Annotated in this window: 59 protein-coding genes (2 of these 59 only partly in view); 31 read left to right on the top strand and 28 right to left on the bottom strand. The window is 62.6% G+C overall.

All coding sequences use genetic code 11. The features are described from left to right. From THIVI_RS18795 to THIVI_RS18780, 4 genes are all read left to right on the top strand, one after another. Positions 1–1,376, top strand: the 3' portion of a protein-coding gene (locus THIVI_RS18795) for an AAA-like domain-containing protein (protein ID WP_014780115.1). It extends 199 nt beyond the left edge of the window; the window shows 1,376 of its 1,575 coding nt (coding positions 200–1,575); its start codon lies off the left edge, out of view; the stop codon is at positions 1,374–1,376. A gap of 451 nt (positions 1,377–1,827) precedes the next feature. Beyond that, positions 1,828–2,181 (top strand): type II toxin-antitoxin system PemK/MazF family toxin, encoded by a 354-nt coding sequence (locus THIVI_RS18790; protein ID WP_014780113.1) that lies wholly within the window; start codon positions 1,828–1,830, stop codon positions 2,179–2,181. A gap of 80 nt (positions 2,182–2,261) precedes the next feature. Next, complete coding sequence (hemC, locus tag THIVI_RS18785; RefSeq protein WP_014780112.1) at positions 2,262–3,185, top strand: hydroxymethylbilane synthase; 924 nt, start codon at positions 2,262–2,264, stop codon at positions 3,183–3,185. Continuing rightward, on the top strand, positions 3,182–3,952 hold the full coding sequence (locus THIVI_RS18780; RefSeq protein WP_014780111.1) for a uroporphyrinogen-III synthase: 771 nt from the start codon (positions 3,182–3,184) through the stop codon (positions 3,950–3,952). The genes hemC and THIVI_RS18780 overlap by 4 nt, the downstream gene beginning before the upstream one ends. Here the strand turns inward: THIVI_RS18780 and THIVI_RS18775 are convergent. Next, positions 3,940–4,557, bottom strand: coding sequence for a hypothetical protein (locus THIVI_RS18775; protein WP_014780110.1), 618 nt, complete (start codon positions 4,555–4,557; stop codon positions 3,940–3,942). The two genes, THIVI_RS18780 and THIVI_RS18775, sit on opposite strands and share 13 nt — an antisense overlap. A 242-nt stretch (positions 4,558–4,799) precedes the next feature. Between THIVI_RS18775 and THIVI_RS26105 the strand changes: the two genes are divergently transcribed. The 10 genes from THIVI_RS26105 (at position 4,800) to THIVI_RS18725 (ending at position 13,423) form a co-directional block, all read left to right on the top strand. Beyond that, a complete protein-coding gene (locus THIVI_RS26105; RefSeq protein ID WP_014780109.1) occupies positions 4,800–6,074 on the top strand; it encodes a TerD family protein in 1,275 nt (424 codons plus the stop codon). A gap of 55 nt (positions 6,075–6,129) precedes the next feature. After that, on the top strand, positions 6,130–6,861 hold the full coding sequence (locus tag THIVI_RS18765) for a hypothetical protein (protein WP_014780108.1): 732 nt from the start codon (positions 6,130–6,132) through the stop codon (positions 6,859–6,861). Positions 6,862–7,109: 248 nt separating this feature from the next. After that, the gene (locus THIVI_RS18760) at positions 7,110–7,727 is read left to right on the top strand and encodes a hypothetical protein (protein WP_014780107.1); all 618 of its coding nucleotides are present in this window, start codon (positions 7,110–7,112) and stop codon (positions 7,725–7,727) included. A gap of 347 nt (positions 7,728–8,074) precedes the next feature. Further along, the gene (locus tag THIVI_RS18755) at positions 8,075–8,431 is read left to right on the top strand and encodes a hypothetical protein (RefSeq protein WP_041447096.1); all 357 of its coding nucleotides are present in this window, start codon (positions 8,075–8,077) and stop codon (positions 8,429–8,431) included. Further along, on the top strand, positions 8,421–9,191 hold the full coding sequence (locus THIVI_RS18750; protein WP_014780105.1) for a MotA/TolQ/ExbB proton channel family protein: 771 nt from the start codon (positions 8,421–8,423) through the stop codon (positions 9,189–9,191). Before THIVI_RS18755 ends, THIVI_RS18750 begins: the two co-directional genes overlap by 11 nt. Further along, a complete protein-coding gene (locus tag THIVI_RS18745) occupies positions 9,191–9,679 on the top strand; it encodes a hypothetical protein (protein WP_014780104.1) in 489 nt (162 codons plus the stop codon). The genes THIVI_RS18750 and THIVI_RS18745 overlap by 1 nt, the downstream gene beginning before the upstream one ends. Beyond that, a complete protein-coding gene (locus tag THIVI_RS18740) occupies positions 9,669–10,307 on the top strand; it encodes a hypothetical protein (protein ID WP_014780103.1) in 639 nt (212 codons plus the stop codon). Before THIVI_RS18745 ends, THIVI_RS18740 begins: the two co-directional genes overlap by 11 nt. Continuing rightward, positions 10,291–11,295: a hypothetical protein gene (locus tag THIVI_RS18735; RefSeq protein WP_014780102.1), complete on the top strand. Its 1,005-nt coding sequence runs from the start codon at positions 10,291–10,293 to the stop codon at positions 11,293–11,295. Before THIVI_RS18740 ends, THIVI_RS18735 begins: the two co-directional genes overlap by 17 nt. A gap of 320 nt (positions 11,296–11,615) precedes the next feature. Then, on the top strand, positions 11,616–12,725 hold the full coding sequence (locus tag THIVI_RS18730; RefSeq protein WP_041447215.1) for an IS5 family transposase: 1,110 nt from the start codon (positions 11,616–11,618) through the stop codon (positions 12,723–12,725). Positions 12,726–12,790: 65 nt separating this feature from the next. Continuing rightward, positions 12,791–13,423 (top strand): hypothetical protein, encoded by a 633-nt coding sequence (locus THIVI_RS18725; RefSeq protein WP_014780101.1) that lies wholly within the window; start codon positions 12,791–12,793, stop codon positions 13,421–13,423. On the opposite strand, the gene THIVI_RS18720 is transcribed toward THIVI_RS18725, so the two are convergent. Continuing rightward, a complete protein-coding gene (locus THIVI_RS18720; RefSeq protein WP_014780100.1) occupies positions 13,396–14,409 on the bottom strand; it encodes a CDP-6-deoxy-delta-3,4-glucoseen reductase in 1,014 nt (337 codons plus the stop codon). The two genes, THIVI_RS18725 and THIVI_RS18720, sit on opposite strands and share 28 nt — an antisense overlap. 165 nt (positions 14,410–14,574) lie before the next feature. Here THIVI_RS18720 and THIVI_RS18715 point away from each other — a divergent pair, with 165 nt between their 5' ends. From THIVI_RS18715 to THIVI_RS18700, 4 genes are all read left to right on the top strand, one after another. Continuing rightward, positions 14,575–15,444 (top strand): SDR family oxidoreductase, encoded by an 870-nt coding sequence (locus THIVI_RS18715; protein ID WP_014780099.1) that lies wholly within the window; start codon positions 14,575–14,577, stop codon positions 15,442–15,444. Positions 15,445–15,499: 55 nt separating this feature from the next. After that, positions 15,500–15,898, top strand: a complete 399-nt coding sequence (locus tag THIVI_RS18710) for a Rap1a/Tai family immunity protein (protein WP_014780098.1) — start codon at positions 15,500–15,502, stop codon at positions 15,896–15,898. Between the two features lie 71 nt (positions 15,899–15,969). After that, complete coding sequence (locus THIVI_RS18705; RefSeq protein ID WP_014780097.1) at positions 15,970–16,206, top strand: glycine zipper family protein; 237 nt, start codon at positions 15,970–15,972, stop codon at positions 16,204–16,206. A gap of 383 nt (positions 16,207–16,589) precedes the next feature. Then, positions 16,590–16,868 carry an RNA recognition motif domain-containing protein gene (locus tag THIVI_RS18700; protein ID WP_014780096.1) on the top strand — a complete coding sequence of 93 codons (279 nt, stop codon included), beginning with the start codon at positions 16,590–16,592 and terminating at the stop codon, positions 16,866–16,868. Between the two features lie 13 nt (positions 16,869–16,881). Here THIVI_RS18700 and ubiD read toward each other — a convergent pair whose 3' ends face one another. The 5 genes from ubiD to THIVI_RS18675 form a co-directional block, all read right to left on the bottom strand. Then, positions 16,882–18,360 (bottom strand): 4-hydroxy-3-polyprenylbenzoate decarboxylase, encoded by a 1,479-nt coding sequence (ubiD, locus tag THIVI_RS18695; protein WP_014780095.1) that lies wholly within the window; start codon positions 18,358–18,360, stop codon positions 16,882–16,884. A gap of 169 nt (positions 18,361–18,529) precedes the next feature. Next, the gene (locus tag THIVI_RS18690) at positions 18,530–19,294 is read right to left on the bottom strand and encodes a class I SAM-dependent methyltransferase (RefSeq protein ID WP_014780094.1); all 765 of its coding nucleotides are present in this window, start codon (positions 19,292–19,294) and stop codon (positions 18,530–18,532) included. 173 nt (positions 19,295–19,467) lie between these two features. Further along, positions 19,468–21,501 carry an oligopeptidase A gene (gene prlC, locus THIVI_RS18685; RefSeq protein WP_014780093.1) on the bottom strand — a complete coding sequence of 678 codons (2,034 nt, stop codon included), beginning with the start codon at positions 21,499–21,501 and terminating at the stop codon, positions 19,468–19,470. A gap of 98 nt (positions 21,502–21,599) precedes the next feature. Continuing rightward, positions 21,600–22,157 (bottom strand): CNP1-like family protein, encoded by a 558-nt coding sequence (locus tag THIVI_RS18680; RefSeq protein ID WP_014780092.1) that lies wholly within the window; start codon positions 22,155–22,157, stop codon positions 21,600–21,602. A gap of 683 nt (positions 22,158–22,840) precedes the next feature. After that, positions 22,841–23,332 (bottom strand): DUF4405 domain-containing protein, encoded by a 492-nt coding sequence (locus tag THIVI_RS18675; RefSeq protein WP_014780091.1) that lies wholly within the window; start codon positions 23,330–23,332, stop codon positions 22,841–22,843. A 227-nt stretch (positions 23,333–23,559) separates the two neighbouring features. Here THIVI_RS18675 and THIVI_RS18670 point away from each other — a divergent pair, with 227 nt between their 5' ends. Then, the gene (locus THIVI_RS18670; RefSeq protein WP_014780090.1) at positions 23,560–24,291 is read left to right on the top strand and encodes a response regulator; all 732 of its coding nucleotides are present in this window, start codon (positions 23,560–23,562) and stop codon (positions 24,289–24,291) included. Then, positions 24,284–25,807, top strand: coding sequence for an ATP-binding protein (locus tag THIVI_RS18665; RefSeq protein WP_014780089.1), 1,524 nt, complete (start codon positions 24,284–24,286; stop codon positions 25,805–25,807). Before THIVI_RS18670 ends, THIVI_RS18665 begins: the two co-directional genes overlap by 8 nt. Positions 25,808–26,572: 765 nt before the next feature. Here the strand turns inward: THIVI_RS18665 and THIVI_RS26100 are convergent. Next, positions 26,573–26,695 carry a hypothetical protein gene (locus tag THIVI_RS26100; protein ID WP_281054899.1) on the bottom strand — a complete coding sequence of 41 codons (123 nt, stop codon included), beginning with the start codon at positions 26,693–26,695 and terminating at the stop codon, positions 26,573–26,575. Between the two features lie 297 nt (positions 26,696–26,992). Beyond that, positions 26,993–27,691 (bottom strand): NRDE family protein, encoded by a 699-nt coding sequence (locus THIVI_RS18660; RefSeq protein WP_014780088.1) that lies wholly within the window; start codon positions 27,689–27,691, stop codon positions 26,993–26,995. Positions 27,692–27,714: 23 nt separating this feature from the next. On the opposite strand from THIVI_RS18660, the gene THIVI_RS24900 reads away from it, so the two are divergent. The 8 genes from THIVI_RS24900 (at position 27,715) to THIVI_RS24015 (ending at position 35,951) form a co-directional block, all read left to right on the top strand. Continuing rightward, a complete protein-coding gene (locus THIVI_RS24900) occupies positions 27,715–28,233 on the top strand; it encodes a hypothetical protein (RefSeq protein WP_157174508.1) in 519 nt (172 codons plus the stop codon). Positions 28,234–28,279: 46 nt separating this feature from the next. After that, complete coding sequence (locus THIVI_RS18650; RefSeq protein WP_041447095.1) at positions 28,280–31,147, top strand: 2-oxoglutarate dehydrogenase E1 component; 2,868 nt, start codon at positions 28,280–28,282, stop codon at positions 31,145–31,147. Further along, entirely contained in the window at positions 31,144–32,397 is a 1,254-nt protein-coding gene (odhB, locus tag THIVI_RS18645) for a 2-oxoglutarate dehydrogenase complex dihydrolipoyllysine-residue succinyltransferase (RefSeq protein ID WP_014780085.1), read from the top strand. Before THIVI_RS18650 ends, odhB begins: the two co-directional genes overlap by 4 nt. Positions 32,398–32,573: 176 nt before the next feature. Next, the gene (locus tag THIVI_RS24030; RefSeq protein ID WP_014780084.1) at positions 32,574–33,290 is read left to right on the top strand and encodes a restriction endonuclease; all 717 of its coding nucleotides are present in this window, start codon (positions 32,574–32,576) and stop codon (positions 33,288–33,290) included. 201 nt (positions 33,291–33,491) lie between these two features. Continuing rightward, positions 33,492–34,412, top strand: coding sequence for a hypothetical protein (locus tag THIVI_RS18640; RefSeq protein WP_014780083.1), 921 nt, complete (start codon positions 33,492–33,494; stop codon positions 34,410–34,412). Between the two features lie 360 nt (positions 34,413–34,772). Beyond that, complete coding sequence (locus tag THIVI_RS24025; protein ID WP_014776653.1) at positions 34,773–35,495, top strand: IS1 family transposase; 723 nt, start codon at positions 34,773–34,775, stop codon at positions 35,493–35,495. 56 nt (positions 35,496–35,551) lie between these two features. Next, entirely contained in the window at positions 35,552–35,734 is a 183-nt protein-coding gene (locus tag THIVI_RS24020; RefSeq protein ID WP_157174507.1) for a DUF4160 domain-containing protein, read from the top strand. Then, entirely contained in the window at positions 35,685–35,951 is a 267-nt protein-coding gene (locus THIVI_RS24015) for a DUF2442 domain-containing protein (RefSeq protein WP_014780081.1), read from the top strand. The genes THIVI_RS24020 and THIVI_RS24015 overlap by 50 nt, the downstream gene beginning before the upstream one ends. 432 nt (positions 35,952–36,383) lie before the next feature. Here the strand turns inward: THIVI_RS24015 and THIVI_RS18630 are convergent, their stop codons facing one another. The 10 genes from THIVI_RS18630 to gltX form a co-directional block, all read right to left on the bottom strand. After that, positions 36,384–37,346, bottom strand: a complete 963-nt coding sequence (locus THIVI_RS18630; RefSeq protein WP_014780080.1) for an alpha/beta hydrolase — start codon at positions 37,344–37,346, stop codon at positions 36,384–36,386. A 389-nt stretch (positions 37,347–37,735) separates the two neighbouring features. After that, positions 37,736–38,536: a tRNA 2-thiocytidine(32) synthetase TtcA gene (locus THIVI_RS18625; RefSeq protein ID WP_014780079.1), complete on the bottom strand. Its 801-nt coding sequence runs from the start codon at positions 38,534–38,536 to the stop codon at positions 37,736–37,738. Next, positions 38,463–39,086: a metallophosphoesterase family protein gene (locus THIVI_RS18620; RefSeq protein WP_014780078.1), complete on the bottom strand. Its 624-nt coding sequence runs from the start codon at positions 39,084–39,086 to the stop codon at positions 38,463–38,465. Before THIVI_RS18620 ends, THIVI_RS18625 begins: the two co-directional genes overlap by 74 nt. Before the next feature lie 43 nt (positions 39,087–39,129). Next, positions 39,130–40,128 (bottom strand): zinc-dependent alcohol dehydrogenase family protein, encoded by a 999-nt coding sequence (locus THIVI_RS18615; RefSeq protein ID WP_014780077.1) that lies wholly within the window; start codon positions 40,126–40,128, stop codon positions 39,130–39,132. A gap of 115 nt (positions 40,129–40,243) precedes the next feature. Continuing rightward, a complete protein-coding gene (locus THIVI_RS18610) occupies positions 40,244–41,161 on the bottom strand; it encodes a 2-dehydropantoate 2-reductase (RefSeq protein WP_245537311.1) in 918 nt (305 codons plus the stop codon). 149 nt (positions 41,162–41,310) lie between these two features. Beyond that, a complete protein-coding gene (locus tag THIVI_RS18605) occupies positions 41,311–41,922 on the bottom strand; it encodes an Hsp20/alpha crystallin family protein (RefSeq protein WP_245537310.1) in 612 nt (203 codons plus the stop codon). A gap of 99 nt (positions 41,923–42,021) precedes the next feature. Beyond that, the gene (tgt, locus tag THIVI_RS18600; protein ID WP_014780074.1) at positions 42,022–43,122 is read right to left on the bottom strand and encodes a tRNA guanosine(34) transglycosylase Tgt; all 1,101 of its coding nucleotides are present in this window, start codon (positions 43,120–43,122) and stop codon (positions 42,022–42,024) included. A gap of 152 nt (positions 43,123–43,274) precedes the next feature. Continuing rightward, a complete protein-coding gene (locus tag THIVI_RS25160; protein WP_169315583.1) occupies positions 43,275–43,550 on the bottom strand; it encodes a hypothetical protein in 276 nt (91 codons plus the stop codon). After that, entirely contained in the window at positions 43,550–44,245 is a 696-nt protein-coding gene (locus THIVI_RS18595) for an HAD family hydrolase (protein WP_014780073.1), read from the bottom strand. Before THIVI_RS18595 ends, THIVI_RS25160 begins: the two co-directional genes overlap by 1 nt. A 102-nt stretch (positions 44,246–44,347) precedes the next feature. Next, on the bottom strand, positions 44,348–45,754 hold the full coding sequence (gltX, locus tag THIVI_RS18590) for a glutamate--tRNA ligase (protein ID WP_014780072.1): 1,407 nt from the start codon (positions 45,752–45,754) through the stop codon (positions 44,348–44,350). 103 nt (positions 45,755–45,857) lie between these two features. Here gltX and THIVI_RS18585 point away from each other — a divergent pair, with 103 nt between their 5' ends. After that, positions 45,858–46,229 (top strand): Mth938-like domain-containing protein, encoded by a 372-nt coding sequence (locus THIVI_RS18585; protein ID WP_041447758.1) that lies wholly within the window; start codon positions 45,858–45,860, stop codon positions 46,227–46,229. A 26-nt stretch (positions 46,230–46,255) separates the two neighbouring features. Here the strand turns inward: THIVI_RS18585 and THIVI_RS18580 are convergent, their stop codons facing one another. Then, on the bottom strand, positions 46,256–46,798 hold the full coding sequence (locus tag THIVI_RS18580) for a DUF3782 domain-containing protein (RefSeq protein WP_157174506.1): 543 nt from the start codon (positions 46,796–46,798) through the stop codon (positions 46,256–46,258). Positions 46,799–46,941: 143 nt separating this feature from the next. Between THIVI_RS18580 and THIVI_RS18575 the strand changes: the two genes are divergently transcribed. Both THIVI_RS18575 and cowN read left to right on the top strand, forming a co-directional pair. Next, complete coding sequence (locus THIVI_RS18575) at positions 46,942–47,610, top strand: hypothetical protein (RefSeq protein WP_014780069.1); 669 nt, start codon at positions 46,942–46,944, stop codon at positions 47,608–47,610. A gap of 74 nt (positions 47,611–47,684) precedes the next feature. After that, positions 47,685–47,975 carry a N(2)-fixation sustaining protein CowN gene (gene cowN, locus THIVI_RS18570; protein ID WP_014780068.1) on the top strand — a complete coding sequence of 97 codons (291 nt, stop codon included), beginning with the start codon at positions 47,685–47,687 and terminating at the stop codon, positions 47,973–47,975. Here cowN and lipB read toward each other — a convergent pair. The 8 genes from lipB to mreD form a co-directional block, all read right to left on the bottom strand. Continuing rightward, a complete protein-coding gene (lipB, locus tag THIVI_RS18565) occupies positions 47,972–48,634 on the bottom strand; it encodes a lipoyl(octanoyl) transferase LipB (protein WP_014780067.1) in 663 nt (220 codons plus the stop codon). The genes cowN and lipB overlap by 4 nt on opposite strands. Next, positions 48,631–48,900, bottom strand: coding sequence for a YbeD family protein (locus THIVI_RS18560; protein WP_014780066.1), 270 nt, complete (start codon positions 48,898–48,900; stop codon positions 48,631–48,633). The genes lipB and THIVI_RS18560 overlap by 4 nt, the downstream gene beginning before the upstream one ends. A gap of 29 nt (positions 48,901–48,929) precedes the next feature. Further along, complete coding sequence (locus THIVI_RS18555; RefSeq protein ID WP_014780065.1) at positions 48,930–50,087, bottom strand: D-alanyl-D-alanine carboxypeptidase family protein; 1,158 nt, start codon at positions 50,085–50,087, stop codon at positions 48,930–48,932. 78 nt (positions 50,088–50,165) lie between these two features. Further along, entirely contained in the window at positions 50,166–51,197 is a 1,032-nt protein-coding gene (locus THIVI_RS18550) for a septal ring lytic transglycosylase RlpA family protein (protein ID WP_014780064.1), read from the bottom strand. Between the two features lie 31 nt (positions 51,198–51,228). Continuing rightward, on the bottom strand, positions 51,229–52,221 hold the full coding sequence (gene mltB, locus THIVI_RS18545) for a lytic murein transglycosylase B (RefSeq protein ID WP_014780063.1): 993 nt from the start codon (positions 52,219–52,221) through the stop codon (positions 51,229–51,231). An 82-nt stretch (positions 52,222–52,303) separates the two neighbouring features. Then, positions 52,304–53,440 (bottom strand): rod shape-determining protein RodA, encoded by a 1,137-nt coding sequence (gene rodA / locus THIVI_RS18540; protein ID WP_041447092.1) that lies wholly within the window; start codon positions 53,438–53,440, stop codon positions 52,304–52,306. After that, a complete protein-coding gene (gene mrdA, locus THIVI_RS18535; protein ID WP_014780061.1) occupies positions 53,430–55,313 on the bottom strand; it encodes a penicillin-binding protein 2 in 1,884 nt (627 codons plus the stop codon). Before mrdA ends, rodA begins: the two co-directional genes overlap by 11 nt. A 4-nt stretch (positions 55,314–55,317) precedes the next feature. Then, positions 55,318–55,791: the 3' portion of a rod shape-determining protein MreD gene (mreD, locus tag THIVI_RS18530; protein ID WP_014780060.1), read on the bottom strand. Its footprint extends 15 nt past the window's final position; 474 of the gene's 489 nt are visible here — the last part of the coding sequence; its start codon lies beyond the right edge, outside the window; the stop codon is at positions 55,318–55,320.

The raw sequence follows: 55,791 nt of genomic DNA, 5'->3' as shown, positions 1-55,791 counted from the left end.
GCGCGGTCTATGCCAATCTGGAAGGGGCGCAGGCGTATCGGGAGAACGTCGACGCGGCGATGGCGGTGATCGTGACCGATATCGCCGCCTCGGCACGGGTCTGGCTCGGCGATACCGACGCCCCCGTGCTAGCGCGGGAGGTGCTGGCAACGACGCCGCACGGCTCGGCGCTCAGTCTGTTTCTCGCGCACTGGTGTCAACGGATACCGCAGCCCATGGTGCTGTTGCTCGACGAGGTCGACGCCCTGGTTGGCGACACCCTGATTTCGCTGCTGCGTCAATTGCGCGCGGGCTATCCGCAACGCCCCGACGCCTTTCCGCAAGCCCTGATCCTCTGCGGGGTGCGCGATCTGCGCGACTATCGCATCCACGCCAGTTCCGAACAGGCCCCGATCACCGGCGGTAGCGCCTTCAACATCAAGGCCAAGTCGCTGCGGCTGGGGGATTTCGACGCCGAGGAGGTCGCGACGCTGCTGCACGAGCACACCGCCGAGACCGGGCAAGCGTTTACCCCCGAGGCGCTCGCGCGCGTCTGGGAACTGACCCAAGGCCAGCCCTGGCTGGTCAATGCGCTGGCCTACGAAGCCTGTTTCGAGCAGCCCGAGGGCCGCGACCGCGCCCAACCCATCGGCGTGGACCTGATCGACCGGGCCAAGGAGACCCTGATCCTCAACCGCGTCACCCATCTCGATCAACTCACCCACAAGCTGCGCGAGCCGCGGGTGCGCCGGATCATCGAGCCGATGCTGGGCGGGACCGCCTTGGGCGAGGCGTTCGAGGAAGATCGGGAGTATCTGGTCGATCTGGGTCTGCTGCGTCGCGACGGCGCGGGCGGACTCGTGATCGCCAATCCGATCTATCGCGAAGTCTTGCCGCGCGCCCTGGCCAGCGGTCCGCAAGACTCGCTGCCCCAGATATCCCCAACTTGGCTCAACCCCGACGGGAGCTTGAACCCGGATCGACTGCTCGACGCCTTTCTCGCTTTCTGGCGCCAGCACGGCGAACCGCTGCTCGCCAGCGCGCCCTATCACGAAATCGCCCCGCATCTGGTGCTCATGGCTTTTCTGCATCGCGTGATCAACGGCGGCGGGCGGCTGGAACGCGCGTACGCCATCGGCCGGGGACGCATGGATCTCTGTCTGCGTGACGGCGCCGTCACCCTGGGACTGGCGCTGAAGGTGTGGCGCGACGGGCGCCCCGATCCGCTGACCGAGGGGCTGACCCAACTGGACGCCTATCTGGCCGGGCTCGGTCTGGATCGTGGCTGGCTGGTGATCTTCGACCGCCGCGCCAGACAGCCGCCGATCGAGGCACGCACCAGCAGTCACGAGACGCTCAGTCCGGCTGGGCGGTGCATTCAGGTGGTGCGGGCCTGAGGGAGCGCACCCGATGAAGCACTTGTCTGCCGTGAAGGATTTCTGGCATGAAATGTCGCGGCAATCCCATTAGGGCATTCCGGGGACAGCATATGCAACGCACGAGCCTGGCGCGAGCACATCATCGGGGCGAGGGAACCTCACTGTCGCCAACCTTCTCTCAGGTCTGGAACTATTTTATAGTTGTAAAACATTGTCAGGAGGGTCCGCACATGATCACGGCACGTTTACGTCGCTCTGGCGGATCTCTGATTGTCGCGATTCCCCCGGCTTACATCGAACAGAATTAATTAAATGCCGATAGCCTAGTCTCGCTGACGATTCGCGGCGAACAACTTTCGATTCGTCCGCGGCGATCAGCCCGGAGTCTTGCGGAGTTGCTCGACGCGACGCCCGATGGCAAACAGCGCGTCGAGGGATGGGATACCCTGCGGGCGGTTGGGGCCGAGCAGTGATTCCTGATCGTGGAGACATCGTCCATCTGGCATTCGACCCTTCGACAGGCAAGGAAATGCGCGGAAACCATTTCGCTCTGGTCGTTTCGCCAAAGGCATTCAATCGGCGATTCGCTCTAGCAATGGTTTGCCCCATTTCTGGCGGACAGGCGATTCCCGCCCGCCAGGGTGGTTTCCTGGTGAGTCTGATGGGTACCGGCTGCCTGACGGATGGCAACATTCATATCCATCAACTGAAGTCCGTCGATTTTGTCGTGCGCCAGGCGAAAAAGATCGAGTCAGTCCCCGACCACCTACTGGAAGAGATCCGCGAAGTCATCGCAACCCTCTTTGCGCCGGACGCCGTCTGACGAAGGCGCTTGCGGTCATTGGCGTGGCTGGCTATCGTCGCGACTCGTTTTTCACTCTGATTTGTTCCCCAGGATCCAACATGTCGAACAGCATTCGTATCGCCACCCGTAAGTCTCCCCTGGCCCTGTGGCAGGCTGAGCACGTCGCCGCCCTGCTGAAGGGGCTCTATCCCGACCTCGCCATCGAGATCATTGGCATGAGCACCAAGGGCGACCGGATTCTCGACGCGCCGCTAGCGAAGGTCGGCGGCAAGGGGCTGTTCGTCAAGGAACTGGAACAGGGGATGCTTGAGGGCACGGCCGATATCGCGGTGCACTCGCTGAAGGATGTCCCGGTGGAGTTCCCCGAGGGGCTGCATCTGGCGGTGGTCATGGAACGCGAGGATCCGCGCGACGCCTTCGTCTCGAACGTCTATCCGGATCTGGACGCGCTGCCCCAGGGCGCCTGTGTCGGCACCTCCAGTCTGCGCCGTCAGTGCCAGCTCGCCGACCGCCGGCCCGATCTGCGCATCGAACCGCTACGCGGGAACGTCAACACCCGTCTCGCCAAGCTCGATGCGGGCGAGTACGACGCCATCATCCTGGCCGCCGCCGGGCTGATGCGCCTCGGTTTCGAGTCGCGCATCCGTGCACGGATCGAGCCCGCCTTCAGTCTGCCGGCGATCGGTCAGGGCGCGATCGGCATCGAGTGCCGTCAGAACGATCCGCGTATCAATGACTTGATCGCGCCGCTGCATCATCCCGACACCGCCGACCGGGTGCTGGCCGAACGGGCGATGAACGCGCGTCTGCACGGCGGCTGCCAGGTGCCGATCGCCGGTCACGCCACCCTCGATGGCGAGCGTCTGCTGTTGCGCGGGCTGGTCGGCAGCCCGGATGGAAAACTGGTCCTGCGGGCCGAATTCGCGGGACCGCGCGCCGAGTTCGACCACATCGGCACCCAGGTCGCCGATGACTTGCTCGCGCAGGGCGCCGGCGCGATTCTGAGCGCGCTCCAGGAATGAACGGCCACGGCGATCTCGCCGGTCGCGGCGTGCTGGTGACGCGCCCGGCGGCTCAGGCGGACGATCTCTGTCGGTTGATCGATGCGGCCGGCGGGCATGCTATCCGCTTTCCGACCATCGCCATCGAGCCGACGGCGGATGCTGGCGCGGCGGCACTGTTGGCCGATGCCTGGGATCTGCTGTATTTCGTCAGCCCCAACGCGGTGGAGCAGGCGCTGGCACTGGTTCCGGATGGCCGTTGGTCGCGGGTGAACTGGGTCGCGGCGGTTGGTCGAGGCACGGCCAGGGTGCTGGCCGCGGCCGGTCGCGCGCCGGATCTGGTGCCGAGCGATCGCTACGAGAGCGAGGCGCTGCTCGCCATGCCGGAATTGGCCGACATGCGCGGTCGCCGGGTGCTGATCGTGCGCGGCGAGGGTGGACGCGCGCTGTTCGCGGAGACGCTGACCGCGCGCGGCGCGGAGGTCCGGTTCGCCGAGGTCTATCGGCGGGTGCGTCCGGCGGCGGATCCCGCGCCCCTGCTGGCACGCTGGTCGGAGGACGTCCATCTGGTCATGGCAACCAGCGACGAGGTGCTGCTGAATCTCGTCGAGATGCTCGGGCCGGCGGGTCGCGAGCGACTGCTCGCCACGCCCCTGGTCGTCATCGCCGAGCGCACCGAACAGACGGCACGCGGGGTCGGCTTCCGGGCCGTCAGGGTGGCCGAACGCGCGGAGGACGCGGCCATCGTCCAGGCGCTTTGCGAGTTGGCTGGCGCTCACGGTAAATAGCCATCCAGCCTCAGTTGCGCAACGACATCGGCGATGATCTGGCCGATGGTCCGTTCCGAATCGGGATCCAACGGCTGGGAGCGGCCGGACCAGACCAGCGTTTCGCGTTTTGCATCGTAGAGGTTGGTCTCCAGCCGCAGTTTGCGATAGTCGGCGTAGTAGCCGGGCGTCATGACATCGCGGTAGACCTGATTGTAATAGAGGCCGAGGCGCCGGTACGCCTCGGGAATCGCGGTCGCCCGCGTGGGCGGCTCGGCGTCCCGGTCGGGCTCGGCGATCAGATGCGTGACGAGGATCCCGTCGGCGCCGGAGCGTTCCAGCGCCTTCCGAATGGCCTTGTCGCGCTTGCGCTCCGTTGCCGCCGCCGACGCCACGGCCTGGCCGGAGCTGGCATTGACGCCGATGGCCTTGAGCGCCCCAATGAAATTGTCCTCATAGGCGCGTTGCACGCTGGCTTTATTGGCGATGCCGATGACCGCCAACTCGCGATAGTGGGACGGTGCGCCGCCGGGTTCGGTCCAGATCGAGTTGACGCCGCCGGTCGAACAGGCCGTCAGCAGCAGGGTCAAGAGGCCAAGGGCGACGGCGCTGCATGCTGGACGCATTGGGGCGTTCCTCTGAAATCCTGATCGGCAAGCGGGCTGGGGGGTGCGAGTTTGCCTGTCCGTGGGCGAAGCGGCAAGAACTCGAACAGACAATCGGCGCGGGACTGGCGCGCAAAACGGCGCGTCGTCGCCGGTCGTTCGGTTGCGCTGTCCGGTCGCATGGGCTAACGTTTGGCGCGCCACAATGCAGGCCGACTCTAGCGAGGAAACGCCATGGATGTCTTGCCGTCAGGATTGCCGACATGAAAATCCTGCCCAAGGGCGCGAACGTACCGTTGACGAGCGCGGGAACCGTGCGCGTCGAACTCCGTTGGCCGGCGGGCCGTGGCGTTTTGGACGCCGTTTGTCTGGCGATCACGGGCGAGGGTCGCGTCCCCGGCGACGCCTGGTTCCTCTTTTATAACCAGCCCCAGGCGCCCGATGGCGTCATCCAGCTTTCCGCGTTCACGGTCGGCCAGACCAACTGCATCCTGCACTTGGACCGGCTCCCGGCCAGCATCGAAAAATGCGTGTTCGCCGCCACGCTGGAGTCCGGGTCGTTTCGCGAGTTGATCGGCGCGACCCTCACGGCGACGCCGCAAACCGGCGAGGCGGTCGGTTTCACCCTCACCGAGGCCGCCGACGAACAGGCGCTCATCTTCGCCGAGATCTACCGCCACGCCACCGGCTGGAAATTCCGCGCCATCGGTCAGGGCTTTCGCGGCGGGCTTCAGCCGCTAGCCGAACATTTCGGCGTGGAGGTCAGTCATGAACCGCCCGGCGCATCGCCGCCGCCGCCCGAGTCGCGACCGCCGCCGGCTATCCCAGCGCCAGCGCCAACACCAGAACCGGCGCCCGAACGCGGTTCCGTCGAGCCTGCTTCGCCGTCTCCCGCGCCGCCCTCCGATTCCAGCCGCGTCCGGCGTTCGCGTGGCTTTCCCTTCAAGACTCTGGCTGCGCTGATCATCCTGCTCGGCGGCGGCGCGGGCGCCCTGTGGTTTTTTTACCCCGAGCTGCTGGACGATCCCAGCCAACTGTTCAAGGACTCCCGTGATTTCGTGGCGCGCCTGCCGGCGGTCTATCAGCCCGCCACCTGCGCCTGGACCGACGCGGAGGTCTTCGAGCGTTATCACGCGCTCGGCGAAAGCTATGTCAAGATCCTGCAACGGGTCGATCGCGGCAACCAGCGCCTGGCCAGTCTGCGGCTCGCGCTCGGCAAGGCCGACGCCCAGTGTCCGGCGTCGTTCCTGGAGGATAGCCGACAGGAAATCGACCAGTTGGAAAAGCTGCCCGTGTCTCAATGGATCGGCGAGGCGACCCAGTTGAACGGTTGCGCGGGACTGATGATCAAAAAAATTGAGTCCGCGCTGAACGAGGAAACCCGACCGATCGTCATTCAGCGACTGGTGCACGAGGCCGACCGCGCGCGCAATCTGGAATCGGATTTGACCAACATCTCGCGCGATCTGGCCTATCTGAGCAACAAGACCGGCCGTCTGATCGACGGCTTCAAGGAAAACCTCGATGCCTGCCCCTAAGGATTCGAGCCCGCGCCGTGGCCCGCGCGCCCATCATCTTTGTCGAGACTGTCCGATGCCCGAGACCGAACGCCAGACGACGTGCCGCTTTTTCGTGATCGCCGACTGGCGCGCCGGCGTCGGCGCGGCGGTCCTGATCCTCGGCGCGATGCTGACCGCCACCCCCGGCTGGGCGCAGGACAGCAATTACAGTTCCCGCAACCCCAACCGGACCAATCCGACCGTTATCCTGGAAAGCGAGATGTCCAACATCCGCACCTCGAACGCCCAGCTCGGCGCGCGCATCCAGACGGCGATGGAAAAGCTCGACGAAGTCGCCCGGCTGACCTCCGAGGACGAGAAAGAGGTCCAGGTCGACAACCTCTTTTTCAACCTGCGCGACGAGGTCTATGGCGTCCTGAACAAACTCGATCTCAACAGCGATTTCGCCGATGCGCTCAATCGGGCCAAGGAGGGAACCATCGTGCTGAAAAGCTGGTACGAGCGCCAGCCGCCGGATTATCCCAACCGCGAGCAGAGCATCGCCCAGCTCGAACGGGCGATCCAGGAATACGACATCGTCGACGAGCGGCTCAATCAGAGCCGGACCCTCGCCCAGGAAAAGCTCTCGACCATCATGCGGCAGCATCGCGTCATCTTGCAGGAGATGAAGATCGGCAAGGTACTGGAGGCTATTGACGCCGCGCGCTCCGTGGTCGAGGGGCTGAACGACATCACCACCGCCATGACCATTGTTGAGGAGAAGACTGAGAAAAGCCTGCAAAATTCGGTGCCGATTTCCAATTAAGGCGTTTTTTAGAAAAGCGCATACCTGGATCGCAGCCGTTCGTGGTGAAGCCGTTCATGGTTCGACAAGCTCACCACGAACGGCTTCACCACGAACAGCCTCACCACGAACGGCTGCAATGTCGACCTCGGAGCGCGATTTTCCGTTCGCCCTGAGTTTGTCGAAGGGTGAACGGAAAATCGGTAGAAGCTTTCCCGAAAGCCACCTTAAATGATAAAAATCAAATAATTAATCACTCAGAGGACACCATGAAAAAACCCACGCTTCTGCTCGCTGGATTCTTCTCGCTGATGGTTGGAGTCGCCTTTGCCCAACCGGCCGCGCAGCCCGATATGGCCAATCTGTTTCAGAAGGTCAACGAGGTCGCCCAGCAGCTCCAGGCGAACTTGGGCGATCTGGAGGCCGATATCCAAGCCAGCCGCGACTCGATCGAAAAGGGCGGGGAGGTGCTCGACGAGATGCTGGCCTCGGTAACGAAGGTGAACGAGAGCATGGCCGAGGAGAGCGAGATCTGGCAGGAACTCGATGCCTTACTGGCGCTCTGGGAGCAGCGCCGTCAGGAGACGTTGAAGAAGTCCGAGGCGAATCCGGCGTTTTTGCCGGTCGCTCAGTCCTGGCAGGCGAAGCTCGATACCGGCCGCGAGTTGCGCAACCAGATCAGTACCGAACGGGCCAATTCGGTCGCGTTGATGCGCTCCATCGAGTCCGACCGCGACATCGTGCTGGCCTATTACGAACTGGGGCAAGCCGATAAGGCGATCGAGGGTCTGAAAAAAGTCGGCGCCAATCTGACCAACCTCAATGCCAACATGCAGGCCATCGTCAAGACGGCGAACGAGGCGCAGCAGACGCCGATCTCGCAATGAACCACGCCGCCGGGCATGCGCGCCCCGCAATTCTCAGTTTGAACGTGACTGGATGCGCAGTGGTGTCTCTGAAGCTACTCATGATATCCCTGAAGCCGTTCGTGGTGTCCCTAAAGCCGTTCGTGGTGAGGTTCTCGAACCATGAACGGCTTCACGCGCCGAGGCTCCTGATTTCCCGCCCGTCCCATTCGACAGTGCCTGTCCTGAGCGAAGCCGAAGGGGTCATGACAGGCTTCGACCCTTCGTCAAGCTCAGGACTCGGGACAAACGGGAAATCCTTCACCGAAGACATCATTCATCGGGGCTTTTCACGCCATCGATTCATACTGAGAACTGCTGATACGCTCATGGCGCTGATGCTAGCGGCGTCCTTCGTGTCCACCATTGGCGCTGCCGAGCCGCCGACGTTTCACGCTCCAACGGGCGCGCCGACGACCGAACAGGGCGTTGTCGCGGACTCCTTGCAGTCGGTGCGGCAACTCCTGACCACGCTGGATCAACTGGAAACCAACCTCGCCGGCGTGGCCCAGCGTGCGCTCGATCAGGCCGATGCGGCACCGACCCTGGACGAGCGTCGCCGTTACGAACGGCTCTACAGCGAGACCAGCCGCCGTCTCGGCGAGCTGAAGGCGACGCGCGCCGATCTCCAGCGCCAGATCGATCGCCTGGACCCTCAACCGGAGACCCCCGCCGGTGAGCGATAACCCGCTCTCGCCGAAGCCCGATCGCCTTGACGGTCTGTTCTCGGAGCGCCAGATCGTGCTGCCGCTGACGGTGGCCGCCCTCCTCACCCTGGCGCTATCCCTGACCTTCCTTCACTTTCAGGATCCGGCCAGCCTGCCGCTGGGTCTGAACCGCTATCTCGGCACGGGCTACTGTCAGTTTATGATCGCGATCTTCATCCTGACCCTGCTCTATGCCGCGCTTCAGTATCTGGGACTGCAAGGCGAGCGTCATCGTTTACGCCAGCGCTTTGATCCGCGGGCCGCGCGGCGGAACTCGCGTCTCCGGGATTGGATCCTCTATCTCTCCGGGCGCGGCCCCCAAGACGACGATCTCCCCGCCGCGCTGCAAGACGGGTCCGGCAAGACGCGGCGGCGGGAGGATCTGCTGCATCTGCGCGACGATCTCCTGCTGTTACGCAGCCAACAGCATCAGCACAATTTCGCGCCCATCGGCTTTGCGATCTGGGTGCTCCCGCTGCTGGGATTCATCGGCACCGTGATCGGCATCACCCAGGCCATCGGCGGGCTGGAAGACTCGGTCGATCCGAGCGCGGATGGCAGCGGTCTCGGCGGCGTGCTGGGTGGGCTCGCGTTCGCCTTCGACACCACCTTCATCGGTCTGGTGCTGGTGATTCCGACCATGCTGTCGCTCCTGATCCTGCGCGCACGGGCGCAGAAGCTGGATATGGTCTATTACCGGATCCTGCTCGACCGGTTGTTTTGCGACACCGCCGACTGATGCGCCGCCGTCCACTCGACACGCCGATCATGGAACTGAATCTGCTGCCGTTTCTCGATCTGGTGTTTGCCTTCATCGGGATCCTGATCGTCATCTTCGCCCTGCAGGAGGCCGTCGAGCCGGATGCCGGACGCGCGCTGGCGATCGACGATCTGGTGATCTGTGTCGCCGAGGGTGACGTGACGCTCTACGCCGGCTCGACCGCCGAGCCGATTCGCTATCGCGAAGCGCAGTTTCCGGCCCTGTTCGAGACGCTGGCCGAGTCGCGCGCGGGCGTGCGCAATCTGGTCTTTGCGCTGACCGACGCCTGTTTCGCGACTCGTCGCCAGTTCGCGGACGATTTCGCCCGTTTCACCAGCCTGCTGCAGGATCGGGGCGAACCGCGCGGGGTGTTCCGACTGGCGTTTCGACCGCTGTCGTCCTCGCCCGACGCGCTCGCGCGGCTGCTGGCCGACTGGCGGGAGGAGATCACCGCGCATGGACAGTGAAAACCCGGCCCAGGGCGCCTTTCTGGACATCGCCACCAATCTCCTGGCGATCATCCTGATCGTGACGCTCTTTTCGCTGGTCGCGGCGCGGCGCGACACTCAAACCTCCAGCCATCCCGCCGCGCGTCCAACCTCCGCCGAGCGTTTCGTGGAGCCCCAGCGCGATCTTTTTCCGCCCTTTTCCCGCTTTTACTTTGTGCTTGCCGGACGGGTGGCGCGCTGGGATCAGGAGGCCGTGGTCGCGGCCCTGTCGGCGGCGCCAGATGCCAATTCCGGAACCACCGCGCAGGGTCGCTACGAGTGGCTGCCCGAGCCGCTGGTGACCCGCGACCTGGATACCTTCCAGATCCGTTTCTGGCTCGACGCCCAGGCGATCCTGACCCAGGAGCCGCCCTGGTCGGAGATCGCGACGGATCGCCTCCTCGCCGACCTGAGGGCGGCCTTCGCCACGACGCGCACGGCGCCGGTCTTCATCGTCCATCCCGCCGGCATGGAGACCTTCGTTCCGCTCTACGAGCGGCTGCAGGCGGCGGGTCTGCGCTTTCGGTGGTTCGCCCAACGGCCCGACGAGCCGCTGTTGCTGGGTCGACATCCGGCGCAATTCACCGATCATGCCATCTATTGGTAAACCGTTTCCCGATGCGCCCATCCCGGTGTCGCGCGACCCCCGGCGACCGCTGTTCGCGGTCACGGCGCTGCTGCTGGCGGCGCTCCTGCCGGTCGTTCTCTGGGGGTTGACCGTCCGCCTGTCGGAGCCGCGGACCGGCGGCGCGGGCGATGGTCGGGAAGCGGCGGCGCTGGTTCAATGGCAGGCGCTCTGGTCGGATCTCGACGCGCGGGGCGAGGCCGCTCTGCAACCCGACGCGCGAGACAGCTCGCTGCGCGCGGCCGGGGATACGGCGTTCATGCGCTATCGCAATCTGTGGGGCCGGGTGGACAAGTCGGCGCGTCGGGCATTCCAGATGGCCGCCCTGAGCGGCGATCCGCGGCACAAGCTTGCCCTGCTGCAACCCCTGACGACCGCCGCCGATGCCCGGACGCGCTTTCGCGCATGGCTGGAGATGGCCCGCGTACAACTGCGTCTGCGCGACCTGGAGCCAGCGCGCGAGGCGGCTCGGGCGGCGCTGGTGGTTGCGGACGTGCCCGAGCGGATCCGGTCCGACGCGCATTTCGTGCTGGGTGCGATCGCCTGGGAGTCAGGCTCGCTGGAGACGGCCGAGTCGGCGCTGACGCGGGCCATCGCCGCCGATCCCGGCTTCTGGGATGCGCGTCAGATGCGCATGCGGGTGCTGGGACGCCAGCTTGCCCGACCCCGTCAGGGTGTCGCCGACTGTCTGGACCGTACCCGCCAGTTGATCCTGGACCTCGGCGCGCTGCCCGCCCTGGCGCAGGATCGGACCCAGTTCCGCGACATCGCCGATCGCTTCGCGGTCCAGGGCGCGCCGGCGAATGTCGCCTTCGCCCTGCTCGCCGGGTTGGGGTATCGCTGGTCCGGCGATCCGGAGCGCGCGCGTGCGGCGCTGACGAGCGCCGAGGGTCAGCGCGGCCAGTTGCCCACCGTGTGCGAGTCGCTGATCCTGGAGAAGGCGCGGGAATGGTTGGGAGAGCGCCCATGAGAATTCTGGAATGCGGATTCCGACTCTCCGCGTGCTCCGCGTCTCCGCGTGAAACTTAGGCGGTTTCCGTGAAAAATCTTACACGTAGGAGCCCGCTTGCGGGCGACGTGACCCGCCAGGATGTCTTCCGCGTGCCCCACCCGTCGCCCGCAAGCGGGCTCCTACGGGGGGCAACGCTTGGTCAAATCATTCCCGGAATTCGCCTTATCTCTCGCGGCGCGGAGCGCCGAGGGATGCGTGACACCGCGCTGAGAGGGTGTAGACAAAAATAATTGAGCTGCTATTTGTATACCAGTCTACAACTGAGCTGGTGTGCGCTGATGTCGAAAGCTGGTCGTCCCCCCAAGATTCACGAGGCGGAGCAAGCGGTATTGCGTCAAATTGTCACGGATCGCCCGACCTCCACGCTGTCAGAGATTGCCCGGGAACTCGCGGCACGGACGGGAATCGAGGCTCATGAAGCCACGATTCGCAAGTCCTTGCGGGAGGCGGGCGTCACGCGCCTCCGGGGCGAGAGTGGTCTCGAGGCGCAAGCGCGCGCAACGCCGCGTCGGTATGGGTATACGGATGCGCATCGTCGCCACGACCCCGACCAAAGCTACCCAAGTTGTCTGACCGATGCGGAGTGGGACTTGGTCGCCGCTCTCTTTGAGATGCCGGGCGGGCGGGGTCAACCGCCCCGCGTGTCGCGCCGGAGCATCCTGGAGGCGTGTTGCTACGTGGTGCGCACGGGGTGCGCGTGGCGGATGCTGCCGCACGATTTCGCGCCTTGGCAGAATGTCTACAAGACGTTTCGCCGTTGGAGTGCGGCTGGGAAGTTTGAGCAGATGCATGATCGACTGCGGGGGCAATGGCGCGAACGCGAGGGGCGTGAGATCGCGCCGACGGCGGCGGTGCTGGATGCGCAATCGACCCGCGGCTCGCCGCAGGGTGGACCGAGCGGCTTTGATGCGGGCAAGCAGGTCAAGGGGCGCAAGCGCAGCCTGGTGGTCGATACCTTGGGGTTCGTGTTGGCGGTGAGCGTGGTCGCGGCCAATCTTCAGGACCGCGATGCCGCCTCGGGCGCCGTCGCTGACGCGGCCGCCAAGTACCCCCAGATCAACACGCTGTTTGTCGATAGCGCCTACGCCGGTCAATTTGCCCAAACCACCGAGCAGACCCACGCGATCCGCGTGGAAGTCGTGCGCCATCCAGCCAACAAAAGCGTTGGCTCCTGGCACGTGGACGGGGCGCCTGACCGAGTGGTGATCGCCAACGCCGACGGCTTCGTTCCGCTGCCGAAGCGCTGGGTTGTCGAGCGCACCCATGCGTGGAATGAGCGTGCCCGTCGATTGATCATGCATCATGACCGTCTGCCAGCGGTCTCCGAAACCTGGGTTTGGCTGGCGGAGGCGCGCATCCTGCTGCGGCGGTTGACCACAACGGTTTGATTTTGTCTACACCCTCTGAGGTGTCACGAGAAAATGGCGCGGTGTCACGAGAAAAGTCTGGCGTCATGACGACCCTCATCGCGCTTCTGCTGTGGTTGACGCTCTTCGGTCTGGCGGCCTGGCGCCCGGAATTGACCCGTCGCTGGGGCGCCCGGCTGGCGCTGGCAGCGGTCTCGATTGCGCTGGGACTCTCGCCCTTCTGGCGGGATGTGGCGTGGACTGTCTTGAGTGGACGCGATTGGCCGCTGGCTGGCCCCGAAACCGCCTTCCTAAGCGTCTGGATGCTGGTGCTATTGCCGGTTCTGCAACGGCGTCTCGACGCCGACACGTTCGTCGTGACGCTCTTTTCCGGATTGGTGGCCGCCGCCGCGCTGGGCACGGCGCTGGACATCAGTCATTTGGCACTGGCGCTCTTCGACGCCGAATCCTGGTCCGGCCCCGGCGCGACGGCGCTCGTGTTCGCCATTGTCGTCATCCTCTCTCTGGCCGGTGGCGTGCTCTGCCTGCTGGCCAGACCCGAGCCGTTCCCCTGGGATTATCCGGCCTGGTACGCGGGTCTGCTGACGATGACGCAGGCGGCGGAGCCATTGCCCATCGGGATCGCGTTCGACGTCGGAGAGGGCGTCTGGGCGCTGGGCGGCGCCTTGGCGATCGCCGCGCTGGTCTGGCGTTATGGGCGCTTGCCGTCCGCCGCATAGGTAAAGGCGTCGGAGAACATCTGGTCCATGCCGAGTCCGCGCGCCGCGAAGGCGGCGCGTCCGGCCTCGACCATGACCGGCGGGCCGCTCAGATAGACATCGAAGCGATCCAGATCGGGATGATCGGCGAGCACCGCCTCATGCACGAAGCCGGTGCGCCCGCTCCAGTCCGGGTCCGGCTCGGACAGTACCGGGGTAAAGCGGAAATCGGGGTGCCGCTGGCTCCAGGTCGCGGGCAGTTCGGCCAGATAGAGATCGCGCCGCGAGCGCACGCCCCAGTAGAGCCGGATCGAACGCTGGATGCCGACATGGAGCGCATGCTCGATCATCCCCTTCAGCGGTGCGAAACCGGTGCCGCCGCCGATCAGGAGCATGGGCCGCGCGGATTCCTCGCGCAGCACGAAGCTCCCGAGCGGTCCCTGAATGCGCAGGATGGCCTTCTCGCGCAGGCCATCGAAGACGAAGTCGGTGAACTCGCCGCCCGGCACCTGGCGCACATGGAGTTCGATGAATGCGTCGTCGTGCGGCGCGTTGGCGATGGAAAAGGCGCGTAGGCGCCCGTCGCTCAGGACGAACTCCAGATACTGGCCGGCCATGAAGGGCAATCGCTGCTGCTCGGGGAGTTTCAGAAACAGCCGCGTGACATCGTGATTGAGACGCTCCAGGCGGTCCACGCGACAGGGCAGGGTGCGGACCTCGATCATGGCGGCGGTCCGGATCCGAGTGACCGCCAGGCGCAAATCCGACTCGGCCACCGCCTGGCAGGTAAGACAGGTGCCCGCCGGTTTGCCTTCCAGCCCCTCGGTCTGACCGCTGGGATACCGGATCGAGCCGGCCAGAAGCTGGGCCGCGCAGGATCCGCATTGGCCGTTGCGACAGCCATAGGGCAGACCGACCCCCTGGCGCAGCGCGGCGGACAACAGCGTTTCGCCCGGATCGGCTTCGAAGGTTCGGTCGTCTGACTCGATCTGAATTTTGAATCTCATCGCGTCTCTTGTAATTCTGGTGGAAGACCCCCGATATACCCAATCGAATCGGTGGTTGTTCGGCAAACCGGTTGCGCGGGGGGCGCGTTGGTGGCGTAAAACGCGGTTCGGTCGGGACGCTTCCCTACTGGTTTGCCTGATGGATTTTGATGGCGGATTGACTCTATGGCACAAACAATCATCGTCGGTTGTGGATATGTGGGTACGCGGCTGGCTCGACAATCCCTGGACCGGGGCGCAAGCGCCATTGGATTGACGCGCAGCGAGGCGGGTCTGGCAAGACTTGTCGCGGCTGGCGTTCCCGCTCGGCGTTATGACCTGTTCAAGGATGACCTGAGCGAACTCGGGCTTGCCATGGCGGGCGCTGAACTCTTCCATCTGGCCCCGCCGCCGGAGCAGGGCGTGGAGGATCCGCGAACCCGTCGCTTGATCGCGTCGTTCGAGCAGGCCGGCCAGCCGCGACGCATCGTCTATATCAGCACCACCGGCGTTTACGGCGACTGTCAGGGCGGCTGGGTCGACGAGACCCGTCCCGCCCAACCGACGGCGGATCGTTCGCGCCGACGCTGGGATGCCGAGCAGGCATTGCGTGCCTGGAGCCAGGCCAGCGGCGGCGAATTGGTCATCCTGCGGGTGGCCGGCATCTATGGACCGGATCGCCTGCCCCTGGAGCGCATCCGCCAAGGCGCGCCACTGGTGCGGGTCGAGGAAGCGCCCTACACCAACCGGATTCATGTCGAGGATCTGGTGAGCGTGTGTCTCGCGGCGATGGAAAAGGGCGCCGATGGCGCTGTCTATAATGCCTGCGACGGCGCGCCAAGCACCATGACCGACTATTTTCTCGCGGTGGCCGATGCCGCGGGCCTACCGCGTCCGCCCTGTCTTTCCTTGGCCGAGGCATCCGAACGGCTCTCGGCCGGGATGCTGTCCTATCTGGCCGAATCGCGGCGTCTCTCCAATCGCAAACTGCGCGAGGAACTGGGTGTCGCGTTTCGTTATCCCACCCTTGCGGACGGTCTGCGAGGGGTGTTTTAAGATGAGTCTGTTTGCATAACCCTTGACGGTCTAAACACAAAAGGAACCAATCACCATGAGCGTTCTCCGCCTTCCCGCGATGTCACTGACCGCGTTTTTCGCGGCCGCCGTCTATGCGCTGCCCGCAAGCGCCTTGCAGGAATCCAACTTCAATTACGAGACGACCGAAGACCTCTATCAGGTTTGTTCGGTGGATCCGAAAGAGGAGTCTTCCCTGCCCGCCGTCTATGCCTGCCGTGCCTTCATCGAGGCGACGGTGCAGTATCACGATGCGATTTCGGATCGCAAGTCGATGAAACGGCTGATTTGTTACCCCAAGGGCGCGACCATTGAGGGCGCGCGCACGCTCTTCCTTGACTGGGCGCGCAAGAATGCCGCCAACGCCCAGCGCATGCAGGAGATGCCGGTGGTCGGACTGGTCCGGGCCTTGGCCGAGAAGCATCCCTGCAAATAAGCGCCATCGTCGCGACCCTGGGACCGCTTCACCCGAAATCGAGTCACTTTTAAGGTAGAGAGAAACAAGTCATGACCAGCAAGACCATCGCCATTCCACTGTTCGTCGCGGCCTTCGCCCTGACGATTGTCGGCTGCGGCAGCACCTCGCGTTCGCGCACCGCGAGCGGCGTGGGCATTGGCGCCGCCTCGGGCGCCATTATCGGTTCATTCAGCGGCAACGCCGGCTCCGGCGCGCTCATCGGCGCCGGTGTGGGCGCCTTGGGCGGGGTGCTTTTCGATGAGCACCAGCGCGGCAGCTTCGACTGACTTATCCGCAGGCAACTCTTGGTTCCCCAAGAGTTGCCTGCCTTCGCCATCTGTCTACATCGCCGATTGGAATTCGGAACACCGAAATTCGCATCCGGAGCAAGGTTTTTTTCCGAGTCCGTTGACGCACTGCATTTGATCCACTAGCTTTCCATCAGTGTCAAACGCGGCGATTGCCATCGTTTCTGGATTGTCGAAGACTGTCGTCAGTTCCATTGTTACGGGTTTCGTTTTTATCCTGTGCCTGACGGCGGTCAGCGCGAACGCAATCTACCCTGCCGCGAGCCCGTCTCGGGGTCCAGTCGTTCGCTGTCGAGTCGGCTTGTGTGTTGGCCCCCCGGCAGTATTCGTCCGATCAACGCACGCGAGCACGAGAAACAGCGATGAGGATTTACGTAGGTAATTTACCCTATAGCGTAGCCGACGATGATTTGCGGGACATTTTCGGAGAGTATGGCGAGTTGGCGGCCGCGGAGGTGATCAAGGATAAGTTTTCCGGTCAATCCAAGGGCTTCGGTTTCGTGGAGATGCCCAACAATGCCGAAGCCGCCGCCGCGATTAAGGCGCTGAATGAAACCGACATGAAAGGCCGCAAGCTGACCGTTAACGAGGCGCGCCCGCGCGCCGAACGTCCGCGGGGCGGAGGCGGCGGGCGCTATTGAGGTTCGGTTGGTCTTAACCGCGATTCAACGGGATGCCTAGCGCATCCCAGATCCGATCGACCCGCTCCCGCACGGCATCGTCCATGCGAATCGGCTGACCCCATTCGCGGGTCGTCTCGCCCGGCCATTTGTTCGTCGCGTCGAAGCCGATCTTCGAGCCCAGCCCCGAGACCGGCGAGGCGAAATCCAGATAGTCGATCGGGGTGTTCTCCACCGTCACCGTGTCGCGCGCCGGATCCATGCGCGTGGTCATGGCCCAGATCACGTCCTTCCAGTCGCGCGTGCAGATGTCGTCGTCCACCACGATGACAAATTTGGTGTACATGAACTGACGCAGAAAGGACCAGACGCCCATCATCACCCGCTTGGCGTGTCCCGGATATTGCTTGCGGATGCTGACCACCGCCAGCCGGTAGGAGCAGCCTTCTGGCGGCAGATAGAAATCCGCGATCTCAGGAAACTGCTTTTGCAGGATAGGGACGAAGACTTCGTTCAGTGCGACGCCGAGAATCGCCGGCTCGTCTGGCGGGCGTCCGGTATAGGTGCTGTGATAGATGGGGTTCTGGCGCTGGGTGATGCGCGCGATGGTGAAGACCGGAAACTGATCGACCTCGTTGTAATAGCCGGTATGGTCGCCGAACGGACCCTCGGGTGCCAGATCGTCGGGATGGATATGACCCTCCAGCACGATTTCGGCGCTGGCCGGAACCTGGAGATCCGATTCCTGACAATTGGCCAGTTCGGTGCGACTGCCGCGCAGCAGACCCGCGAAGGCATATTCCGACAGCGTATCCGGGATTGGCGTGACCGCCCCGAGGATGGTCGCCGGATCGGCGCCCAGCGCGACCGCCACAGGGAAGGGCTGGCCGGGATGGGCGCGCTGCCAGTCGCGGTAGTCGAGCGCACCGCCGCGATGCGAGAGCCAGCGCATGATGACCCGGTTGCGCCCGATCACCTGCATCCGGTAGATCCCGAGATTCTGACGCGGCTTCTCCGGGCCACGGGTGACGACCAGACCCCAGGTGATCAGCCGCCCCACGTCGCCCGGCCAGCAATGCTGGATGGGCAGGCGGTCCAGATCGACCGCGTTTCCGGTGAAATTGACCTCCTGACAGGCTGGATTGCGCCTGATCTTGGGGGCCATGTCCAGCACCTTCTTGAAGATCGGTAGGGTCCGCCAGGCTTCTTTCATGCCCTTGGGCGGGTCGGGTTCTTTCAGAAAGGCCAGCAGTTTACCGACCTCGCGCAGCGCCTCCACCGATTCCTCGCCCATGCCGAGCGCAACCCGCTTGGGCGTGCCGAAAAGATTGCCGAGCAGCGGGATTTTTGACCCCTTCGGTCGCTCGAACAGCAGTGCCGGGCCGCCCGCGCGCAGCGTGCGGTCGCAGATTTCGGTGATTTCCAGATAGGGATCGACCTCGATTCGGACGCGCTGGAGTTCGCCGCGTTGTTCGAGTTGGTCGATGAAGTCGCGCAGATCGCGGTATTGCATCTTGGTGCGTGGCTCTTTTCAGGTAATTTTAGAAAACGATCAGCCTGTGATTGAACTGCTCATTCCGTGTCTTCTCAAAGACGGCATTGTATTCAAAGGTGATTTGATGTGGTTTGTTTCTCGCCGTATCCTGCCACGCTCGATTCGTTAGACGCCAGCGCGGCGGCAATCAAATTGAATCATCGAGCGGATGGCCGACCAGGATCGTGAGCGGCCAGGTAACCACACATGTTCGCTCTGGGTCGCCCCAAATTTGGAGCAAACGCGCGATGAACGAATCCATGGCGACCTCGCCGCGCGCTTCACACAATTTGGCGGTCGCGGACCAGCTACGCACATAGCCGAACACCTGCCCGCACGTCCAGCCGTCCGTCATGGTGAAGGTCGGAACAGGCTGCAGTCGGAGCGGAAACGCCAGATCGCGGTAACCCGTTTCAACGTGATGGCGTTCAGCCGGCCAATAAGCGCTCAGGGTCTCGCTGTAGAATGACTGAAAGAACCGATCCACCGCCGGATCGTCGATTCGGAGTCTGCCGTAACTCCATGCGGCGAACAGTCCATTGGGCTTGAGGACGCGCCGCACTTCGCGATGAAAGCGCGGGAGGTCGAACCAATGCAAAGCTTGGGCAACCGTGATCAGATCCACGGACGCATCACGCAATCCGCTGTCCTCGGCAGAAGTCCGGCGATAGATGACACGGTCATGCGGTTGAGCGTGGACGAGCTGCTCGCTGCTGGCATCGGTGGCGATGACGCGCGTAAACCAGTCCCCTAGGGCGACGGCGGCCTGACCATTGCCTGTGGCGCAGTCCCAGACCAGGTCACGCGCGGAACAGGTTTTGGCGAGCCACGCGAACAGGAGCGGCGGATAACTAGGGCGGGCGCTGGCATAGGTAGCGGCGACTGGAGCAAAGTGATCCTGAAACTGTGGCATGGCCTGACTCGACTGAGGGTAGCGCTCTATTCGATAGGGTCGAGCTTCACCTGATGACTGATAGGCTGCGCTTCGCCCATCTACGGATCGGCTCTATACTCAAGCGTAGGAGCGGCCTCAGCCGCGATTAGCCATCATCTGGCGGCTGATGGCTCAGAATGCGATACGGCCACTCAAGCCGCGATGCCCGAATGCCGCAACAACGCATCGGTATTCGGCTCGCGCCCGCGAAAGTTGATATAGAGCACCATGGCATCCTCCGAACCGCCTTTCTCCAGGATGTTCTCGCGGAAGGAACGCCCGGTCTCGGGATCGAACACGCCCTTTTCCTCGAACAGCGAGAAGGCGTCCGCCGACAGCACCTCGGCCCATTTATAGCTGTAATAGCCGGCCGCGTAACCGCCCGCGAAGATGTGCGAGAAGCCGTGGGCGAAGCGATTGAAAGCGGGCGGGCGAATGACCGCGACCTGGTCGCGCACCTGCTCGATGATCTCGGCGATGCGTCCGCCCTGGGCGGGGTCGTATTCCAGATGGACGCGGAAGTCGAACAGCGCGAACTCCAGTTGACGCACCATCTGCATGGCCGACTGGAAATTCTTCGCGGCGATCATGCGTCCGTAGAGATCCTCCGGGAGCGGCTCGCCGGTCTCCCAATGGGCCGCGAACAGAGCGAGCGATTCGCGCTCCCAGCACCAGTTTTCCAGGAACTGACTCGGCAGTTCCACCGCGTCCCAGGGAACCCCATTGATCCCGGCGACGCCCGGATAATCGACCTTGGTCAGCAGATGATGCAGCCCATGGCCGAACTCATGGAAGAGCGTCGTGACCTCCTGATGAGTCAGCAGCGAGGGCTGGTCCCCGACCGGCGGCGTGAAGTTGCAGACCAGATAGGCCACGGGAATCTGATCGCAGCAGGTGCTGTGCATGCGGTTGGTGCAGACATCCATCCAGGCGCCGCCGCGTTTGTTCTGACGGGCAAAGGGGTCGAGATAGAACTGACCGCGTAGCGCGCCGGACGCGCCGTCGCGGATCTCGAAAAAGCGCACGTCGGGGTGATAGGTCTCGAAGCCCTCGACCTCCTGAACGTTTACCCCGAACAGGCGCTCGATGACACCAAATAACCCGGTCAACACCCGCGAGACCGGGAAGTAGGGACGCAGTTCCTCCTGACTGATCTGGTAGCGGTGGACGCGCAGTTTCTCCGCGTAATAACCGACATCCCAGGGTTCCAGTCCCGCGACGCCATGCTGTTCGCGGGCGAACGACTCCAGTTCGGCCAGTTCGCGGCGCGCCTGCTCCACCGAACGCTCGGCCAGATCGTTGAGGAAGGCGAGCACGTCCTCGGGCGAGCGCGCCATCTTGGTCGCCAGCGAGCGTTCGGCGTAATTCGCGAAACCGAGCAGTTGAGCGACCTCGTGACGCAGCGCCAGGATGCGTTCCAGGTTCTCGCTATTGTCCCACTGACCGGCGTGCGGTCCCTGGTCCGAGGCGCGGGTGCTGAAGGCTTGGTACATCTCGAAGCGCAGATCGCGATCGTCCGCGTAGGTCATGACCGGGATGTAATACGGCATGTCGAGCGTGAACAGCCATCCATCCTTATTCTGCTGCTGGGCGTTCTGGCGGGCGAGACCCAAGGCCGATTCGGGCAGACCGGAGAGCAGCGCCGGATCCTCGATCAGCTTGCTCCAGGCGTTGGTGGCATCGAGCACGTTCTCGGAAAATTTGCTGGTGAGCTGCGACATCTCCTGACTGATGGCCTTGTAGCGCGCCTTTTTGTCCGCGGGCAGGTCGACGCCGGAAAGATGGAAGTCGCGCAGCGCGTTCTCCAGCAGCTTGCGTTGGGCCGGGTTCAGATGCTCCTGCGCCGCGACCGCCTGATAGGCTTTGAACAGATCCTCGTTCTGGCCGACCTCGGTGCCATAGTCGCTGAGCTTGGGCAGACAGGCGTTATAGGCCGCGCGCAGTTCGTCGCTGTTGAGGACGCCGTTGAGATGGCCGACCGGTGACCAGGCGCGGTTCAGGAGGTCGTCCGCTTCATCCAGCGGTTCGACGAAATTCTCCCAGGTCGGCACCGCGACCTCGCGGGTCAAATGCTCGATCCGATCCCGGCAGGCCGCTAGCCGCGCATCGATGGCAGGCTCGACGTGCTCGGGGCGAATCTGGGAAAAGGCCGGCAGGCCGGGTTGGTCGATCAGTGGGTTTGACATGGGCTCATCATCGGTGGTCGGTGGATTGAATCGGGGCTCGGCGCCAATCGAAAGAGTGCGGGGTCATTGGTCGATCTTCAACTGGGGAGCACGCGCGGTCAGTCGGCCTGGAAACCGGAAAGTTCTCGCGACGCGGTGTGGCCGGTCAGCGAGCGGATCATGTCCTTCTTGAGTCGTGGCTGGAATCCGCGCGGCACGCAGAAATGAAAGCCCCAGAGTTCGTGGCGATAACGTTCGGCGATGGGTTGCCAGTCGGCACCCTCCAAAGGAGTGAATTGCCCGCCCGAGCCATAGGCGAAAACCTTGTATTGCCCATTGGGCGTGCAGCGAATCCCTTCATAGGAGAGATTGCGTCCCCCGTTCCGACTTTCGACGACCAGGGTGTAGCGCACCACCTGATCGGCGCCCACGCCAAGGTGTTTGCCGTCGATGAAATAGCGGAAGCCAGCCGACGGCCCGTCCGGCTCGAACTCGATCAGATCCGCATCCTGGGGCCAAGGCGGCAACGGTGTCATCGTTTCCCGCCAGGCCTTGCCCGATTCCAGATAGGTAGGGCTGGGCGGTTCCGGATCCAGGACAAAGTTGTTCTCGCCCGCCCAGGTCGGGGTGGCAAAGATCAGCAGCAGACAGATCGGTGCGGCAGTGGTTCGTTTCATGGCGATGATCGGAGACAGAGATTCGGTTTGTCGATCCTAATGTTGTCAGCTGTCAGTTGTCATTAAAACGTTTAATCCTCCTTGGGAGCGAGGGCGTCCCGCCCTCGCTTCGGGTGTGGCCGGTCGCGTGCCGATCCAATCGCGAACGCGTCGATGAGCATTCTCTCCGTAGGATAACGTTTAGTCACGCCCGCACCGCCTGAATGCAGCGTCTCGCCGAACTGAGCATCTCGCGACTGCTGGCGCGTGCCTCGCTCGGCGGTTGTCCGGCGCGGCGGTCGAAGATCACCAGCCAGCATCGACTCGGTGACGAACAGACCCCATTGACCGCCCAATGGGTCGACCAGTTTATTGATTCCCCAATTGGTTTACTTGATTTCCGGTCAGTTTCCTGCGGTTTTCGGTCGGCTTCCTTCCGCGCCTCTGCCACTTCGCGAAACAGGGATAGACAGGGGTCAGCGTGACCGCGAGCACGTCTCGCAGGTGTATCTGCGCCCTGGCGCCGCCAACGGCACTCATGGACGCCACGAAGGCCAGTGAGTTCACGAGGAGAGGATGGTCGAGAAGGACACCATTTCGTCGTCGCCGTTGCGCGCCTCCCAGAGTGCCAGGTCGAACGGCTGCATACGATAGGGCGAATCGGCCTGCACATAGACCTTCTTCCCCCGACCATTCTCGATGCCTTATTCGAACAGTGCGTGCATCAACTCCGGCGGGCGGGTGCCGTTACGCGAGGCGATCTCCTCGATCGACTGGGCCGTGCTGGCGACCTTGAAGCCGCCGGCCTGGAGCTTGGCGGACAGACTGTCGGCACTCTCGTCCAGCAAGGGGGCGATCTCGGTCAATGGGGCGCGCTCGAAAGTCTGAAACATCCGATGCTTCATGTCGCCGCCGCCCTCGTGGCTGGCCGACAGACCGATGAGCGAAGCCGTGGCCAGCCCCACGACCGCGATGATCCCAAGTGCCGCGCGCCGCGAGAAGTAGCCCGCGAACCCGCGCCAGTGGGTGGAGATGTGGAAGACGACGAAGACGACGAAGGCCAGGCCGATCCATTCGTGGGCCAGTGTCACCGGGTCGTGCATGCCGAAGAACATCAGCACGCCGGAGACGGACATGAAGACGCCGGCGGCGATGACGGCGGGGGTGGACCACTGACGGGTATTCAGACTGAGCATTGGAAGCACCTCTTTCATTTGATTTTGCGACAAGGGCAGGGACGGAGCGCCGATGACTCAGTGCGAGGCGTACCGCGTTCCATGGGCGCTATTTCACGGCCCCCATGTGTCCGGAACTTGCCGAGAGAGGGCGGGTTTTGTGACGTTGTGCGACAACGGGCGGAGCGGACAAGCTTTGTCACGAAAATCCGCGTCGTCGTTCAACGCAACGCTCTACACTTCAGCGCATGGAAAAACAGTCGCACATCCTTGTCGTCGATGACCACGCCGAGATCCGGCAGCTCTTGCAGCGCTATCTCGGGGATCACGGCTATCGCGTGACGACGGCCGCGAACGGCGGCGAGATGCGGCGGATCCTGGCGGATGCCGCCATCGATCTGGTCGTCCTCGATCTCATGATGCCGGGCGAGGACGGCCTCACGCTCTGTCGCAACCTGCGCGCCGGACCCAATGCCACCTTGCCGGTCATCATGCTCACCGCCATGGGCGAAGAGACGGACCGCATCGTCGGCCTGGAAATGGGCGCGGACGACTATCTTGCGAAGCCCTTCAACCCCCGCGAGCTGCTGGCCCGTCTCAAGGCGGTGATGCGCCGCACGGGAACCAGCCAGGACCGTCGCTTGGACGAGACCGCCGAGCGCCTCTGTTTTCTTGGCTGGACCCTGCTGCCGGACGCCCGCGAGCTGATCGACCCGGACCAGACCCTGGTTCCGCTCAGCACGGCCGAGATCGCCTTGCTGATGGCGTTCGTGACCCGGCCCGGTCGCGTACTGAGCCGCGATCAACTGCTCGACCTCGCCCGAGGTCGCGACGCCAGGGCCTTCGACCGCGCCATCGACACCCTGGTCAGTCGCCTGAGACGCAAGCTCGGCGACCAATCGCGCGACCCGCAGATCATCAAGACGGTCCGCGGCGACGGCTATCTCTTCGCGCCTAAGGTCGAGCGGTGCGATGGCTAGACCGCCGTGTCGCCGCCGCCTGCTTCCAGCGCACCTCGATACCTTGGCCGGCCGGATTCTGGCGCTTCTGATCGGCATGTCCCTGGTGCTGATCCTGGGTGGCGGGCTCATCCTTCAGGACGAGCGCAAGGACCGCTTCGAGGAGCGTAACCTGGCCTATTTGATCGATGATGTCACCACGCTCGTCTGGCTTTTGCAGGATGCCAGCACGGACGAGCGCGCCCGCGTCATCGAGCGCTTCTCGCGTACCGGGGACCAGATCGACGTCACCGCGGCCCCCAGTCTCGGGCTCAACTGGCCCTGGCGTCATGCCGTCGAGCATGTCATCCACCACAAGCTGCGCAGCGCCCTCGGAATCGAGGATCGCGAGTCCCTGCGCGTCCGCGTGGAGATCGACGAACGTCGCGGAGACACGGAAGCGAAGCGGCCCGAGCCGCCCCCGGACGTCCATCCATCACATCAAGACAACCGCCCGACAGCGGGCATCGATGGGCGCCTTCAAGATCGTGAGGAGACGCAACCCTCGCCATCGATGGACCCTCGCCAGCTTCGCGAGAACATCCGCACGCACGACGTCAAGGCCATCGTCATCTGCGCACGCCTGCGTGACGGCGACTGGGTCAACTTCCGCACGACCCGCATCGACCAGCCGCCGCCCTGGGCCGGCAAGACCCTGCAACTCCTGGGACTACTGTTGGTCGCGGCGATCGGCACCGGGCTCTTCATCGCCCGCAAGACGGCGCGCTCCATGGCCGATCTGGCCGAGGCGGCCCATCGCTTCGGACATGGAGAAGATCCGCCGCGCCTGCGCGAGCACGGCCCGCGCGAGGTTCGCGAGACCATCCGCGCCATCAATCAGATGCAGGAGCGTCTGCACAAGCACATCCAGGATCGCTCGCGCCTCCTGGCCGCCGTCTCGCACGACCTGCGCACCCCGATCACGATCCTACGGCTACGCGCCGAGTACATCGACGACACCGACATGCGCGAGAAGACGCTCGCGACGCTGGAGGAGATGGAGGCTATCCTATCCGCCACGCTCGGCTTTGCGCGCGACGAGGCCGCGGACGAGGCCGCCCGTTCGACCGATCTCGCGGCCCTGGTACAGACCCTGGTCGATGATCACGTGGATCTCGGCGGCGAAGTCGCCTATGAAGGTCCGGAACGGCTCGTCGCCCGTTGCCGGCCCGTCTCGCTGAAACGCGCCATCTCCAATCTGATCGACAACGCGGTCAAGTATGGCGGTCGCGTGCGAGTGACCGTGCGCGAGGAGCCTGGCAGCCGCGTCATCCAGATCGACGACGCCGGCCCCGGTATCCCCGACGCGCAGATCGAGAAGGTCTTCGAGCCCTTTTTCCGTCTCGAAGCCTCGCGCAGCCGCGAGACCGGCGGCACGGGACTTGGACTGGCCGTGGCCCGAACCATCGTGCACGCTCACGGCGGCATGTTGCGACTGACCAACCGGCCGGAGGGTGGCCTGCGGGTCTCGATTCGACTGCCTGAACAGGAAAAATAGCCATCGCCAAGGAGCGCGTCATCGTCACGGATATTGTCCGCGCATTGAGGCGGATCGTTTTTTTCCGGGAACGAACCCGGCACCCAGCGTTGAGCACATCCCCCTGGAAGACGAAAACCGAGGGAACCTGATTACCCAAAGAGGCCACAAAAAACGGTCGCGGCGGCCGCCGCGCTGGTCGCCAGCGTCTTCCCGGCTCAGGCGCATTTCGCCAACCTGACGGCCTTCGGCGACAGCTACGCGGATACATGCGGCCGGCGCCGACTGGCACGCGGTCGGCGGTACCCTTGGGCTCGAGGTTCGGCTCGATCCACGGGTGCGGCTCGGAGCCGTTTTCGGTTACTCCGAGCCCGCGATCAATCTCGACGTCCAGAACGCCCACAACCGCATCCGCGGCTTACCAGATCGCCGGCTATGGCTCGTTCACCGATGTCAACTGGTTCGCCGACACGCTGCTCGCCTACGGGCGCCAGGACTTTTCGCTCGACGCTCTGACGGGCAGCGCCGGCCTGCAGGTGCGGGTGCCGGTATTGCTCTCGACCGGCCTCTACAGCCCGTTTCTCAACGTCACGGCCGAGCACGACGTCCTCGGCTCCGGCCGGACCCTGACCACTACCCAGGTAACGGCGCCGCTGTTGCCGGTGCTCACTCCGGTGCCCGAGGACGACCGCACCTACGGCAAGGTAGCGGTCGGCGTCGCCGCCGTGCGAACCGGCAACGTCAGCGCCACCGCCGCGACGGGCAATTCGCACGTCTCCGGTCCGGTCACGAGAGACGGAACCGCCCCACCCTGCTCGCCAGTTCCTGGGAGTGACCGGACAGTTCCTCGGCCGCGCGCGAGGATTCCTCAATGCTGGCCGTCGACTGCTGGACCACCAGTTGATACACGTCACAAATATCGGCAATACGCTCATCCTGGCGTTCATCGGCCTTGGCGTTGAGCCAATCACGGCGGCGGTATGGCTGCCAATCTTTCGGATGCGCGACGGTCCGACGATCATCGTCGAAGGAAACCCGTCGCGATCCCTGGCATCGGCGATAGCTAGCTATCGAACGTGATAACAGGACACGGGGGCGGATTTCAAACCCGCCCCTACGCCAAGGCCATGTCTGGATATCAGGTGCGAAGTCTATACAGTGACGTTCAAACCGAGCATTGCCGATTGGGCGGCGTCCGAACCTGTTTTACAACGGCGCGCGCCAAATCTCCCGCAACACATCCCGCTCCGAACCGCCCTCGGCCTGGAGCCAGATGGGCTGGCTGTTGAATCCGGGAAAGGCGGGGAGCGCGATCAATGCGCTTGAGCGCACGCCATCGAGATTCGCGAGCGCATCCCGCCAGCCCGACCAATCGCCCCGCTCCGGGTCCGGCACCGCCGCCGCCTTGAACCGGGAAAGATAGGCTGCGATCCATGGATGAGCGGGATCGTCCAATTCGGTCTCGGCCAGCAGATGCACGCCGGGCGGAATCGGCTGGACGCGCATCCGGCCGTCATCGCCATGACGGATCCAATAGGCCGCGCGGGGATCGGCCACAAGCAGATTGAACGGCCGATAGGCGTCAGGATGCAGATCGGCGAGCGCGCCGGCCGCCTCGCTGGCCTCGGCATGGTCCAGCGCCTCCAGCACCAGCTCGCCGCGGCTGCGCTGGCCCGATTCGCCATCCGGCATCTCCGCGCGTTCCAGCAGCGCGGCCACCACGCCGTGATCGTTCAGACCAAGCCAGCTTCCTTCGGTTTGCGGATCGAGAGTCGCGATCGCCTCGGGACGATCAGGCCAGTGGCGGGCAGGCGGCAGCGAGACGCGCGCAGCCATTGCGTCGCGGCGAGCGGCCAACAGAACCGGCCAGGGATGACCGGGGCGGCGTAGAATCATGATCGGCATGGGTAATAAGGTGATTTCCGGGAATGACTTTACCGATTTCCGTTCGTCCCGAGCCCTTCGACTGCGCTCAGGAGAGCCGTGTCGAAGCCTGTCATGACCCCTTCGGCTTCGCTCAGGACAGGCACTGTCGAATGGGACGAACGGAAATTTTCCAAAAATCGCCTAATTCCCTGACAACAGACAACTGGAAACTGAAACAGTGCTGGACAGGAATAGGCGTCGGGGACTGGGCAATGGACAGTTTCCTAACCCAGATCGCTATAACGGCGCTTGAGCTTCAGGATCTTGCTAGCGACCGTTTTGTGCAAAAAATTGAACGCCTTGCGCTGCGCCACCCGGTTATTCGTGTTGGCTTCCCCGATCAGCTCGATGCGGGCCTGAAAATAGGCCATGTCCGCCTCAAGCCGGGCGAGACGGATCCGCTGACGCTTGCGCTCGTCGAATTCGGCGGTGGAGTCGTTCTTGTCCACAATGCTCGCTGTTTGTGCACCGACACAACCGAGACCGGCGGCGTGTTCAGGATTGTGGAGAATATGATATAAATTCGCGTTCTAAAAAACAAAATCTCCCATTCAGCCAAACCAAAGCATGAGCGCAATCCTAGAATTGTTTCGGAGTTCCGGCGCCTTGTATGGCGGTAACGCGGATTTCATCGAGGATCTGTACGAGCGCTATCTCGCCGATCCCGAAAGCATCGACCTGGCCTGGCGGGTTCGTTTCGACGACATGTGCCAACCGGCCGCGAACGAGGCCGCCGAAACCCCGCATGGTCCGGTCCGCGAGAACTTCATGCGCCTGGCGCAGGAGAGCCGCTCGCGTGCCCGCGCCCGCTCGACCGAGCATCTCGAACCCGCCGCCGCCGAGAAGCAGTCCGCGGTGCTGGGCCTGATCACCGGCTATCGCTACCGCGGCCATCAGGTCGCCAACCTGGATCCCATCCATCTGCGCGAGACGCCCCGGATCGCCGACCTGGATCCGGCCTATCACAACCTGGAACCGAACGATCTCGACCTGGTCTTCCACACCGGTTCGCTCTACGCCCCCGACCGCATGCCGCTGCGCGAGATCGTCGCGATGGTCGAGCAGACCTACTGCGGCACGGTCGGCTCCGAGTATATGCACATCACCAGCACCCCGGAGCGGCGCTGGATCCAGAAGCGCCTCGAAGGCTATCGCGCCACGCCCGAACTGGACGACGCCGATCGCCGCTGGCTGCTGACCCTGCTGACCGCCGCCGAGGGCTTCGAGAAATATCTGCACCAGCGCTACGTGGGCCAGAAACGCTTCTCGCTGGAGGGCGGCGACGCGCTCATCCCCATGCTCGACGAGCTGATCCAGCGCGCCGGGCGCAAGGGTCAGCAGGAGATCGTCATCGGCATGGCGCATCGCGGACGCCTGAATGTGCTGACCAACCTCTTCGGCAAGCCGCCCACCGACATCTTCGACGAGTTCGAGGGCCGGGTTCACATGGACTGGCGCAAGATGGCCGGCGATGTCAAATACCACATGGGCTTCGCCACCGACATCGAGACCCCTGGCGGCATCGTCCATCTGGTGCTGGGCTTCAACCCCTCGCACCTGGAGATCATCAACCCGGTCATCGAGGGTTCGGTGCGCGCCCGCCAGCGCCGCCGGCTCGACCGCGCGGGGAATCTGGTTCTGCCGGTGCTGATCCACGGCGACGCGGCCTTCGCCGGCCAGGGCGTGGTGATGGAGACCCTGCAACTCTCGCAGACCCGCAGTTATTCGACCGGCGGCACGGTCCACATCGTCATCAACAACCAGATCGGCTTCACCACCAGCCACCCGCTGGACGCGCGCTCCAGCGCCTATTGCACCGATGTCGGAAAGCTGGTTCAGGCGCCCGTGTTTCACGTCAACGGCGACGACCCGGAGGCGGTGATCTTCGTCACCCGCATGGCGCTGGATTTCCGTAACCAGTTCCACAAGGATGTCATCATCGATCTGGTCTGTTATCGCCGTCTCGGTCATAACGAGGCCGACGAACCGGCCGTGACCCAGCCGATGATGTACGCCAAGATCCGCAACCATCCGACCCCGCGCGCCGTTTATGCCGACCGGCTCGTCGCCGGGGGCGTCATCGAGAAAGACGCGGTGGACGCCATGATCGCCGACTACCGCGATTCGCTCGAACAGGGCGTGGTGGTCGCGCGCCCGGTGCTCTGCGGGCTCGATCATCTCTATCGGGTCGACTGGGGCTTCTGCCGGGGCACCGACTGGGATCAGGATCTGGACACCGGCGTCCCGCTCGCCAAACTCCAGGCGCTCACCGAAGCCATGCTGCGGCTGCCCGAGGGCTTCGCGCTCCATCCGCGCGTCGAAAAACTGTGGGACGAGCGGCGCAAGATGGGCCAGGGCGATCAACTCTTGAACTGGGGCTTCGCCGAGAATCTGGCCTATGCGACCTTGCTCGACGCCGGCATCCCGGTGCGTCTATCCGGGCAGGACGTGGGGCGTGGCACCTTTGTCCACCGTCACGCCAAGATCCACGATCAACTGACCGGCGACTCCTATACCCCACTTCAGCATCTGAGCGACACTCAAGGTGCCTTCATCGCCATCGACTCCATCCTCTCCGAGGAGGCCGTTCTCGGCTACGAATACGGCTTCGCCACCGCCGAGCCCACCGCGCTCACTTTGTGGGAGGCGCAGTTTGGCGATTTCGCCAACGGCGCGCAGGTGGTCATCGACCAGTTCATCACCTCCGCCGGAACCAAATGGGGTCTGTGCTGCGGGCTGGTCATGCTGCTACCGCACGGTCTCGAAGGTCAGGGCGCGGAACATTCCTCGGCGCGCATCGAACGCTTCCTACAACTCAGTGCCGAGCACAACATCCAGGTCTGCGTCCCCACCACACCGGCGCAGATGTTCCATCTGCTGCGTCGCCAGATGGTGCGCGACTACCGTAAACCGCTGATCGTGATGACGCCCAAAAGCCTGCTGCGGCATCGTCTGGCGGTCTCCTCGCTGGACGAACTCGCTGGCGGACAATTTCAGACGATCATCCCGGAGATCGATCCCATCGACCCCGCCGGGGTGGAACGGCTGATCTTCTGCTGCGGCAAGGTCTATTTCGATCTGTTGGAGGCCAGACGCGCCCGCAGTCTGACCAATGCGGCCATCATCCGACTCGAACAGCTCTATCCCTTTCCCAGCGAACCGTTCGCCGCTGCGATCGATCATTACGGCGCGACCGAGGAAATCGTCTGGTGCCAGGAAGAGCCACAGAACCAGGGCGCCTGGGACCAGATCAAGCATCGCTTCCACAATCTGATCCAGATGGGCAAACGCCCCTATTATGTCGGACGCGCCAGTTCCGCGGCCCCCGCCGTCGGGCATCGCGCCGCCCATGTCGAGCAGCACGAACGGCTGATCGACGAAGCCCTGACCGGCCAATTCAACCCGAAAATGAACAAAAGGATCCCCCCGCAATGAGCCGCGAAGTCCGCGTCCCCGCACTCCCCGAATCCGTCGCCGACGCCACCGTCGCGGCCTGGCACAAACAACCCGGCGACCAGGTCCGGGAGGGCGAGAATCTGGTCGATCTCGAAACCGACAAGGTCGTGCTGGAGGTGCCCTCCCCCGTGGACGGCGTGCTCGGCGCGATCCAGGCCCGCGAGGGCGATCTCGTGCAGGCCGACGCCGTGCTCGGGCTCATCGAGTCCGGCGCGCGCAAGGCGCCCGGCACGCCGCGTCCCAGCGTCACGTCGCCTTCCAGCCGGGCGCCGCTCGAATCCGTCGCCCCCATGAATTCGCCGCCCCAGCGACCGCGCCCTGGGCAGGTAATCGCCCCCGCCGCCCGCCGGCTGGTCAAGGAGATGAACCTGGACCCTCAGCAGATCCCCGGCAGCGGCAAGGATGGCCGGATCCAGAAGACCGACGTGGTGCAGTGGCTGGACGAGCGCGAACAGGCGGCGCCCGAGCACGACCCGGACGCGCTCAATCTCAGCGAAGCGCCCGCCCCCAGTCTGACCGGCGAGGCCGGACGCCCAGAACAGCGGGTGCCCATGACCCGTCTGCGCGCGCGCATCGCCGAGCGGTTGGTCCAGGCGCAGCAAAACGCCGCCCTGCTGACCACCTTCAACGAGGTCAACCTCAAGACGGTGCTGGAACTGCGCGAGAAGTACAAAGGACTGTTCGAGACCCGTTACGGCACGCGTCTGGGCTTCATGTCCTTCTTCGTCAAGGCGGCGGTGGACGCGCTCCAGCGCTTCCCCGCCATCAACGCCTCGGTGGACGGCGACGACATCGTCTATCACGGCTATTTCGACATCGGCATCGCCGTCAGCTCCCCGCGCGGACTGGTCGTGCCCACCCTGCGCAACTGCGACCAGTTGAGCATGTCCGACATCGAACAGGGCATCGCCGACTTTGGCCAGAAGGCGAAAGACGGCAGCCTGAGCTACGAGGAACTCACCGGCGGCACCTTTTCCATCACCAACGGCGGCGTCTTCGGCTCGCTGCTCTCGACGCCCATCCTCAACCCGCCGCAAAGCGCGATTCTAGGGATGCACAAGATCCAGGAGCGTCCCATCGTGGAGAATGGCCAGATCGTCATCGCCCCCATGATGTATCTGGCCCTGACCTATGATCATCGGATCATCGACGGACGCGAGGCGGTGCAATTTCTGGTCGCGATCAAGGAGATTCTGGAAGATCCGGCAAGGTTGCTGTTGCGGGTGTAGCGGAGGCGCGGACGTCGATTGGAGTCCCTGATGCGTCCGTTCAGGGGAAACACGGCGGAAACCCGAGACAGACCACGTTTTTCCCTTTCCCGACATTCAGCGAATAAACGTGGTCGGTCCCTGAATTTCACTGAATTTCACTGAATTTCACTGAATTTCACTTACACGAAACTGATATGGAAGAACTGACAACACCACCCTTACAGAAGAGAAAAAGGAGAAAGACTCCGTTACCCCCTCCAGATATGGGTGCGCATAGGAGGAATGCCCGCAAAGCCTCTGATAAGCTGAAAAGCGGGGAACGCCTCTCAGACGAAGAACTTATTTCTCTCTTCAAAGCAGACTATATCGAAAATGAAAAATTAGAAAAAGTAATATCATTATATGGCCAAGATGAATCATTAAAACTCTTTGCGGGTTTTGACTGGAGCAGAAAAAAAAGGCTAGTCGAAATTCAATCAAGAATAATTTGCCTAAACATTGAACTAGAGCTTATCGAATATTTCAAAAAGCATCCAGAACAATTATATACAATATCGCCTAGAAAGTTCGAAGAGTTCGTTGCAGCCGTATTCCGAAATCATGGCTTTGAGGTTCAGCTAACACCCGAAACAAGGGATGGTGGCATGGATATTATAGCGGTCCATAAATCTCCTTTAACTGGAAGCACCGTAAGCTTGATTGAATGCAAAAGATATACCCCTGATAACAAGGTTGGGATAGGAGTTGTTCAAAGGCTTTTGGGAAATGTAATACAACAAGAAGCCCATAAAGGCGTGGTAGTAACCACCTCATTTTTCACTAGAGATGCCATTGCTGTATCAAAACAATCAAGAAACATACTGACTTTAAGTGATTACTCTTCCATCATGTCATGGTTAACGTCAGTATAAACTTTCTAAAGGAAACCCTGGACAGACCAGGTTTTTTCATTTCCCGCCTTTCAGCGAATAAACATGGTCTGCCCCTGAATTTCCTCCCTCTTGTTCCCCGCAATCTCACAAAGTCGTTGACGATGCGCCGGTTTTCAGATAATAAAATCTGTACTCTTGTACCGGAACGGCCCCGGTTTAGTCTTGACGTTAGGGAACTTCATGCACTACATCCTCAATCGTTTCATTCTCGGTGACACTCGCGAAGTGTTGATCTCATCTGACCAGTTCTCCGAAACAGCTAACGCCCATGAGCGCATGCAACTCACTATTGCGTCAGAAGAAAAATTCGATGCTGTTGCTCGAAATTACCTCGACTTTGAAAGCGACATGCTGACAAGCTCTCTTGAGACCGCTCTTGTTGGCTTCGGGCAGGGCATGGAGCAAATGGGAATTCGTCGGTTACTAAATCGAAAGCTCTCCAACCTCCTCAGCGCAACCCGCTCATACGTCGACTTCATTCGTCATGCTACTAAGATCGTCCTTCCTAATGAAGCCGACTCGAAAAAAATTGCAGAGCTATTTTCCGAACACTATGACACATCCCTGGCATATCGCACCCTTGATGTGCTGCGAAATCATGCTCAACACGCCGGCTTTCCCATTCAAAGCATTGAGTACACAACAACGGCGTTGCATGAAATGCCAGGTACATCCCTAAAGAAGACCATCGCACCTATATTGAACATCGAAGAGCTTGAGCAGAACAAGGAACTAAAAAAGTCTGTGGTAAGTGAACTCACTCAACGCGGCAAGAAGGTAAATTTAAAATGCTTCGTCCGCGAGTACGTTGCATCAATGGCCAGTATCCACGAACACTTCCGCGAACTCGCCTCGCCTATATTTTCCAAAGACGCCCTTTTTATCCAAGAACTTGCCAAAGCGTTTCCATCATCGACCGGGACTACAGAAATTCCTGTTCCGCTATACGCGGCATCGTTCGACGGGGCGCAGTGCATAAAAAAAATCTATCTTGGTGACGGTCTGCAAAAATACGGAGCGTTCCTTGCGGCCGGGAATGCTCACTTCACTCGCACAGGCATTTACTTCGTATCTGGAGAGTCAGAGAAAGATGATACCTAACCAGCCCTTTTTAAGGTGCAAAAATACGACATTTAATATCATAAGGCTTAGCCCGGTAGGCTGGGGTGAGGAACGAACCCCAGCAGACGCCAACGTTGATACCGGGGTTCACTCTCGTTCACCTCAGCCTACGGACTCCAAGGCACGGAGCCCGGTTCAACAAGGCGCTCAAACAGACCTCATTGACACAGGAGCGACCTGCCAAAAGCGCGGAGCCGTTTTTTTGGCCCTGCCAGTGGCAAGTTTAACGTTAAGTGTAGCAGGTGAAATGAGTCCAACAGTCTTCAAGGAAAGCGGGTATAGATTTTTCGGTAGTGCCCCAATCTATAGGATCTAAAATCTGACTGGATTTATTCAAACATGAATCACTGCCCAACTTGCAACACCACCAAGATCGTGAAGAATGGATTTAATGCAACCGGAAAGCAAAACCATCTTTGTCGGGAATGTGGCCGTCAATTCGTGATTGACCCCTTAGTTTCAGCGATTTCTGAAGAGACCAAATCGCTGATCGATCGACTGCTTCTTGAACGGATTGCGCTTGCTGGTATCGCGCGTGTTGCAAATGTCTCTGAATCCTGGTTGCAAATCTATGTCAATCAAAAATACGAGGGCGTTCCGCGCCAATTAAACGTGCCAAAGTTGTCTGATTTTCGACTGGTTGTCGAGTGCGACGAACTGTGGTCATTTGTTTTGAAAAAAGATGAAAAACAATGGGTTTGGATCGCGAAAGATCGTGACTCTGGATATGTTGTCGGACTTTATATCGGATCTCGTGGCATTAAGGGTGCGCAAGGATTATGGAATTCATTGCCACGCGATTATCAAGAATTGGCCGATTTCTACACCGATTTTTGGGAAGCTTATCAATCCGTTTTTCCAGAATTCCGTCATTACGCTGTCGGTAAGGAATCGGGAAAGACAAATCATATCGAACGATACAACTGCACACTCAGGCAACGTATTTCCAGGCTCGTACGAAAAGCACTTTCTTTCTCAAAAAAGCTTGAGAACCATATTGGAGCTATTTGGCATTTTGTCCATCATTATAATAGCACTCTCTCAGTTAAAGCTCATTCGTGAAATCATATAGAGAAGGGCACTACCGATTTTTCCTCTTCTCAAGAGAAGAGGAAAGGATGCATGTCCATGTCGTATCTGGTGAGGGAGAAGCTAAATTTTGGCTTGACCCTGACATTGAGCTTGCAAGGAATCACAAATATTCAGGAAAAAAACTAAAGCAAATAGAGTCACTCGTCGAGGTCAATTACAATGAGCTTGTTAGCGCATGGCAACAGCATTTCAAATGTGGAAGTCACTAACATTTCCACGCATGGGGTATGGCTGCTAGCCCATGAAAAAGAATTATTTATGTCATATGATGATTTTCCATGGTTTAAAGAAAAGACCGTCAAATCAATCATAAATGTAGAAGAGCAATCGCTTGATCATTTTTATTGGCCCGATTTGGATGTTGATTTAACTAGAGAAATTATTGAGCATCCAGAACGATTTCCACTTAAGTCAAAAAGCACATAACAAGTCGCTCAAGCCAACCCAGCGCGACCGACGAATGACCTTCGAGCGATGGCCAACCAAACCGCTACCATTGAATGGCGAGAGCCCTTACCTGAAAAAGCTGAATGCTGACGCTATCTTTCAGGATATTCTGAATAGACAAAATGTACCGGGAAAGAGGCGAGTGACCTTTCCGGCACGAAAACCGATCGTCGAACAAGTTCCCGCCAAACAATCGGTGTAAGAACGGACCCCGCAGACGGCGCGGCGCTCATTCTGAAGGTTGTGTCAGCGGGGCCGCTTAAGGCGAATTCCGGAAAATGACTTTGCCAAGCGTCAAATCCCGTAGGAGCCCGCTTGCGGGCGACAGGTGGGCGTTCTTGGGGCAGGTCACGTCGCCCGCAAGCGGGCTCCTACGGGTAGGATCTTTCACGGGACGCTCGCGAAGCCGATCTACCCCGCGTTCGCATGGATCAGGTTGACGTAATAATTCGTTTGCTCTGGATTCGCCCAATAGCCGCCATGATCATATACATGCAGGGCGGGATTCATGATAGTCGCCGAGTTGGGGCTGAAATCGTGGATCTCGAACCGGAACCTCGCCTGACCATTCGAGACCTCATCGACCCGGCGCGCCAGCGAGGCGAGCGGTGACATGGACTCCGGGCCTTTGAAACCCAAGGCTGCATCGTGCTCGTTGACGCGAAACGCTCCGCCCAAAACCTCATCCGCGCGCGAGGTAGAGATGTGCAGGTTGGACACCCCAAAGGCGGCCTCCGGAAAGTGATATTCCTCCAGGCGCTCGGGGTTATGAAAGACATCGTCCTCGACGGCGGCGGCGAGCAACAGGGAATGATCGACGCGCAAGGTCGACTTCTCCCGAAAGAAGCGCTCCCCCAGCACCGCCAGACAACGCAGCACCACATGCGCGCCCAGCGAATGGGACACCAGCGAGATGGATTGCGGGGCGGCGGTGGTTTGGGATTCGCTCAATAAATTGTAGAGCGCCACCCCGGAGAGATGGGCATATTCCTGAGCGGTGTTGAAAAAAACTGGACCGGTATCGCCAGGCCAGGTAAAGAGCAGATAGACACAGGACGCGGGATCGGTTCCATCCCGCATGATCGAATCATGGAGCTTGCCGAAAAACTCCTTGGCCGAGCGGAGTGCGTCGTCCGGCAGGTTGTTATAGCCGTGGGTGAAAACCACCAGGTGTTTGTCCCGGAATTGATCGAGACCGCCCGTCGCAAAGCGGAATTGGCTGTGGATGTCGAAACGCGGCCGATCGTTCTGCTGCGTCGTCTCGCCCCGGCATCCCGCCACCAGGAAAGGCTGTTGCAGATCCTTGGCGAAGTGAGCGACCCGTGCCGCGTTTGGCATGGCGCGCGGGGTTTGACGTTTGACATATTTGCCCATGACGCTCTCCACTGTGCAGTCGAAGGTTTGGAATGGGCGGTGGTGTCAGACCAGCCGATGCGTTTCCGTTCAACCTGAACCACGTCCATCATGAAGCGTGATCGACGACGTTTCGGCTGATCGGCCAGGTTGGCATGAACACATGACCGCGATAGCAGACGCGATCTAAAGGATAGAACATCCGCAAGGGTCCGTGTTTTCTCAAGGTGACGACCGCTGCGAAAACGTCGGCTCGCCGCGCCTGCCGGATCCTTTAGGAGAATTCCGGACAAGCGTCAAACCCCGTAGGTGCCCGCTTGCGGGCGACGGGTGGCGCACGGAAGGCTTTCTGGCGAGTCACGTCGCCCGCAAGCGGGCTCCTACGGGTAGGCTCTTTCACGGAAACCGCCTTAGCCAGCCGCCGTGTCCAGGCCTGGCGCAGCCGTCTGGGGCCAGCCCGGCTCCGGCAATCCACCCTCGGTCATGATCGGACGGATCGCGTGCAGGATGTTGGCGAACAGATGGCCATGCCCGGCCTCCTCGCGGGCGAGCAGCACCTTCATGTGTTCGCGCCGGGTCGGCATGGAGAAACAGGCGGGACAGGAATCCGGAATGACCGGCAGGCCGGCCCGCACGGCATAGTCGGCGGTCTGACGCTCGCGACAGTAGACCAGCGGGCGGATGACGCGGACGTCGCCTTCCTGGTTGGTGTAATGGGCCTTCATGGTCCGCAGTTGGCCGCCGTGGAACAGCGACATCAGCAGGCTCTCGGCCAGGTCGTCCAGATGTTGCCCGAGCGCGAGGACGTTGTAGCCCTGTTCGCGGCAGATGCGGTACATGATGCCGCGCTTCATGCGCGAGCAATAGGCGCAGAAGGAATCTCCGTCCATGTGCTCCCGGGCCTGTTCCATCAGCGGTTGCTGTTCGTAATGCCAGGGGATGCCGAGGGTGTCGTAATAGTCCTTGAGCGAGCGGGGATCGAAGCCCGGCACCTCCGGGTCGACGGTCAGCACGGCGAGGTCGAAACGCACCGGCGCATAGGTGCGCAGATGACGGAGGATCTGGAGCAGCGAGAGCGAATCCTTGCCGCCGGAGACGCCGAGCAGAATCCGGTCACCCGCGCCGATCATGCGAAAATCAGCGATCGCGCGTCCGACCAGACGGAGCAGCGATTTGGGTGGCTTGAGAGAGTTGGGGATGGGTATGCTCATGCTGATGACAGGTGTATCTGACGCCCTGATTCAAGAGTGATAGAGGATAACGATAGGTCTCGACCTGCCATTCCAGCGGCGTCGCGGTCAGGATCATGCAGGAAGGCCCGCCGTGGGTACGCGAACGCCCGGCCGCGCCAGGGTTGAGAATCCAGGGCCGGGCGTCGACATCCATCGTCAGTCGATGACTGTGTCCATAGACGATCGCCCGGGCATGCGAAAAACGTCCGCGCAACAGGCTGTGACGATCGCGCGCATTGGTCTGATGACCATGGATCACGACCAGATGTCCACCGGGCAGCGGCTGATCCAGCCATTCCGGCAAATGCACGAGAAGCTGACGATCTTCCTCCGGCCATTTGCGCGCGACATCGTTATTGCCGAACACCGCCAGCACGCGCCCCAGCCGGGGCTGAAGCTGAGCAAGGATGGCGGCATGTCCGATGTCGCCACCATGCACGGCCAGATCGCATTGGCTCACAAGCTCCTGAATGCGCGCATCGAGCGCGCCGTGCGTATCGGACAGGATGGCGACACGCACGCGCTCCATGCTCGCGATCTCCGCCGGAAGAGACTGGCCTGGTTTCACCGGCTCAGGCCATGACCAGCGCCAGCTTGCCCGTCACATGCCCCTGCTCGATCAGCGTGTGCGCCTGCGCGGCCTGTTCCAGCGGAAAGGTTTGGGAGACCTGGATACGCAGTTCGCCGTTATCGATCAGATCGCCGCAGCGACGCAGAATTTCGCCCTGATGGGCGCGCGCGCGCGGGAGGCTCCGAAGCATTGGGGTCAGCATCAATTCAAGACCGATGCGCAGATTGCGCAGACGCGCCTCCTTTAGATCCAGCTCCGGACCGGGATCCAGAATCGTCACCAGATCGCCATACTGGGCCATGGCCGGAATGGTCCCGCGAAAGACCTCGGGGCCGACCGTGTCGAGAGCAATGTCCACGCCCTGCCCCTCGGTCCATTCCATCACGGATTCGACCAGATCCTCCTCCCGATAATTGATGCAGTATTCGGCCCCGAGCGCATGGGCGAAGTCGGCTTTTTCCGCACTGCTGACCGTGGTACAGACACGCGCGCCGGCCGCCCTGGCAAGCTGGATGGCGACATGCCCTACCCCGCCCGCGCCGCCGTGGATCAACACCCGCTGCCCTTCGACGAGCCGCGCCCGGTCATGCAGCGCCTCCCAGGCGGTCAGCAGCACCAGCGGGGCGGCCGCGGCCTCGACCATGTCGATCGCGCGGGGCCTGGCCTGCGCCAGATGCTGATCCAAAACGATATATTCGGCATAGTTCCCGACGGATCCGCCGAGCCCGCCGTGACAGAACCAGACCTCGTCGCCCGGTTTGAAGCGGATCACCGACTCGCCCACGGCCTCCACCACGCCCGCGCCGTCACAGCCCAGAATCGCGGGCAGCCCCTCGGGCGCCAGCGGGCCGTTGCGACGGATCTTGGTATCGACCGGATTGACGCCAGCGGCGCTGAGCTTGACCAGAATCTCTTCCGGTCCCGCGATCTCGGGGCGGGGCCGTTCAACCCATTGCAGGACGGATGGTTCGCCGGTCTCGCGCATCTCGATTGCTTTCATCGGTTTCTCCGGAGTGACTCGCGTTGAATCCATCTTCATCATGTAGGGGCGCGGGCAAGGGCGCAACAGGTGCAACGCGCGGGCGATCGCCGCACGCGCAAGCTTAATGGACGAATCACGCTTGACGATTCCGACGATCGACGAACGCCAACTGGCTGGCGATCGTCTCGACCGCCGGCAGCCGGACGCCCTGTCTGGCCGCCTCGCGTAGCGGTCGACGGTATAGATACTCGATCTCCAGTTCGCGCCGGGCCAGAAAATCCAGACGCATGCTGGGCGCATAGGACGCCATCCGTTCAGTGGACTCCAGCAGCTTGCGCGTAAAATCATCCTCGAACGGCGCGCCGCAGGCCGTGGCGCCGACCGCGACCTCCGCCATCAACCGTTCCGCCAGCGACCTGGCATCCGGGTCCGCCATGAGGACATCGGTGTTCGCCTCCAGCAGAACCGACAGACCGTTGAAGGGGATATTCCAGGCGAGTTTTCGCCAGCGGGCCTGGGTCAGCGAGGGCAGCGATTCGACCGCGACCCCGCCCGCGGCAAACGACTCCATCAGCCGCGGGATCCAGTCGCGCCCGCGCTCGTCAAAGGGGGCAAAGCTGACCTTACCGTAATCGAGATGCGCGACGTGTCCGGGACCGACCTTGTTCGAGCACAGAAAACACAGACCCGCAATCAGGCATGCCTGGGGAAACGCCTCGGCCAATTCATCTTCCATGGTCAAGCCGTTCTGGAGATTCAGAATGACCGTCCCGTCGTGGATCAAGGGCTTGAGCAGTTCCGGCAGACGACGATTCCGGGTCGTCTTGAGCGCGATGCAGACCACATCGCTCGGCGGAATCGGCTCCGATGAGGCATAGACCTCGACCGGGAAATGATGCCGGTTGCCGAGCGGCGAATCGACGTGCAGTCCCTGCTGGCGGATGAAGTCCAGATCGCTGCGCGCGACGAAACGCACCACGGCCCCGCCCTGGAGCAATCGCGATCCGTAGAAACCGCCCACGGCGCCAGTGCCGAGGATGGTGAAGGTCAATGGCGAAGAAGTCATAATAATTGGCGGTTGGCGGTTGGCGGTTGGCGGTGACACAAAAAGGCCGACCCGATGGCCGGCCTTTTCTGGCATCCCTGCTCTCGACTGCGCTCTCTTCCTTTGTCGAGAGCGTCTTCAGCGCTGACGCTGGTTCATTGAACCTCGATGCGACGCCGCTCGGTCTTTTCCGTCTTCGGCAAATGGATCTCAAGCACGCCATCCTTGAACTCGGCCTCGGCCTTGACATCCTCCATCGCGACTTCTGCCGGCAGCCGGATCGTCCGGCTGAAACGCCCATGCGCGATTTCGGAACGGAAATAGGCGCCCTCCTCCTTGGTTTCCTCGTGCCTGCGCTCGCCCTTGATCGTCAGCATATCGCCCGCCAGATCCACTTCGAGGTCTTTCTTCTCGACACCCGGCACCTCAGCCCGGACCAGAACCTCGGCCTCGCGGTCGATCACATCGATCATCGGGGTGATCTCGAACGCCGTCTCCATCCCGCCCCACTCCGGCCACAGCCCACGGAACGGATGCAACCAGCCACGCCGCAATCCACCTCGTGTCAAGAGATCGTCGAAAGCGCGATCCATTTCGTCGAAAAGAGTCATTTCACGACGCGGAACCGCCTCGGCGAGCTCGGTGCGTTTGGTTTTCATGACACTCCTCCTCTTCTTGATTCCTAACGTAATTATAGCCCAAGCATGCGAGTCTGCAGAGACGCGCGACCAGGGTGCGGCAGTGCTCGTCTTGGCGTCATCCGCCATCGTAGGAGCCCGCTTGCGGGCGACATGACCTGCCAAAAGCCTTGGCTCTGTCACCCCTTCGCCCGTAAGCAGGCCCGTCAGTCGCCCGCAAGCGGGCTCCTACGTCAAAGCGCGCAACCCCTCGAACTCGGCGACAAAGCCATCGAGCCGGCCGGCGGCGATCGCCTCCCGCAGTCCGCGCATCAGGGTCTGGTAATAGCGCAGGTTGTGGATGGTAGCCAGTCGCGCCCCCAGGATCTCTTTGCATTTATCGAGATGATGCAGATAGGCGCGGCTGTAATGACGGCAGGTGTAACAGTCGCACAAGGGATCCAGCGGTCCATCGTCGGTGCGATGGATGGCGTTGCGGATCTTCACCGTGCCCTGGTGGGTGAAGAGATAGCCGTTGCGGGCATGGCGGGTCGGCATGACGCAGTCGAACATGTCGATGCCGCGCCGCACGGCGGCGACGATGTCCTCCGGGGTGCCGACGCCCATCAGATAGCGCGGACGGTCGACCGGGAGTTTGTCGGCGAGAAAATCCAGCACCCGCAACCGATCCGCTTCCGGCTCGCCCACCGAGAGACCGCCGATCGCGTAGCCGTCGAAACCGATGGCTTGCAGCCCGTCCAGCGACTCGGCGCGCGGGCGCTCGTGCATCCCGCCCTGGACGATGCCGAACAGCGCCGCCGGATTGTCGCCATGGGCCGCGCGCGAACGCGCCGCCCAGCGCAGCGAGAGTTCCATCGAGGCGCGCGCCCGGTCCTCGTCGGCGGGATAGGGGGTGCATTCGTCGAAGATCATGACGATGTCCGAGCCCAGTTCGCGCTGGACCCGCATCGAGACCTCGGGGCTAAGGAACACCGGGCTGCCGTCGATCGGCGACTGGAAGTGCACGCCCTCCTCGGTGATCCGGCGCAGATCGCCCAGGCTGAAGACCTGGAAGCCGCCGGAGTCGGTGAGGATGGGGCGCTCCCAGTGCATGAAGCGATGCAGATCGCCGCAGCGGCGGATGACGTCGGTGCCGGGACGCAGCATCAGATGGAAGGTGTTGCCGAGAACGATCTCGGCGCCGATCTCCAGCAGTTCCTCCGGGGTCATCGCCTTGACCGTGCCATAGGTGCCCACCGGCATGAAGGCCGGGGTCTCGACCGTGCCGCGCGCGAAGCGCAGGTGGCCACGGCGGGCCAGGCCGTCACGGCCAAGCAGATCGAATTCCATCGTTGTCTCCGTGTTTAAACCGCGGTTGGCGCGACCGGCATGGAATGGCGCGATGCCGGCCTCGCGGTCATCGACGGCGTTCGGCGCTGCGCGGTTTAAATCATTAAAAATAATAAATAAAATAGCGTTTTCGACGGCGCCGTTCGTCCGAGTCAGTCCACACGGACGGCTCGACCCTGCCGGCCCGGCGGATCGCGGCGCAACCAGTCGGTCACTTCAGCAGCAATTCTCGGTTTGAGCCTGACCGTTTGCCTTCTCAGCCCGGAAAGCAGGGCTAAGGCAGCCTGAAGCCGTTCGTGGTGAGCTTGTCGAACCATGAACGGCTTCAGGCTCAGAGGTTTAGGGTTTTCCGTTCGTCCTGAGCTTGTCGAAGGATGAACGGAAAACCCTTCACTGCTCGCCTGATTCGTCTGGGTTTTTCGCTTCATCAGGTCATACTGAGAATTGCTGTCACTTCAGCGAGGTTTGTCACCGTCAGGAGCGGCGGAGCCAACGCCTCCGGCCAGATCCGGCCGGTCCGGTTGACCCAGACGGCGGTCAAGCCAATGGCCCGCGCGGCCTCGACATCCATCCAGGGATCGTCGCCCAGATGCAGACACTCGCCCGGCCGGCAGCCGGCGAGTTCCAGCGCGCGATGGAATAACGCCGGATTCGGTTTGGCCGCACCGACCTCGGCGGCGGTGAGGCTGTGCCGAAACAGTCCCCGTAGGGACGTGGCCTCGACGTTCGAATTGCCGTTGGTGAGCGAGATCAGACAATAGTCCGCGGCGAGCGCGCGCAACGCCGGGAGCACGTCGGCATAGGGTTCGACCCGGTTGCGATGTTCCAGAAAGAGGTCCATCGCCGGATCCGCGAGTTGGGCCGGGTAGCCGAAATCGTTCAGCAGCGCGATCAAGGAGCGGTGCCGGACTTCTCCCAGGTCGTGCGCGATCGCGGGCGTCTCGTCCAGGATCCGGCGGCGGTGCTGGCGCAGGCTTGCGACGCCATGGGCCTGCGCGAGTCGCGGCGCATGGGTTTGCAGCCAGACATGCAGCGCCTGCTCCGCCGCCTGGATGACCGGCAGACAGGGCCAGAGCGTATCGTCGAGATCGCAGGTTACGAGACGAAGCGGCGGGTCAGGCATGGTGTCGGGCGGGCGCGCAAAGGATGCTATTGTGCCTGGAATCGGGAACCCGGTCCAAATGCCGCCGGAGACGGCAATTCCCGGTATGGCCCGAGGCGGATCTCAACCGCGCGTCGCGATATAGGCCAGCGCTTTGTCGATCCGGCGCAACGTCGCGTCCTTGCCGACCAGCATCAGGGTCTCGTCGATGCCGGGCGAAGCGGCGCGGCCGACGATGGCGACCCGCAGCGGTTGCGCGACCTTGCCCATGTTGACCTCCAGTTCCTCGGCGATCCGCTCGACCGCCCGTTTCAACGCCTCTGGGGTCCAGTCCTCGTAGGCCATCAACTCGAAGGCGGCGCGCACGCGCTCCAACGGCTCGCGGGCGACCAGACGCAGATGCTTCTTGGCCGATACCTCGTCGAATTCGTCGAAATCCCGATAGCAGAAGGCGCTGATCTCGGCCAGTTCGGTCAGGGTCTTGGCGCGCGCGGCCTGGGCCTTGACGACCTCGACCAGATCGGGGCCGGTCGAGGGGTCGATGTCGAGCCGTCCCATGTGCGGGCTCAGCAGTCGGGCGATGCGGGCCGGATCGGCGTGTTGCAGGTATTGCTGGTTCAGCCAGTCCAGCTTGTCGGTGTTGAAGGCGGAGGCGGATTTGTTCACATCGCCGATATCGAACAGGTCGATCATCTGCTCGACCGAGAAGATCTCCTGATCGCCGTGCGACCAGCCGAGACGCACCAGATAGTTCAGCAGCGCCTCGGGGAGATAACCCTGATCGCGGTAGGAAATCACGCTGACCGCGCCATGCCGCTTGGACAGTCGCGCCCCATCGTCGCCGAGGATCATGGGGACATGCGCATACCGCGGCGGCTCATGCCCGAGCGCGCGCAGGATGTTGATCTGGCGCGGGGTGTTGTTCAGATGATCGTCGCCGCGGATGACATGGGTGATCTGCATGTCGGCGTCGTCGACGACCACGCTCAGGTTGTAGGTCGGCGCGCCGTCGGTGCGACGGATGATGAGGTCGTCGAGTTCCTCGTTGGCGAAGGGCACCCGGCCACGGATCAGGTCATCGACGATCACGACACCATCGGCCGGATTGCGGAAACGGATCACATGGGGCGCGTCCGGGTCGATCTGACGCTGGCGGCAGTGACCGTCATAACGCGGCTTCTGCTTGTGCGCCATCTGATCAACACGCAGTTTCTCCAACCGATCCTTCGAGCAGTCGCAACGATAGGCCAGACCCTTCGCGAGCAGTTCCTCGATCACGGCGTTATAACGGTCGAAGCGCTGGGTCTGATAGAACGGCCCCTCGTCATAGTCCAGCCCGAGCCAGGTCATACCCTCCAGGATGGCGTTCACCGATTCCGCCGTGGAACGCTCCAGGTCGGTATCCTCGATGCGCAGCACGAACTGACCGCCGTGCTTACGGGCGTAGAGATAGCAGAAGAGCGCGGTGCGGGCGCCGCCGACATGCAGATAACCGGTGGGAGAGGGGGCGAAGCGGGTGCGAACGGTCATGGTTTTCCGGATCGATTCAAAGGAGTTGAAGCGGTAAATTCTACACAGTGCCCCCGCTCCCTGCCCGCTTGTTCGCGCCCAACGCATGGGTTATGTTGGTCGCATGAGATTTTCCGAAGCAAACAACACGGACGGTCACCTGATCGATGCCTATGACGCGGATGGCATCGTGATCGGCGGACGACGCTATCGGCGGGGCTTGATCGTGACGCCCGAGCGGATCGTCGATCCCTGGGGACCGAGTCAACCGACCGGTTTGACGGTGGAGCATCTGGACGAACTGCTGGCATTCGCGCCTCAGATCATCGTGCTGGGGACCGGCCGCACCCTGGTCTTCCCCGACCCGAGCCTGTATTTCAGCCTGATGGAACAGCGGATCGGTCTCGAAGTCATGGACACCGGGGCCGCCTGTCGGACCTATAACATCCTGATGTCCGAGGGCCGTCGTGTCGCCGCCGCTTTTATGGCTGGATGAGTCCGTCGGCGACTCAAGGCGCCCGCTCACCAGACCTTGGGCGCAAATTTGGCATCGTTGAGAATCTTCACGCTGTCGCCGGTCTGCGCCAGCACGAACAGCCCTTGACGATAGGCGAAGGCCGCCGCGCCGTCCTCGATGCGCATCCCCGCCACCGCGCCATGCAAACGCTTGTCGGCATACTCCGGGAAGAACTGGCGGAAACGCTTGAGATCCTCCAGAAACTCACGAACCTCCTCGACACCCAGGCTGCTCTTGACCTCTACATCGACCACATGCTCGGCGTTCACCACCAGCACGTCGATTTCCAGCGTATCGCCGCCCATCCGCTTCATGACCCGCCGGCTGACCATGTGCACCGGAATGCCGCGCTCGGTAAACAAGCGCTCGCAGGCCGGGGCGACCAGATTCTCGACGAACAGACCCCATTGCCCGCCCAGTTCGCCAATCCGCTTGTTGACATCCTTGATGGCTCGGGCGGTCTCCTGAAACTTCCGGTCGGTCTCTTTCTGTGCCTCGGCCACTTCCCGAAACAGTGCCCAGACATCATCGAGCGTCGTTGTCGTCATCTCGCCCATCTCGCGGTTGCTCGGTCATGCCAACAGCATAACCCAAATTCGCGACGATCCATCTTGCCCCTCGCCCGGACGGCACGTAGCATGAGGCATCGCGCGCTGTCGCCGTCACGTCCTCCTCGGGAGCATTCACCACCATGGACCGCAAGATCGTCCTGTCCGTGCTCGGCGCCGCCATCCTGGGGTTCGTCGCCATCCTGCTGCTGATGCCCGCCACGCTCGACGACATCACCGAGCGTCTTCCCTGGCGCATCGCCCAGGACGAGGCCGGGCGCACCCGCGTCTTTGGATTTACCCTCGGCCAGACCACGCTCGCCGAAGTCCGCGCGGTCTTTCGCGAAGATGGCGAACTGAACCTGTTCCAGACCCCTGGCGACCCGCCCCATCATGCCGCCGAAGCCTTTTTCGAGCAGATTTATCTGCAACGGCTGCGCGCGGATTTCGTCATCGCGCTGGAGGTCGATCAGCCGACACTGATCGGCATGTACGACCGGGGACTGCGCATCAGCCAACTCGGCAGCGGCAGCAAGAAGATCAAGCTTAATCCCGACGATGCCGCGGCGCTCGCCTCGCGCCCCATCCGGAGCATCGGTTACCTGCCCAAGGCGCGACTCGACACCGAGTTGCTCAAACAGCGTTTCGGCCCGCCATCCCAGGAGCGGACCGAACCCGAGACCGGAATCGTGCATTGGCTTTATCCCGATCGTGGACTCGACATCGCCAGGGCGCCCAATGGCAAGGTGGTCATTCAGTACGTCAACCCTCGGGCATTCGACACGCTCATTGAGCCGCTCCGGGATTTTTAGACGCTCCGCATCCGCGCGGAATCGCGACCATTGCCAACTCCCCAATATCGCAACATCCGAACGAGGTATCCAAGGTGCAGTGCCCTACCGAAAAAACCGACCGCTACATCAGCTTCGATGGCATCGCCTGCGACGAACATGCCCGTCGCATCGTCCTCTCGATCCGCGACTGCCTCGGCGACCTCGCTCGCCCGTCGCCTTGGCAAGCCTATTTCGAGACCAAATTGAGCGAGTCGGAACGCCGGGGTCATGACGATCTGTATTTCGTGGGAAGTCAGGTCAATACGATCCGCGAACTGTTCGAGCAGCATGGGCGCGAGGAGGCATTGGACTTGCTGGAGCGAGTCGAGGAGGAGTGCTGTTAAGACGCGCCCGGCGGGTCGCGCTCGGCGATCCTGGGGGAAGCAAGGAGGCGTTCGAGGATTGCCGTCAGCGCCCGGCCCGCGTCGGCGACCGTGACCCCGGAAACCAGCTCCGAGACCTGCGTGATGGCGAGCCCGGCGTAACCGCAGGGGTTGATGCGTCGGAAGGGTTCGAGATCCATCGCGACATTCAGCGCCAGCCCGTGATAGCTGCATCCCTGACGGATCCGCAGACCCAGCGAGGCGATCTTGGCGTCCGCCACATAGACGCCGGGCGCATTGGGGCGACGCGCTGCCGCGATTCCATAGATGTCGAGCAGGTCGATGACGCATTGCTCCAGCAGACTCACCAGCCGCTTGACGCCGAGACCGGTTCGCCGCAGATCGAGCAGCGGATAGACGATCAACTGTCCGGGGCCGTGATAGGTCACTTGTCCGCCCCGATCCGACTGGACGACCGGAATCGCGCCCGGCGCCAGGATGTGTTCCAGGCGGCCGGCCTGACCCAGGGTGAAGACGGGCGGATGTTCGAGCAACCAGACCTCGTCGCGGGTGTCCTCACGGCGGGCATCGGTCCAGTCGCGCATCGCGGCGAGCGTGGCCGGGTAATCCTGAAGACCGGGCAGGCGGCGCACCCGAAAGGGAGGGGCGTCGTCGCTCACAGCGCCCAGATCACCAGCTCATGCGCGGTCAACTCCCGATAGATGGCGTCGAGCTGAGGTTTTCCGTGCGCCTCGATGGTGACGGTCACACTGATCCATTTGCCGCCCCGGCTGGGTCGGAGCGAGACGGCCGTTTCGTCGAAACCGGGCGCGTGGCGGCGGACGATCTCGATCACCGCGGACTCCAGGCCGCGGTTGGCCAGTCCCATCGCCTTGATCGGGAAGCTGCAGGGGAATGAGAACAAGGTTTCCTGGGGGTCGGACATGAACTGTACGCAGCGACCGTTCGATCGCGTCAATGGAGAAGACTGTCGACCAGTTTCAGAATGCTGTCGACGAATTTACGCCACAGGTTGCCCTCGGCGACTTCCTGGAGTGCGACCAAGGGAACCCGTGCGATCTCCGCCTCGTCCAGGGTGACGATGATGTCGCCGACTTGCGCGCCCAGGGCGATCGGGGCGATGAAGTCGGAGGTCTTTTCCAGTCGCGCGCCGAGTTTGTCATAGACGCCGCGCGGAATGGTCGCGAAGACATCCGTGGCGGGACCGACCGGCAGGTTTTCAAGATCGCCGTACCAGACGCGAATCGACTCGATCGGCTGGTTGGCGGGATAGAGGCGATGGCTCTCGTAGAACCGGAATCCGTAGTTCAGCAGGGCCAGACTTGCCTCGGCGCGCGCCTTGGGCGTCGCCGATCCCATGACCACCGAAATCAGGCGCATGTCCTCGCGCTTGGCCGATCCCACCAGACAGTAACCGGCGGCCTTGGTATAGCCGGTCTTGACGCCATCGGCGCTGGCGTCGCGCGCGAGCAGCGGGTTGCGGTTCTGCTGCGTGATGTTGTTGTAGACGAATTCCCGATTGCTGTACCAGGCGTAATACTCGGGGAACTCCCTGATCAAGGCCAGCGTGACGCGCGCCATGTCGCGGGCGGTGGTGTAAAGATCCGGGTCGGGGAGTCCGTTGGGATTGGTGAAATGACTGTCGGCCATGCCCAGCCGCCGGGCATGATCGTTCATCAGGTTGGCGAAGGCGTCGATACTGCCGGCGGTATGCTCGGCCAGCGCCACCGAGGCATCGTTGCCGGACTGGATGATCATGCCCTTGAGCAGATCCTCCAGGCCGACCTGTTTGCCGACCTCGATGAACATCTTCGAGCCGCCCGTCCGCCAAGCCTTCTCGCTGATCATGACCTGGTCGGTCAGCTTGATCTTGCCGCCGGCGAGTTCGCGAAACACCACATAGGCGGTCATGATCTTGGTCAGGCTCGCCGGTTCCAGACGCTCGTCGGCATTTTGCTCGATCAAGGTCTTGCCGCTATTGAAATCGACCAACAGATAGCCCTTGGCCGCCAGTTCGGGAGGGGCGGGAATCGGCGGCTGCGCGCTCGCCGGGGAGAGCGGCAAGGCACACAGAATTAACCACAGGAACAAGATTGGGGAGGCTGACTTCATGAGGGATCCGGGGCTTGGGATGGCGGGGTTTTCGCGAAGGCTATTCTAACCCCCCATTCCCGGATTTGGCACCCCGGATCAGTTCGTCACCCGTTGCGGCCGGTCCACGCCAAGCGCCACGAGTTGCCGTGTCAGTCGGTCGGCGTCCCGCGCGGAGGCCAGCGGACCGACTCTGACCTTGTAGAGCGCCGCGCCGCCGGTCTCCGGCGTCAGGATCCGGATGGAATCGGATCCCAACTGGCCCTTCAAACGTTCGCGCAGCCGCTCGGCGTTACGCGGATCGCCGAAGGCGCCGATCTGGAGATACAGCGTTGCGTCAGGACTGGCGGGTTGCGCACGGGACGCGACCGTCGCGACTGGTCGCGGGGCGTCCCCGAAGGCGGGTACCGGAGGGGATGTCGAATTGCCGCCCGCCATGCGCGTGGACGCGCGCGCCGGACGCGCGGGCGGATCGGCCCGAGCGACAGCGCGGGCGGCGGTCCTGGTGTTGGCCTTGCCCGACGACACCAGAAAGGGGCCAGGATCCGATTGCGGACGCTTCGGGTCGATGGCGCGTACCTCGACCATTGCCGTTCCCGTCTTGACCACGCCCAGCTTGACGGCCGCGGTATGGGACAGATCGATGAGACGCGGACCATGAAAGGGGCCGCGGTCATTGATTCTGATCACGATGCTGCGGCCATTCTCGACGTTGGTCACCCGCGCATAGGTCGGCAGGGGCAGGGTTTTATGCGCCGCGCTCATGGCGTGCATGTCATAGGTCTCGCCCGAACTGGTCTTGCGCCCGTGGAAGGGTTTTCCGTACCAGGATGCCAGTCCGCGCTCCACATAGCCGCGACTGCTCCGCTGGGTGCGGTAACGCTTGCCGAAGACCACGTAGGATTCGGGGTTGCCGGATTTGGACAGGGGTTCGACACGCGGGACCGCGTCCGGAATGCGGGCGATGTGGGGGGGGATGTCGTCATCGTCCGTTTGCTCGACCTGGCTGGCGCAACCGGAGAGCAGCGCGAGAAGCAGCAGGATCCCCAGCCAGACGACCGTCGCGCCTGCCGATGCGGCGCGCCGAGAGTCGGTCACCCGTGTCGTCGAGACGAGTTTGTTTGTTCGCATGCGGCGCTGTCTCCGGACAACCGCGCTGCAATCACCGCTCGCCGGCATGGCGCGCCCGGATTTTCTCGCTCAACTGAAGGACCGCCATGGCGTAGAGGTTGCTGTGGTTGTAGCGCGTGATGACATAAAAATTCTCGAGACCGATCCAGTATTCGTCGGTCGGTCCAGCGAGCCGGATCAAGGCCGCCGGGGTTGATGGAGCGGTGGACGCGCGCCAGTCGATGCCGGCATCGCGCCAGTCGCCCGCCGTGCGGTTGGGCTTGAGCGGCGTTTTCTCGGCGATCTCGACGCCGTCGGGAAGGCCGGCCGTGAGTTCGGCCGGGAAGGCGACCGGCTCGCCAGTGCGCCAACCGTGGAGCTTGAAATAGTTGGCGACGCTGCCGATGACATCCGGGTCGCTCTGCCAGAGGTCGCGCCGTCCGTCGCCATCGAAGTCCACCGCATAGGCGCGGTAACTGGATGAGATGAATTGGGGTTTTCCGAGCGCGCCGGCATAGGAACCCAGGATCTTGCCGGGGTCGAGCCGTTCCTCGCGGCTCAGGAGCAGGAAGGATTCCAACTCGCCGCGAAAGAAATCCGCCCGCTTGGGATAGGAGAAGCTCAGGGTCGCCAGCGCATCCAGCGCCCGGTGGGCGCCCAGGTTGCGCCCATAGCTGGTTTCGACGCCGAGGATGGCGACGACGATCTCGGGCGCGACGCCGAAGGCAGTCTCGGCGCGCGCCAGGGTCTCGGCATGGTCGCGCCAGAAGGCGACGCCGGCGTCGATCCGCTCCGGGGTGAGGAAGAGCGCCCGGTAATCGCGCCAGGGCTTGCCCTCGTAGGGGCGATTCATGGCGTCGACGATCGCTTGCCGGTAGCGCGCGGTGTCCAGCAAAGCTTGGAGCGCGACGGGGTCGAAGCCATGGCGTTCGGTCATCGCGGCGATGAACCGCTGGACGCCCGCACGGTCGTCGTCCGGCTCCGCCGCGACTGGATCCAGGAAGAGCGCCACGGCGAGCGCGGCAAGGAGGCAAGCGACGGGCATAGGGCGCAACCATTGGCCATGAATGCGATAAACGACATTCAGTATAGGCCATAACCACATAAGCAAAAAGCAGTTTGGAAATTCAAGGACGCACGGGCTTTTTGTGCGTCTCGACCGCCATGATCATGCCGAATCCGATCATCAGGGTCACCATCGAGGTGCCGCCGTAACTGATCAGCGGCAGCGGAACCCCGACCACCGGCAGCAGACCCGTCACCATGCCGGTGTTCACGAACACATAGACGAAAAACACGAGGGTCAACCCGCCCGCCAGCAGCCGGCCATAGTTGTCGCGCGCGCGGGCCACGATCACGAGTCCGCGGAAAATAATGAAGAGGTAGAGCGCCAGCAGCGCCAGGATGCCGGCGAAGCCGAATTCCTCGCCGATCACCGCGAAGATGAAATCGGTATGACGCTCGGGCAAAAATTCGAGATGGGACTGGGTGCCGTTGAGCCAACCCTTGCCGGAGATGCCGCCCGAGCCGATCGCGATCTGCGATTGGATGATGTGATAGCCGGTGCCGAGCGGATCCGATTCGGGATCGAGAAAGGTCAGGACGCGCGCGCGCTGATAATCGTGCATGAAGAGCCAGACGACCGGGGCAATGGCGGCCACCAGGCTCCCCAGCGCCAGGATCATCCACCAGTTCAGGCCCGCGACAAAGAGCACCAGAACCCCGGCGCTGGCGACCAGGAGCGCGGTGCCCAGGTCCGGCTGCTTGGCGATCAGAAACACGGGGATCAGGGTCAGAATGACCGCCAGCAGGATCCACCCGGGCCGCGGCGGAAGCGGGCGCGCGGAGAGCAGCCAGGCGGCGGCCATGGGGACGGCGAGCTTCAGCAATTCCGAGGGTTGAAAACGCACCACGCCAAGGTCGAGCCAGCGCTGGGCGCCCTTGCCCACGTCGCCGAACAGGAGCACCGCAACCAGCATGGCGACCCCGAGCAGATAGAGCGCGAAGGACCAGCGGCGCAGGATGAGCGGGGGCACCTGGGCGATGGCGCACATCAGCACGAAGGCGATCCCCAGCCGCGCGAGTTGACGCTCGACGATGAGCGGGTTCCGATCGCCGGCACTGTAGACCACCAGCAGGCCAAAACCGCACAGGACCAGGAGCGCGACCAACAGGGGGGCATCGAGGTGGATCCGCTGCAACAAGCCGAGCTTCGCGGTCTCCGCGTCCTGATCGAGTCGTGCGGAGATCGCCTTAGTCGCCATGATTGTCGTCATCGTTGCGCTCATCCGTCAGGATGAGCGTCGATCCACCGAGATAGACGTCCATGACCCGACGCGCCACGGGCGCGGCGTCCGAGCCGCCATGACCGCCATTCTCGACCAGCACGGCCACGGCAATGCGCGGATCCTCCACCGGGGCGAAGGCGATGAAGAGCGCGTGATCGCGCATGCGCTCGGGAATCTTCGCGGCGTTGTAGGTCTGCTTCTGCCCGATGGTGAAGACCTGGGAGGTGCCTGTCTTACCGGCGATGCGGTAATCCGGGCTGCGGATCCGCTTGGCCGTGCCACGTGGGCTTTCCACGACTTGAGTCATGGCGTCGATGACGCTGTCCCAATCGTGTGGGTCGCCGACCTCCACGTCGCGGATCACCCGTGGGAATTCGCTCTCCGCGTTCGCGCCTGGAAAACGGCTGGCGCGCGCCAGCCGCGGCTGGATGAAATGCCCCCGATTCGCCATGGTCGCCGTGGCCGCCGCCAGTTGCAGCGGGGTCGCGAGGAAGGAGCCCTGACCGATGCCGACGATCAGGGTCTCGCCCGGATACCAGGGTTGTTTGCGCACCCGTTGTTTCCACTCGCGCGAGGGCAGCAGTCCCGGGAGTTCGCCGGCGACATCGACCCCGGTGCGCGCGCCGAAGCCGAATTGACTCAGGAATCCATGCAGCCGATCGATTCCCATCTGATTGGCCAACGAATAAAAATAGACATCGCAGGACTCCACGATGGCCCGCTCCAGATTCACCGTGCCGTGCCCGCCCTTGCGCCAGCAACGGAAGCGGTGACTTTGGCCGGGCAGCGAAAAAGAGCCGGAACAGTAAGTGGTTTTCCGAGCGGTGGTGAAGCCGGTGGCGAGGCCGCCAAGACCGATAAAGGGTTTGACGGTCGATCCCGGCGGGTACTGACCGCGCGCGGCACGGTCGAAGAGCGGCGTATCGATCGAGTGCAGCAGGGCGTTATAGTCCGTCTGACTGATCCCCTCGACGAACAGATTCGGGTTATAGCTCGGCTTGCTGACCATCGCCAGCACGCCGCCATCGCGCGGGTCGATGGCGACGACCGCCCCGCGCCGGTCGCCCAAGGCGTCGATGGCCTCCTGCTGCAGGGCCATGTCGAGATACAGCGACAGATCCTGGCCCGGCGTGGGAGGGGTGCTCTCCAGCGTGCGCAGGATGCGTCCGCGGGCGTTGACCTCGACCTGCTGATAGCCGACCCGGCCATGGAGCACATCCTCGTGGGCCTTCTCCAGACCGCCCTTGCCGATGAAACGGGTGCCAGCGTAATTGCTGGTGTCGATCGAGGTCATTTCGCGCTCGTTGATCCGGCCCACATAGCCCAGCACGTGCGCGGTGGATTCGCCGAGCGGATAGGTTCGGATCAGTTCGGCGCGGACATCGACGGCGGGAAAGCGATGCCCGTCCACCGCGAAGCGCGCGACCTCCGCGGGAGTCATGTTGAGCCGGATCGGAACCCCCTGAAAACGCATCCGCTGACGCTTGAGACGCTCGAAGCGGGCACGGTCGTTGGCATCGATCGGCACCAGCCGCGCGAGTTCGTCGATCGTCGCCGCCAGATCCGTGACCTTTTCGATCGTGATCTCCAGCGAAAAAGTCGGATGATTGTCGGCCAGCACCACGCCTCTGGCATCGTAGATCAGGCCGCGCGACGGCGGGACGGGCTGGACTTTCACCCGATTGTCCTTGGAGAGGACCGAAAAGTGATCGTGACGATCCACTTGCAGGTGCAGCAGGCGCAGCGCGAGCAGGCACAGGCCGACGAGCACCAGCAGACCCGCCACCAGCGCGCGCGAGGCGACGAGCCGCTGTTCGCGCTGGCGGTCTTCAAGGCTGGTCAGGCGCATGCGCTCAGTGCTCCCCCATGCGCCGCTCGACCTGGGTCAGAACGGCGGACAACCAGGGCCAGAGCAGAAGACCGACCAGGGACGGCACCCAGTAATTCAGCGCCGGCATGGGCTGACCGGTTGCGCCGAGGATCCAGAGGGTCAGCAGACGTTCGGCCAACAGCAGCACCCACACGAAGAAGCTCTGCTGCCAGAGCGGAAAGAGGCGGATCCGCGCGTGCAGTTTCACCGTCACATAGGCCACGAGGGACAGCCCCAGGGCCTGCTGACCCAGCAGCGAGGCGCTCAGCACATCCAGCGTCAAGCCGGTTCCGAAGCCCCAGAACACGCCCACCCGCTCGGGCAGGGTCAGGCACCAGAAGATGAGGGTCAGGGTGACCCATTGCGGGCGGTAGTCTTCCAGCCCGGCGGGCATCGACACAATGGCCAGAAACATGGCGATCGCCAGAGTCAACCAGATCATCCACAGACCCCGTCG

Origin of the sequence: Thiocystis violascens DSM 198, assembly GCF_000227745.2 — a bacterium.
GTDB lineage: Bacteria > Pseudomonadota > Gammaproteobacteria > Chromatiales > Chromatiaceae > Chromatium > Chromatium violascens.
This window is presented reverse-complemented; position numbering and strand designations above follow the sequence as displayed.

Coding starts and splice junctions, on each gene's coding strand:
- THIVI_RS24025 (WP_014776653.1), top strand. CDS start 34,773: ATGAATCACTGCCCAACTTGCAACACCACCAAGATCGTGAAGAATGGA.
- rodA (WP_041447092.1), bottom strand. CDS start 53,440: ATGGCGACTAAGGCGATCTCCGCACGACTCGATCAGGACGCGGAGACC.
- THIVI_RS18575 (WP_014780069.1), top strand. CDS start 46,942: ATGGACCGCAAGATCGTCCTGTCCGTGCTCGGCGCCGCCATCCTGGGG.
- THIVI_RS18580 (WP_157174506.1), bottom strand. CDS start 46,798: ATGACGACAACGACGCTCGATGATGTCTGGGCACTGTTTCGGGAAGTG.
- THIVI_RS18595 (WP_014780073.1), bottom strand. CDS start 44,245: ATGCCTGACCCGCCGCTTCGTCTCGTAACCTGCGATCTCGACGATACG.
- THIVI_RS18760 (WP_014780107.1), top strand. CDS start 7,110: ATGAAAAAACCCACGCTTCTGCTCGCTGGATTCTTCTCGCTGATGGTT.
- THIVI_RS24020 (WP_157174507.1), top strand. CDS start 35,552: ATGCATGTCCATGTCGTATCTGGTGAGGGAGAAGCTAAATTTTGGCTT.
- THIVI_RS24015 (WP_014780081.1), top strand. CDS start 35,685: ATGAGCTTGTTAGCGCATGGCAACAGCATTTCAAATGTGGAAGTCACT.
- THIVI_RS18660 (WP_014780088.1), bottom strand. CDS start 27,691: ATGCCGATCATGATTCTACGCCGCCCCGGTCATCCCTGGCCGGTTCTG.
- THIVI_RS18740 (WP_014780103.1), top strand. CDS start 9,669: ATGGACAGTGAAAACCCGGCCCAGGGCGCCTTTCTGGACATCGCCACC.
- THIVI_RS18625 (WP_014780079.1), bottom strand. CDS start 38,536: ATGAGCATACCCATCCCCAACTCTCTCAAGCCACCCAAATCGCTGCTC.
- THIVI_RS18640 (WP_014780083.1), top strand. CDS start 33,492: ATGCACTACATCCTCAATCGTTTCATTCTCGGTGACACTCGCGAAGTG.
- THIVI_RS18630 (WP_014780080.1), bottom strand. CDS start 37,346: ATGGGCAAATATGTCAAACGTCAAACCCCGCGCGCCATGCCAAACGCG.
- THIVI_RS18705 (WP_014780097.1), top strand. CDS start 15,970: ATGACCAGCAAGACCATCGCCATTCCACTGTTCGTCGCGGCCTTCGCC.
- THIVI_RS25160 (WP_169315583.1), bottom strand. CDS start 43,550: ATGAAGCGAAAAACCCAGACGAATCAGGCGAGCAGTGAAGGGTTTTCC.
- ubiD (WP_014780095.1), bottom strand. CDS start 18,360: ATGCAATACCGCGATCTGCGCGACTTCATCGACCAACTCGAACAACGC.
- THIVI_RS18665 (WP_014780089.1), top strand. CDS start 24,284: ATGGCTAGACCGCCGTGTCGCCGCCGCCTGCTTCCAGCGCACCTCGAT.
- gltX (WP_014780072.1), bottom strand. CDS start 45,754: ATGACCGTTCGCACCCGCTTCGCCCCCTCTCCCACCGGTTATCTGCAT.
- THIVI_RS24900 (WP_157174508.1), top strand. CDS start 27,715: ATGACTTTACCGATTTCCGTTCGTCCCGAGCCCTTCGACTGCGCTCAG.
- THIVI_RS18555 (WP_014780065.1), bottom strand. CDS start 50,087: ATGAAGTCAGCCTCCCCAATCTTGTTCCTGTGGTTAATTCTGTGTGCC.
- THIVI_RS26105 (WP_014780109.1), top strand. CDS start 4,800: ATGAAAATCCTGCCCAAGGGCGCGAACGTACCGTTGACGAGCGCGGGA.
- THIVI_RS18675 (WP_014780091.1), bottom strand. CDS start 23,332: ATGCTCAGTCTGAATACCCGTCAGTGGTCCACCCCCGCCGTCATCGCC.
- mltB (WP_014780063.1), bottom strand. CDS start 52,221: ATGCCCGTCGCTTGCCTCCTTGCCGCGCTCGCCGTGGCGCTCTTCCTG.
- THIVI_RS18680 (WP_014780092.1), bottom strand. CDS start 22,157: ATGAAACGAACCACTGCCGCACCGATCTGTCTGCTGCTGATCTTTGCC.
- mrdA (WP_014780061.1), bottom strand. CDS start 55,313: ATGCGCCTGACCAGCCTTGAAGACCGCCAGCGCGAACAGCGGCTCGTC.
- THIVI_RS18550 (WP_014780064.1), bottom strand. CDS start 51,197: ATGCGAACAAACAAACTCGTCTCGACGACACGGGTGACCGACTCTCGG.
- odhB (WP_014780085.1), top strand. CDS start 31,144: ATGAGCCGCGAAGTCCGCGTCCCCGCACTCCCCGAATCCGTCGCCGAC.
- THIVI_RS18780 (WP_014780111.1), top strand. CDS start 3,182: ATGAACGGCCACGGCGATCTCGCCGGTCGCGGCGTGCTGGTGACGCGC.
- THIVI_RS18650 (WP_041447095.1), top strand. CDS start 28,280: ATGAGCGCAATCCTAGAATTGTTTCGGAGTTCCGGCGCCTTGTATGGC.
- THIVI_RS18670 (WP_014780090.1), top strand. CDS start 23,560: ATGGAAAAACAGTCGCACATCCTTGTCGTCGATGACCACGCCGAGATC.
- THIVI_RS18755 (WP_041447096.1), top strand. CDS start 8,075: ATGGCGCTGATGCTAGCGGCGTCCTTCGTGTCCACCATTGGCGCTGCC.
- THIVI_RS18560 (WP_014780066.1), bottom strand. CDS start 48,900: ATGTCCGACCCCCAGGAAACCTTGTTCTCATTCCCCTGCAGCTTCCCG.
- THIVI_RS18700 (WP_014780096.1), top strand. CDS start 16,590: ATGAGGATTTACGTAGGTAATTTACCCTATAGCGTAGCCGACGATGAT.
- prlC (WP_014780093.1), bottom strand. CDS start 21,501: ATGTCAAACCCACTGATCGACCAACCCGGCCTGCCGGCCTTTTCCCAG.
- THIVI_RS18720 (WP_014780100.1), bottom strand. CDS start 14,409: ATGAGATTCAAAATTCAGATCGAGTCAGACGACCGAACCTTCGAAGCC.
- THIVI_RS18730 (WP_041447215.1), top strand. CDS start 11,616: ATGTCGAAAGCTGGTCGTCCCCCCAAGATTCACGAGGCGGAGCAAGCG.
- hemC (WP_014780112.1), top strand. CDS start 2,262: ATGTCGAACAGCATTCGTATCGCCACCCGTAAGTCTCCCCTGGCCCTG.
- THIVI_RS18615 (WP_014780077.1), bottom strand. CDS start 40,128: ATGAAAGCAATCGAGATGCGCGAGACCGGCGAACCATCCGTCCTGCAA.
- THIVI_RS18715 (WP_014780099.1), top strand. CDS start 14,575: ATGGCACAAACAATCATCGTCGGTTGTGGATATGTGGGTACGCGGCTG.
- tgt (WP_014780074.1), bottom strand. CDS start 43,122: ATGGAATTCGATCTGCTTGGCCGTGACGGCCTGGCCCGCCGTGGCCAC.
- THIVI_RS18725 (WP_014780101.1), top strand. CDS start 12,791: ATGACGACCCTCATCGCGCTTCTGCTGTGGTTGACGCTCTTCGGTCTG.
- THIVI_RS18620 (WP_014780078.1), bottom strand. CDS start 39,086: ATGGAGCGCGTGCGTGTCGCCATCCTGTCCGATACGCACGGCGCGCTC.
- THIVI_RS18765 (WP_014780108.1), top strand. CDS start 6,130: ATGCCCGAGACCGAACGCCAGACGACGTGCCGCTTTTTCGTGATCGCC.
- THIVI_RS18735 (WP_014780102.1), top strand. CDS start 10,291: ATGCCATCTATTGGTAAACCGTTTCCCGATGCGCCCATCCCGGTGTCG.
- THIVI_RS18745 (WP_014780104.1), top strand. CDS start 9,191: ATGCGCCGCCGTCCACTCGACACGCCGATCATGGAACTGAATCTGCTG.
- THIVI_RS24030 (WP_014780084.1), top strand. CDS start 32,574: ATGGAAGAACTGACAACACCACCCTTACAGAAGAGAAAAAGGAGAAAG.
- THIVI_RS18690 (WP_014780094.1), bottom strand. CDS start 19,294: ATGCCACAGTTTCAGGATCACTTTGCTCCAGTCGCCGCTACCTATGCC.
- THIVI_RS18710 (WP_014780098.1), top strand. CDS start 15,500: ATGAGCGTTCTCCGCCTTCCCGCGATGTCACTGACCGCGTTTTTCGCG.
- THIVI_RS18605 (WP_245537310.1), bottom strand. CDS start 41,922: ATGGCGGATGACGCCAAGACGAGCACTGCCGCACCCTGGTCGCGCGTC.
- THIVI_RS18585 (WP_041447758.1), top strand. CDS start 45,858: ATGAGATTTTCCGAAGCAAACAACACGGACGGTCACCTGATCGATGCC.
- THIVI_RS18775 (WP_014780110.1), bottom strand. CDS start 4,557: ATGCGTCCAGCATGCAGCGCCGTCGCCCTTGGCCTCTTGACCCTGCTG.